The sequence below is a fragment of the Leptolyngbya sp. UWPOB_LEPTO1 genome (assembly GCF_017302695.1).
Taxonomy (GTDB): domain Bacteria; phylum Cyanobacteriota; class Cyanobacteriia; order Leptolyngbyales; family Leptolyngbyaceae; genus Leptolyngbya; species Leptolyngbya boryana.
Genome location: NZ_JAFLCJ010000005.1, coordinates 285675 through 342868 on the forward strand (window position 1 = coordinate 285675; position 57194 = coordinate 342868).

Consider the following 57194-nt stretch of genomic DNA (forward strand, 5'->3'; position numbering starts at 1 on the left):
TTAATTGCCCCAAGCAGTGCAAGCGTTAATTTCACAGACACGATCGAACCAAAAATCAAACCTGCAACCACGAGGGGTTTGCGTTGTTCTGAGAAAAACTTACCCAACAATTCTGGCAGAGTTGACAAAACCGTATAAGTTTTGTCTGCGATCTCGCGCCATTGCTCAGAGGATACACCAGATGACACAGGCGCTAGAGTTCCAGCCTCATCCATTTTGATTTTCGTTGGTGTTTCGACAGCGGTGGGGGTTTCCATTTCTTTCACTTCAGGTTCCATACTAAATTCCTTGGAAACAATAACCTAAATTCGTCTCGCTGGGCTAGACCTCCCAGTAATACGGACAGTAGCAGAATTCAAAATTGATTTTCGCTATCTCTCAAACATAGCGAAAGTTCAGACAGGAACTTGTCACTAGCAGGATAGATCATGACTTAAGAATTTGAATTCTGTAAACCCTACTTTTGATGAATTTTGAATCTGAACTAGAAGGTTCGAGTCCGGTCAAGTTTCACAATATAGTTAATTTGTTCTAGTCAGCTTCAGTTGACATTATCATATGTCGCGATCGTAATTTCAGCGCGTATTCTCACTTATTTTTTCCGAGCTTTTAGTTCTTAAAACTACAGTATGTCCCCATCTGTAATCGGTTTGGGGAAATTAGGGGATGCGCAAAACTCAAGCATGGCTTGCCAAATTTCAGGTTTTTGATCCGTCAACCCGTGATCGCTCTCCAGTTCAATGAATTTCACCCACGATCGCGTTTCTGCAAAGGTTCGACTCTGCGCGATCGGAATAATTTCATCCCGAATGCCATGCAAAATTAAGGTCGGGATCGGTTTCTGAAGTTGCGCTTCGTCGTATTGCTCTAAATCTTCGACAATTCCGTAATTCAAGAAGCGCGATCGCTGGTCGCCATAGTGATAAATCGACAGTGGATTTCCCGATCTCCATTTTTCTAATTCTTTTGGATCAAATCGGGGGAGCCAATGTTCGAGGTAATTGAATGCTGGGGCAAGCAGAATAATGCGATCGACGAAATCACAGCCTTCAGCAATCCAAGCGGCTGTTAATCCGCCAAAGCTCGAACCAATTAGGGTGACAGGTTCATCGATCAAGGCTCGAACTTGTCGGATTTGGCGAGTCAGCGTGAGATTTTGAAAATCCCCTTGATTGAGATCAGGAATTTCTAGAGAGAGACGAAGGGATTGAAAGCGATCGCGAAGACGTTCGGCTTTGATCGATCGCGGACTCGACGCAAACCCATGTAGATAGAAATATTTCATCTCTCTCAAGAATTTAATAACTAATTTGCAATGTCACTGAGCCTTCTACTCGTTGTTCTCCACCGATCACCGGACTCGGAGCTGCTGAAACTTTCGCATCTCGCATCTGCATTAACGCCGCTTCCCGAAAAACTGGAGTAGGAGGCGTTGCGCCATTAATCTGAACACTGACGATGTCTTTGCGCGTCAGATTCAATGCACTAAAGACGGCATCTGCCTGAGTCTGCGCGTCTTGGGTTGCTTTGCGTAGCGCCACTTTCTGGGCTGCTGCGATCGCAGCATCCGAAGCCACAAAACTCACGCTATCAATCCGAGTCGCCCCTGCGCGCACTGCTTCATCTAAAATTCCACCCGCGCGCTCATTTGACGTACGAAATGAAACGGTATTAGAAGCCGTATAACCAATCAATGTCTGACGATTATTCGCGTAGTCATACCGAGGACTCAAATTAATCCCAGTTGTTTCCAACTTCTCAACCTGACGCGATTTCAAGAAATTGACAACCGAATTCGATTTGCGGGCTACTTCCTGCTGTACTTCATTCGCAGTCTTACCCTGCACCTCAACTCCCAACCGCACTTGTGCCAGTGTCGTCTGGATATCTTCAAATCCACGACCCGAAACCGTCAATGTCCGCATGAGTTTCTCCTGAGCAAAGGCAGGACTGATCATTGCAAAGCTCATCATTCCAACTGCGATCGGCACAGCACTCAGCCAGTGAGATTTCCGAACTAAACTCATCATCACCAATATCCATTGCGTAAGAATCCTTTTACTGTGCCATCGAATTGAATCCTTGCCGCGCTCAGTTACGCTTTTCGCAACCTGATTCAGAGTTTAGAAAAGTTAAGTTTTCTTAAACGGTGTAGCAATATTGCCGTACCCCTCTATGTTTGTTTATTAAGGAACCCAGGAACGCGCGAAATCGTTTATGATTAGTAATCATGTTCTACGCAATTTACCAGTAGTTCGCTAAAATAGTAGGGTAGAATCTAATACTCAAAAAGATTAGTTCTATCTCTTGATTTATCACTGATCGGGAACGCTAACCACAGATGGCAAATTCATCGATGCCCCTCTTAATCTTGCCGGATTGCCGATGTTATGTTGCCACTGTCTTCTTTCCACTTGAATGAGTCTGACTCGATTCAAGAGTTGCGCCTAGTCCCTTTACTGCTTCAACAATGACTTTAAGAGTGTCGCCTCCCCAGTCTCGCCTTCCGAGCCTCTCTCTTTTTACGCTTCATCCTCGATCTTTGATGAGAAAGCTCCCTTGCGATCCCTGCGATCCAAAAAATCCCTAAAGTTCTGTTCAGTACGAGACTGCGGAGAAAATCAAACTGCGGTCTAATTTCGATTACATAGAGTTATTTCGCTCAGGAGAAGCACATGCTACACCGCAAGATCTATCAACTCTGTTGTGACGGTCGCGAAGTCTGGATCTTCTTGCGGGATCAACAGCGCTGGATCGAACGTGCCAAAATCCTTGATATCGAAGGTGATCTGGTCACACTGCGCTACGAAACCGAAGAAGAAGATGAAAATTGCTCTTGGGAAGAAATGGTCCGCCTCGAAAGCATTGGGGCGGTAACTCAAAAGCTTGCCTCTGTTCCAAAAGGCTGTGTCGAACCCCTGGTTTCCGATGATTGTCCTGAAGCGGAACAACTCTCAAACCCACCCTTCGACAAACGCGAAGACTAAGACTAATTCAGCTTCGGCAAATTTAAGGCAAGAGAGGAGAGAGCAATCTTTCCTCTCTTTGCTTTTTAGCTTTTTTAGCGCCTCATTTCGTTGCAATCGAGGTGTCTCTGAAGCAGACGAGAAACTCAATTCCAAGGTTTTTCAAAATAGTCCGGGCAATCGATCGCATCTTCAGACAGTGCGCTCATTGGATGAACTGGGCATTTGAGATTGTAATCGCCTGTAAAGAATTGACAGTCTGGGCAGGGAATTTGATGCATGTGTTTAGCTTGATTCACGGCATCACGAGTCGCTGCGAACACCCGCCAGACCAGCATCAAGACTAAGCTCCATGCCACCACAAAGCAAATCGGAACCAGAAACGGACGAAACCAGATGATCAGATGCGCCAAAAAATTAAAGAGCATAAGTTAAAAATAAAGCTGATCGATTCGGGCAGTTTAGGATAAATATTAATAGAGCCTGCTGGCATCTATCCCTGGCTTAAGGGTTATTTACCAAGTTCCGCGATCGCCCCCCCTTCACAGACACTACTATGAGAGTTTCTCTTGCCTCCAGTCCCGCGCAATCTAAGCAGCTTCGTCACCAGCTTGCTCACCCTGAAGATTCCCTTTCTTATGAGTTGGGCAAAGCTGTCCAAGAACTGCCCCCGGTCTACACCCGATTTATGGCAGGCAGTATCAGTGTTCTTGTATTAGGCACGATTGGCTGGGCACACTTTAGCGAAGTGGAAGAAGTCGCGAATGCCCAGGGTAAATTAATTCCTTCGACTGAGGTTCGACCCTTCCGCGCTCCCAGTGTGGGGACGATTACGAAGATCAATGTGAAGCCTGGACAGATTGTCCAAAAAGGGCAAACTTTAATGGAGATTGATCCAGGTGCGACTGAAACCAATGTCGCGAGTTTGCAGAACGACGCGAGAAAAATTCAAGAAGACATTCGCCGATTAGAAGCAGAAAGTCAAGGGAAAGCTTCGACTGGCAACGAATTACAAGATCAGTTGATTGCATCGCGTCAGCGTGAATTTAGTGACAAGCAAAATGCAGCGATCGCAGAAGCGAATCGGCAAAGCGCAACCATTTCTGAAGCTCAAAATCGTCTAGAACGGTTTCAAGAGAATCTGGTTAATGCGCGTGCCACATTGACCAATGCGACAGCCAGCAAAGCTGATGCGCGCGCAAATTTGGAGATTGCCCAAGAACGCCGCCAACGCTTACGATCGCTCGAAAATACGGGAGCCGTTCCCCATTTAGAGATTCTGAATGCAGCCGCTCAAGTCACTCAAGCGAGCCAACAGTTGACCAGTGCTGTGAATCAGATCAACGAAGCCCAAGGACAGATTGTTTCGCTGGAAAAAGAAATTGACGCGCAGCGAGACCGAATTCGCCAAGCTCAACAAGCTTTTGAGTCTGCGAAAAGTACCGCAATGGGCTTAGCACCTCAGCGCCAGTCAGAAGTCTTGACTCAGTTAAAACAGCGTCGAGAAGAATTAACTCGCAAACAAGGTGAAATCGCCGTTGCAACTCAGCAGCGCAAAGATCGTGAAGCCTTAACCGCACCCTTCACAGGTGTGGTGTACAACCAGAAAGCCACATTAGGTCCGATTCAGCAAGGTGAGGAACTGCTCTCGATCGTGCCTGAAGACAAAGACTTAATTCTGGAAGTGAAGATTCTCAACCGAGATATCGGCTTTATCCGTCCGGGAATGAAAGCGAAAGTCAAACTTGCAACTTTCCCATATCAAGAGTTTGGCATCATTGAAGGCGAACTCGTTTCTGTGAGTCCAGATGCGGTCGTTGAAAAAGATGCGAATGGGCAAGATCTAGGCCCGGTCTTTCCAGCTAAGGTGAGAATCGATCGTAAGGCGATCCAAGTGCGCGGCAAAGATGTGGAACTTTCCCCAGGGATGGCGGGAACGGCGGATATCGTGACTCGGAAGAAATCGATTCTGTCTTTCTTGACTGAACCCGTCACGAAGCGGTTTAACGAAGCCTTCTCTGTTCGCTAATTCTCGACCGTTTCAGGAATCGGGGATCTGCTTGGATCCTCGATTTTTTGGTTTTTTCAAGACTTATGCAAAAAATCTTAATTTAACAGAACGTAATATTTCACATCTGCGCTATGATAGACCATAGTGTAGCGAAACGATTGCGTCTGACCACTCCCCTCAACCTTCGAGCGGAAGTAACGTGAGGAAACTCCCGGAGCGATCGAGCTAACCGACTAGGAGCTATCGCTGCGATTTTTCAGGATTCCGATCGACTTACTTACCCCCTCCGAAGTTACATGGGCAACAAGCCAACTATTGCGTTCTCTCATTTGGGCTGCGAAAAAAATCGAATCGATACCGAACATATGCTTGGTTTACTGGCTGAAGCCGGATATCAAGTTGATGCTGACGAAGAGTTGGCAGATTATGTTATTGTCAATACTTGCAGTTTTATTCAAGCCGCACGGGAAGAATCAGTGCGGACACTGGTCGAATTAGCGGAAGCTGACAAAAAAATTGTGATCACAGGCTGCATGGCGCAGCACTTTCAGGAACAACTTTTAGATGAACTGCCCGAAGCCGTTGCCCTCGTTGGGACAGGCGACTATCACAAAATCGTTGATGTGATTGCACGGGCAGAAGCTGGAGAGCGTGTGAAAGAGGTTTCACAAGAACCGACTTACATCGCAGATGAGACGACCCCTCGCTATCGCACTACGACTGAAGGCGTTGCTTATCTCCGGATTTCAGAAGGATGTGACTATCGATGTGCGTTTTGTATTATCCCGCATCTGCGTGGAAACCAGCGATCGCGCACGATTGAATCGATTGTCCAAGAAGCTGAACATTTAGCCTCTGAAGGCGTGAAAGAGATTATCTTAATCTCGCAGATCACCACCAACTATGGACTTGACCTGTACGGTGAGCCAAAGTTAGCCGAACTGTTGCGCGCCCTTGGAAAAGTGGACATTCCTTGGATTCGGATGCACTACGCTTATCCGACCGGATTGACCCCGAAAGTTATCGAAGCGATTCGCGAAACGCCGAACGTTCTCCCTTACCTCGATTTACCTCTGCAACATTCTCACCCGGAAGTGCTCAGAGCCATGAATCGCCCTTGGCAAGGTCGAGTCAACGACGGCATCATTGAGCGGCTCAAAGCTGAGATCCCGAATGCTGTCTTGAGAACTACCCTGATTGTCGGATTTCCTGGAGAAACCGATGAACATTTTGAACATCTCAAGCAGTTCATTCAGCGTCACGAATTTGATCATGTCGGAGTGTTTACCTTCTCTCCTGAAGAAGGCACTCCCGCCTACAACTTGCCCAATCAACTGCCCCAAGAGGTAATGGATGCGCGTCGAGATGCCTTGATGCAGCTCCAGCAAGCGATTTCTCTCAAACAGAATCGTGCGCAGATTAGCAAAGTTGTAGATGTCTTGATCGAACAAGAAAATCCGCAGACCGGAGAACGGATTGGGCGATCAGCTCGATTTTCTCCTGATGTGGACGGACTCGTATATGTCGAAGGTGAAGCGGCGTTGGGCACGATTGTGCCAGTGACGATCGTAGACGCAGACATTTACGACTTGTATGGTCGAATTGCCACGGCTGCGGACTTGATCCAACTGCCTGCAATGACTGTTTAATCGCTGTGTTGAAACGACGATGTTCCCGTTGTCGCATAGACTGACCGAAATGTTAGACCTTCACTGTTTCTAGCTTTTCATCTTTTTTCCCCGCGCCTTTAAAGTTGGCAATTAACACGTAGTTCGGCTCGAACTGCGACCCGATTCAGACGGTTTTGGTTTATGAAAAGACCGTCTTGAGGTCGAGAATGTTGCCTCTGATGGCGCACGACCATGACTTTTACAGGAGACTCAATGACCCTTTCTTTTCATAGCCTCGGACTGTCTGAAGACCGGATTCGCCATCTCGAAGAACTCGGATTTACTGCTCCGACTGCCATCCAAGCCCAAGCCATTCCTCATTTACTCGCTGGGCGTGATGTCGTCGGTCAAGCACAAACCGGAACCGGGAAAACTGCGGCGTTCGGGCTTCCGATTCTGGAGCGGATTGATACAAAATCCCCCACAGTCCAAGCGCTGATTCTGACTCCGACTCGCGAATTGGCGATGCAAGTTTGCCAAGCGATTCGTACGTTCACTGACGATCGTCGAGTTAAAGTCGTCACGATCTACGGCGGACAATCGATCGATCTACAAGTTGATCGCTTACGTCGTGGCGCTCAAATTGTCGTCGGAACTCCCGGTCGAGTGATTGATTTGCTCGGTCGTGGTGATCTAAGACTCGATAATCTCAGCTGGCTCGTTCTCGACGAAGCAGATGAGATGCTGAACATGGGCTTTATTCAGGATGTTGAGAAGATCTTGAATCAAGCGCCTGTTGAACGTCAAACGACGTTCTTCTCGGCAACGATGGAACCTTCGATCCGCAAGTTGGTCACCAAGTTCTTGCGCTCTCCGGTGACGGTGACGATCGAACAACCCAAAGCCGCTCCTTCTCGCATTAATCAAGTTGCTTACACGATTCCTCGCGGATGGACAAAAGCTCGGGCAATTCTACCGATTCTCGAATTGGAAGATCCCGAAGCCGCAATTATCTTCGTGAGAACTCGTCGGGCAGCCGCAGAATTGACCAGCCAATTACAAGCCGCTGGACATAGTGTGGATGAATACCACGGTGATTTGAGCCAAAGCCAACGTGAACGGCTATTGCTCCGGTTCCGCCAGCAGCAGATCAAATGGGTGGTCGCGACCGACATCGCGGCACGAGGAATCCATGTGGATAACTTGACCCATGTGATCAACTACGACTTGCCGGATAGCGTTGAAAGCTATGTGCACCGGATTGGTCGGACAGGTCGTGCGGGTAAAGAAGGCACGGCAATTTCGCTGGTGCATCCGCTGGATCGTCGCAAACTGCGCGATATCGAAAATCACGTTCGCCAACGCTTAGAGATTAAGCCAGTTCCGACTCGTGCGGAAATTGAAGCTCGCTACTTAGATAAGCTGCAAGCTCAAGTGCGCGAGACGCTAGCAGGAGAGCGAGTCGCATCGTTCTTGCCGATTGTGTCTCAGTTGGCAGAAGATTACGAACCGCATACGATCGCGGCGGCGGCATTGCAGATGATCTACGATCGCACTCGTCCCGCTTGGATTACCATCGGGACTGATCCGACTCCTGAAGAAGAAGCTTCTTCGAGAGGCGGTGCGAAGCAGAAGCCTGTGAAGCGTTCTAGACCTTCTGGAGGACATTCTGCTTCAGGTAGTTCTGGTCAGCGTCGTCATCCTGCGGCACGATCGAAGTAATCTACAATAGATTCCTGTGTATAAAAGACTCCGACTTCTTTAAGAAGTCGGAGTCTTAGAGCTTTTGAACCTTCTTTATGCCAGTTGTTCTTTCTACAGATTTGCTTGCCTTCTATCGTGACCTGAGCCAGCGGACTCTCACCGTCGTTGATCTGGAAACCTCTGGGCATAAACCGCCTCGCAGTCGAGCGATCGAGGTGTCGGTTCTGAATGCAAATTTGAAAGACGGCATTCTGAATCAAGAAACGTATTTGATCAATCCTGGCGTGTTGATTCCGCCGATCATTACGAATATTACGGGCATCACGCAAGACATGGTGGATAGTGCACCGCCGCCGGATGAGGTGTGGCTCAAGTGTTTGCCCTTGTTCGAGCAGGGAACTTTAACGGCTCACAATATTGGATTTGACTATCCGTTTATTCGAGCAGAATATGCGCGGTTGGGGATTCCATTTTATCGATCGCAATCCGAGCAGTTTTGCACTGTTCAATTTGCACGCTTGATGCTCTCAGAGTTGCCTTCTCGGAGTTTGCCGAACTTGGTTAAACATTTTCAGTTTCCAGTTGGCGCATCGCATCGCGCGGAAGCAGACACGATGGCATGTTGGCTACTTGCAGAAATGCTCTTGAAAGAGATTGCAAATGAAGATGATGAAGCGGTTTTAGCGAAAATTGGACAGCAGCTTCTTTCGACGAGTGAGGCTGCCAAACTGATTGGCGGCTCGCAAAAATCAGTGCGATCGCGGCTTGAGCAAGCGGGTGCTGAACCCTATATTTCTCGAACCGGAACACCGTTGTATCGCCGTGCAGATGTTGAGCGTCTTTATTGGCAAAAGCACCAACTTTCTTTGTCGTCTTGAACGGTAAAATAGCAGAACTAAAAGAAATGCAGATTCAATCTTGTTACGGTATCAACTCTTACTAAACTTCGTATCTAGATCCGCTAAGGTCACAGAACTGTGACTCAGGTTAGAAGTCATGCGTCTAGAGCAATTGCAGGCGTTTTTGGCGATCGTTGAAACCGGAAGTTTTCAACAGGCTGCCCGAAAATGTGCGGTCACTCAATCGACTATTAGCCGTCAACTCCAGGCATTGGAAGCTGATTTAGGGATGCCGCTGTTTCATCGGACGACTCAGGCAAAATTAACGATCGCGGGAGAACAGTTTCTACCTCACGCCCGCAAAATTTGCCAGGAATGGCAGAATGCCATCAGTGAGTTGGAAGAGTTGCGATGCGGCAAACAGCCAGAACTATGTGTTGCAGCCATTCATTCGGTCTGTGCGTTTCATTTGCCGCCTGTGTTGCAGCAATTTTGTCAGGACTATCCTGACGTTCAGCTTCGCGTCACTTCGTTAGGGAGCGATCGCGCGTTAAAAGTCCTGAAAGATGGCTTGGTAGATTTGGCGATCGTGATGAATAACCGCTTTCTCACTGCGAGTCCAGAAATGGTTGTAGATGTTCTTTACGACGAGCCTGTTCGGGTTCTGATGGCAGCCGATCATCGTTTGACGAAATTTGATCAAGTGCCTTGGTCAGAATTGGTTCGCTATCCGCAAGTTGTTTTCAAAGATGGATACGGAATGCAACGGCTTGTCCAAGAGCAGTTTCAGCGTCAAGGAGTTACGTTGAAAGCAGCTTTGGAGCTGAATACTTTAGATGCATTTCGCGGTGTTGTGCGGCAGGGAGAATTGATTGCTTTGTTACCGCAAGGCGCGATTCAGGATGTGCATTTAGATTCGACTTTAGTGATTCGATCGACTAGCGATCCGGTTTTAGTGCGACAAGTGGTGTTGGTGACGACGCAAGATCGATTGCAAATTCCACCGATTCAACGATTTCGGGCATTGGTGCAGGAAATCATGCATCCTGCATTTCTGAAGCGAAGTCCGAGTGCGATCGTGTGAAGGCGTTTGAGCAGGAAACAATCTGGTATTGTGGAACCCTTTGGAAGGTTGCAGCGGTTCATTCATTCTGTAGGCAAGCACTATGAGTTACGAGTTCCGGGAGTTACTTAAAAAAGTTGGCAGTGGGCCGCATACAAGCGAAAATTTGACGCGCCAAGAGTCGGCAACTGCGACTCGCTTGATGCTGCTGCAAGAAGCAACCCCGGCTCAGATTGGGGCATTTATGATTTCTCATCGCATCAAGCGCCCAACGGGTGAAGAACTAGCCGGGATGTTGGATGCCTATGATGCGTTAGGCAAAAAGCTGCCCCCGATCACATCCAAGATCCCAGTGATGGTGATGTGTAACCCCTATGATGGTCGATCGAGAACTGCGCCTTTAAGTCCGCTTGTTGCGATCGTTTTAGCAGCAGCAGGAGTTCCAGTTGTACTGCACGGCGGCGATCGCATGCCAACCAAAGAAGGCGTTCCGTTGATTGAGCTTTGGGATGGGTTAGGCGTGAATTGGAAAACCGTGTCGCTGGAACAGATTCACGCAATTTTGCAGCAAACTGGATTAGGATTTGTCTACTTGCCGCATCATTTTCCGTTGGCTCAAGGATTGGTGGAGTATCGAGAGCAAATTGGCAAGCGTCCGCCGTTTTCGACGCTGGAATTGATGTGGAATCCGTATGCAGGCGAGTCGCATTTGATTTGTGGGTATGTTCATCCGCCGACTGAAGGCATGTTTCGCGATGCCTTTGCGCTGCGAGGAACCACATTATTTACTACGGTCAAGGGATTAGAAGGCAGTTGTGATTTGCCGCGCGATCGAACGGCGATCATTGGGATGGCAGCGGGAGAAAAGTTCGATCGCTTAACGTTAGTTCCTCGCGATTATGGATTTGCCGCAAAAGAATTGCCGTTAGTCTCGAATGAGGATCTGATCGATCAGATGCGGGCAGCGATGAGAGGTGAGCCTTCGGAACTGATGCAAGCGACCATTTGGAATTGTGGATTTTATCTCTGGAGAGCCGGAGCCTGCACGAGTCTTGAATCAGGATTTTCGCAAGCGCAGGCGATTTTAGAACTAGGACAGGCGGAGCGGAAATTACAGCAGGTGATTCATGCGATCGAAGCGTGTCGCTCAGTTCTCAGTAATTAAAAAGCCTTGCAGTCTATAGTAGTCCTACATATGAGGTGGGGAGTGGGGAGTGAGGATCTTCTACTCCCTACTCCCCACCTTTTTTAGTCCTTACAACTCAAACAGACTCGCTATACGCTCACACACCTCGCTAAAATAGAGGCGTTGCTTATGAAATTGCTATGCCTCCTCGTTGGTCTCGAATCCCTGATCGTAAAGACGCAGACTATCGCCAACTCGACGATCGTATGACGTTTGCGACGCATGTTGCTTTATTTGCGGCTGCAAACTCTGGCATGTGGTTTTTCAGAATTTTACAAAAAGCCGATTGGTCATGGTCAGTTTGGGTGACAGGTGCTTGGGCTAGTGTCTTAGTGGCGCATGCGATTTATATTTTTGCGATCGCAGACTACTCTGAACCTGTTGTCGCCACTTCTCAACCGAAAGGCTTTAAACCTAAAGAGAAACCCTCAAAATCACCCAAGAGATAGGAGAATTTGGCATCGTAGATTCAGTATGGTTTGAAAGTTGAACCCTGAAAAAGTCTTATGGCAAACTCCACAACTTCAGAAACAATCGAAGCCTTAGCTGCTGAAATCGGTGAATCAGTGTATATCGACATTGCAAAATGGCATCTCTATCTCAACGATGCTCATTTGCATACGGTTTTAGCAGAACGGCTTTTTCCGCTTGTCTCGAGTGGGGCAGCGATTCAAGAAGATGACGTGCTGAACATTGTCCAAAGCATTCTGGTGAAAGTTGGCGGAGGGAAACGCGAAATTCCCTTGCTCGATCTACTTCCTATGCAGTGCCAAGTCAGCTTGATCGATACGTTGGAAGAGTTTCAACGCAATCTGTAGCAGACGGTATTAGGCAAAGAATGGTGAGTCCGCTTCTGATGGACTTGATTGAAGGGCGTCTGAATTCTATTGACTATCTTGTCGAAGCTAGAGTCTTATGTAGTTTGTCGAATCGGAATCTGAATCAGAAATTCTGTCCCCTCTCCTTCTGTTGAGCAACACTCTAATTTGCCGTGGTGCTTCTCAACAATTAATTGATAACTAATCGACATTCCCATTCCTGTTCCTTTCCCTACAGGCTTTGTCGTAAAAAATGGGTTGAAAATTTTCTGCTGGATTTCTGAGGAAATTCCTGTGCCGTTATCGCTGATCGCAATTTCGACCGATTCTCCAACGACTGAGGTGCGGATCGTGATTTGAGGTTGGGAAGTTGATTCGAGTGCGTCGATCGCATTGCTCAGAATATTCATAAAGACTTGATTGAGTTGTCCAGCTTGGCACTCAACTTTCGGCAGTTCACGATAATCTCGCCGAATCTGAATTTCTGGGCGTTCAGGAGATGCCTTCAAACGATGACATAGAATGAGTAGCGTACTTTCAATCCCCTCATGGAGATCGACCGCTTTAAATTCAGCTTCGTCGAGCCGAGAAAAATTTCGCAACGATAATACAATCTCTCGAATGCGCTCGGTTCCCAATTTCATCGAACCCAAAATTTTTCGTAAATCCGACTGAATGAATCCTAGGTCAGACTCTTCTGCCACAGCTTGAATCGCTGCAGCTGGTTCTGGGTAATACGCTTGATAGAGTTTGAGTAAGTCTAGAATATTGTCAGTATATTCTTGTAAGTAGGATAAATTCCCGTGAATGAAAGAGACGGGATTATTGATTTCATGAGCAACTCCCGCGACCAGCTCTCCAAGGCTCGACATTTTTTCAGCTTGGACTAGTTGGAGTTGAGTTTGGGTGAGGTCTTGTACAGTCTGCTCTAGTTGTTGAGTGCGTTCCTGCACTTTTTCTTCAAGCGTATCTTTAGCAGTTTCGAGATCTTCGATCATCGTGCGAATTTGTTGATCGATCGGTTGAGCAATCGATCGACTTAAAACCCAAGCCACAGCCCCTGCCATAGCAGGAAGTAAAATCATGAGAAATCCTGACCAGCGTTGGGTGATGTTGACGTCTTCTACTGCATTCTGCTGAATCTGTGCAGCAATTTTTTGACTATCGTTCAGCAGCGTGGCGAGTGGATATTCAGTCGCTTGAAAGTCGGAGCTTTCCTGCCCTTTGGCATCTAGGAGTTGCTTACGCGCTTTGAGAGCGGCTGCAATCTTCTTCGTTTTGGATGCATCGAATGGCTTTAGGGATAAACTTGCCTGCTCTTGCCGTGGGTCAGCGATTCCAAACTGATGAAATGTGTTCTCCTTGAGTAGAAATTTTTCATGGGATTGCTTCCACCGCTGCCAATCCCAAAGAAAGGTTTGCTCAAATTGAAGTGTCCCTTCAAAGTTTGACGATCGCAGCGTCTGGGTCATGCCTTGGTTGATTTGTTCCCAGGCGGTTTCAATTCGGCTCAGGGCAACGGTGCGCTCCTGTTGAGAAAGTTCATGCTGAAGTAGAGTATTTTGTGCGGCTGCAATTTGCGATCGCCCTTCAATCATTTTCCAGAGTCCATTGGCTTTGATCAGACTCGTTTGGCTTAGATAAGCCGTGCTTTGCAGCAATCGATTGATAGTACTGGAACTACTTGCAAGCCCGATCAAGGCGATCGACGTTGGAACCAAAAAGGCAAAAAATAATTTCGTCTGTAAATTGATACGCGTAAGCATATAAACTTCATTTCAGGGTTAGAAATGAAAATAAGTTCGTATTTCTCAACATGCCCAGAAGTTTTTGCAGATCCGCAGTTCATTTGAAATGTAGAAAAACTAAATGCGAGTCGATCTTCGCTGATCCAGCCATTGCTGAAGAATGATAGCGGCAGCTTTACGATCGATTAATTCCTTATTTTCTCGCAGCGAAATCCGCGCCGCTTTCATTGATTCTTCTGCTTCAAAACTAGTCAAGCGCTCATCGATAAATTCAAACGGTAACGATAACGCTTTTGAAATCGTTTCAGCAAATTTCTGAATTTGGATGGCTTGTTTCCCAAGGGTTCCATCCATTGAATAAGGCAAGCCGATCACCAGAATTTCAACTTGGCGATCGACTACGATTTGACGCAGTTCTTCGATCGTTTGCGAGTACGATTTGCGCCGAATCGTGGTTAGCCCTGTGGCAATTAATCCTGTTCCATCACAGCCCGCAACTCCAATGCGTTTCTGACCCACATCTAGTCCAAGGGCTGCAACTCTTTCCATTTAGCAACAGGGATCTTCACGGTGCGGGTCTTGAGCCATCTTGAGCAGTTCTTGCACATTTTTTGGCGTTTCAGACTTTGGTTCTGGCTGATCTGGAGACGTAATTTTCGTCGATTTCATCATCGAGATTCGTCCTGGCACCGGCTTTCGGGCAGGCTGCAAGCCTTGCAGCATCTCTGCCAACTGTAATCCTTCTGCGATCGATTTTGTTTCTCGAACTTTGTGCCAAACTGAGCGAGACATCAAAAGCGTATGTCCAATCCGCTCTGCGCCAATGCTATCTAAATAGCCCTCACGCTCGGGTTGATAATCCGGTGATGCAATTTGCAATTCTTGAGCCGGGAGATCCTGCATAATCCGCGCCATCTGCGCCATCAATTCAGGATAGAGCCAGGTGTAAGCAGGATTGACGGTGAGCTGTGCCGTATGCGGTTGTGAACCGTCGCGGCTGAGTCGTAGTTGGAAATATCCGATTGCCGCTTTGCGCTGCGGCTCAAACACATATCCACTCACAACTTCAGTGCGCGTCAAAATCTGCTTTGCCCACTCGACCAAGCTGCCAAATACACTGGTCTTAAAATCTTGGATATGTCGATCGAACACCTGCCGTACCAGAGGCGGCATTGCCATTGTGTCCAACTGATACAGCAGTTGAGCATCGGCATTACTGACGGGCAGCAAATTCGGTAAGTCTGGCTCACGCTCAGCTAGCGTCTGAAGTTGCTCGGTCGAAATCGACCAATAGGTCATATTCGCCAAAGGTTGAAATCCATTATGGCGATACAGATCTAAGGCTGACTTGTCGTTGACATCAATTTCTAAAACCCAGGTTCGCGCTTGCCAAATTCGCTCGAGACAGAATCGAATGAGCAGCGATCCCACATCGACTTTCGTGAGAACTTGTGCTTCTGCCTGGTCAGATTCCACGATCGCAGGAGTGACCATGACGCGATCGACTCTCCAAGTGCTGCCTGTCCGATTAAAAGGCGAGACTCGAATCATGCCCTGAATCTTTTGATTCAATTCAGCCACATGCACACAGGAGAGCGACTGAAAAGGATTGGGAAACAGGCTGAGCACCTTCAGAACTCCGTACCAATTCCGCAGCGATACCGTTTTCTCGCGCACGGTCGAGCAGTGGGGCAAGTTGATTTCTGGCGATTGCTGAGCAAGTTGATCAATCGCATCGAGATCACGATATTGGACAGGACGGATGACAACGGAAGCAGTCTTCTGAGGAAGTCGAGACATAAGGATATCAGCAGCAATTCAACCCCAGGTTAAGCGTTGGGCAAGGGCATTAGGTAAACCTTAAGGGGTATTTATTTAAGGTTATTTTGCCGATTGCAGCCCAACAGTAGCGCGTTCTGTAAAGGTATCGGTCGGACGAATCAGAACTACAGGAGTCTGTTCGTTGGCATTCCCAGCAGGATTGCTGATGAGAGCTTGATGCAGCAAGGACGTAGATACGCCTGACGATGCTGCTAATATTTTAACTCGTTTCAAGTCGTTCACATCCACAATTGCCGCAGATAGCCCAGTTTCTCGCTGAATGCGATCGCATAATTCCTGAGAGTTTTCAGGACCCATGACGATAAATTGGTCATAGGGCGGAATTGTTCCAGTCACGTCATCGATCAATCGCGCTTGTTCACCTGCGAGGCGGTAGAACATGCCTTTCACCCCAAAAATTTTCGCGATCGAGCCAACAATAAATGCAAACAGTACCCGTGCTTCGCCTTCGATATCAATCAGCGATTGCAGTCCGCAAGCAGTCGCCAAACTGGAGGTCGGATGGAACATGTAAGACAGCCGAGTTGCTAACCAACCGGGTTTGATCTCGCTGGGATGGCGGTAACGACCTTGCATAATCGCGATCGGAGATTCACCGATCGTCACAATATCCCCGGGTTGAGCATGAGGCATGACATACCGTTTCACGACACTCACGGGATCATCTAAGTGCGTCAGCAAATGGGTCTTAATCGGCAACACATCAGCATTTTGTGCGGGTCGCCAGCGTTTTGAGTCTTCGACTGCCGGGAACTTCAGGGGCACGATGACATGGCGAATTTTGGGGAATCGACCTCGAGAGCCATAGGAAACGTAATGCAGTTGAATCCAAGCGACTTTTAATTCGCTGAGGTTGGCGCCTTCGATTTCGACAATCACTTCGATTGGGTCATGTCCCATACTCTTAATGATGTGGGCTTCCCAATAGCCATCATTGCGAGGTTCTGCGCCTTGGAAGCGGGGAATGATCCGAGTTTTGACTTGAATCCCCTCTAGGCTCCCCGAAGAAAGGAGTTGAACTTCTGCATGAACCGTAGGAGCCATGACTTCTAAACGGCGCGTTAAATTGGTCAATTCGATCTGACCGACTAGAACGTATCGCTGGGGTTCGTAGACTGCGAGTTCCCATTTGCCCGAGGTCATCTCCAGTGTATTGCTTGGACGCTGCCAATATTGAGCTTCGAGCAGCAACAAGACGAGCAGAACGAATCCGACAAGACCAGCGAGAATGCCAATTAGAATAACCACAAAAGCTCCTTGTACCGTTGCCAGAAAAAGATATACGTGACGCGCACGATCGTCAACATATTGCCATACAAGATTATGATGTTTCGCGATTTTTTGAACGTCGTTCTTCGCGATTGCGGTCTTCCCAAAACCATGCTTCATCGGATTGTTTTTTAGCCGATTCGATTCTGGGGATCGCCCAACTTAAGTATTCTGCGTGTCGATCGCAACCGAGCCAGTTCCGTCCGAGTTGTTCGGCAACGACTGCAGTTGTGCCGGAACCCAGGAACGGATCGAGAATGCGATCGCCTTTTTGAGAAGAAGCCAAGACGAATTTTCTCACCAATTCTTCAGGTTTTTGGGTGGGATGGGGTGTTTTTTCATTCATGCCATTACAGGTGGTTGGCACTTCAATCACATCGCGAGGCTTTGCGCCTTTTGGGTGAGGCTGCCAAAGCTTTGTTACTTTTTTACCCTTGCCGTATTGGCTGGTTTCGGCTTGCGGATGGTCGGGATATTTCAGGGTATGTTCGCCGTAACGAGTGCGGATGTTCTCAATCGATAGGGTGAATTTTCTTGATTTGCGAAAATGCAAAATGCTTTCATGCGATCGACCCCAATCATTTGATAAGTTCGCTTTATTTTTGTAGTGCCAAATCAACCAGCGACATCCTTGAAAAAACTGTGACGCTGGAAGTTTTAGATCAGCCAATATTTCAGAAAAGCCACAAATATAAAACGTTCCTGTCGGCTTGAGAATTCGGGCGACTTGTTCAATCCATTGCAGTGACCATTCGAGATACAATTTCTGAGATTCAAAACTGTCCCATTCTGCTTTTTTAAGATTGTAAGGCGGATCGGCAAACACTAAATCGATCGACTCAGAAGGTAGTGATTTCAGCCATTCAACCGCATCGCCGAGCCAAAGCTGACCGTTATCATGGGTGTAGAAAAGTTTAGGAGATGATATTTCTTTTCCTGAATGGGTCACTGTATGATCAAGCGATTTAAGATGATCAATAGCCGATTCAAACTGCGGCATATCTAACAGAAAAATGGTGCATTAGCACTATATCCGATCGATTCATTCTTTTTACTTTGTGATGCAATATTCTGTCCATCCACCGAGCGAATTTATTTGTCAGCATTCTGAGAAGTTATTGCCAGATTGGTCTGATCCAATTCGCTCGATCGTGGTGGTTCTACAGCCTGCCGATCGCGAGTTAACAGAACACTGCCCGGAAGCGGATCATCAAAAGCAAGTGTTGCGATCGCGGTTTCTCTCTTTTGGTTTGAAAGTGACAGAAATGCTCCGCCAACAAGGGCACTTAGCGGATTTGTTTGATCCGAAAACGGGGTTGCCGATTTTGTCAGAATCCGGGTCTTTGCGGCTCGATGATGTGGCGGTTGTGAGATCGACATTAGGATATGCAACAAAAGCGATCGGCAATTGCTTCACCGTGATTCATCCCCGATGGGGCAGTGCCGTTTATCCTTCGATTTTGATGTCTTCTGCAAGTCGAGAATTAGTTGAATCGATCGTCGCAGGTTTGCTGGAATGCCACCATTCTTTGAGAGGCTGAGGCAGTTTGCACCAATACAACGTCATGACGATTGGCTCGTGCGCCTCACGTCCGACGATTTCGACGCTGTAAGAAGGACTGTTGCGAGTTGCCAAATCGACAATAAACCGTCGTCCAATTCTGCGCCAACTGGGTTCTTTTCCACGCCATTCGATTCGGCAGCAGGGGTAGGGAAGCTGTTCTCGATCGAATAAGCGACAGCAAGCGCCAATTACGCGATAGGTAAAATGTCCACCGGGGCTGGAAAAAGTGTGCCCATGAGTAAATGGATGAGATGTGGAAGTAGACGTGAGTTCAGAGCTGTTTGACATATGAAATAAACAGTGGGGCAGGCATCTTTGCCTGCCTCTGGATTTGAGTGGGCAAGATACCTACCCCACGGTAGACATGAGAGATCAGCTTAGTAGCCTTCCTCTTCATATTCGGGTTGCTTTTGTTTCGACTTCTCAGGAATGTTGAGCGGAATCCGTTCAGATTCATCCTCTGTGTCTTCAGCCGGGACTTCTAGCGTGTCTTCATCCTCTTCGGCTTCAGCTTGAGGCTGTTCTGCCCAAGGATCTTCATCGAGATTGCCGGGTTCAAAGCTGTCTGGAGTCGGTTGAGTTCCCGGTTCTGTATCCACGACCGGGGTGTAATCTACAACGATCGCTTCTTCTTCCTCTTCGTCTACCCAGGTTGATTTGGTGTCGAGATTATCCTCTTCATCATCGACGGTTGCCAAACTGCCCCAGTTATCCAATTCGTCTTCTTCGTCTTCTTCGTACGCTTCTGGCGGTGGATAGGCTTGCGCTTCGCGATATTGCTGACGCGGAGGTTCTTGATTTCGCTCGATCGGAATCGGTTCACGATAACGCGGCTCGTCGTCATAGCCTAAATCGTCATCGCTCCAAGTTTCTTCAACGGGTTGTTGAATGCGTGGCTGCACATTTACTTGAGTAGGCTGACCCGAAGGAAGCTGATTTTCAGGACGGGCTGGAGCCAAATATTGCGGTTCGTCTTTTTCCCAGGGGGCACGACCAATGCCGAGACGTTCAAGCACGCCGACGCTGAGTTGATTCATGCGGTCTTCCGAGCCTTCGACGACGATGAGGCGATCGGGACCACTGCTGACGATTTCATCGATCGAGAGTTCGTAGGTGCTGACAACTTGATCGGGAATGAGTGGAAGCCCGATTGATGCGATCGTTAATGCATCTAATCTGCCGCTATCGATATCAAATCGGAAGCCTCGAACTTTTCCAAGCAGTTCGCCCGTTTCAGTAATGACTTCGTATCCGATCAAATTGCTGTAGCCCTCAAGATCGACATCTTCGATCACATCTTCGTCATCGACTAAGATCACATCCCCAATCTGGCGAATGCTATCGAGCATCATCGGTTGAGCAGTGCCGTAGAACAGATTCGGGCGCAAACTGAGGGCAACAACCGCTTGGCTGTCAATGTCCACCCAAAGCTGACTCACCACGCCAAGCCGTTTGCCTGTGGTGCGTGTAATCACCTGAGTTCCAAGTATGTCGGAGCGTTGGCGAAATTCTTCTGTCATTGAGTCCCGAATCCTGTCTATTTACGCTTTTTTCTAATTATCAAACCATATGAAGGATCAAACGATACGGAATGCCGAACGTGATCCGATTCTTAAACACTTTGAGGAAGTTTGATACCCAGGACTTGGGTAAAGGCTCCTCGTGCTTGAGTGACTCCGATTGTACGCTGAGCGCGTTCGATCATCGGACGACGCAAACTCACGACAATAAATTGAGCTTGTTGCGCCTGCTGCTGAATCATTTTAGCTAATCGCTCGACGTTTGCTCCGTCTAGGAACATATCAACCTCGTCAAACGCGTAGAACGGGGAGGGACGATACCGCTGAAGGGCGAAAATGAAACTCAGAGCAGTCAAAGATTTTTCACCCCCAGACATGGAGGCAAGCCGTTGCACAGGTTTGCCTTTCGGGTGAGCGATCAGGTTCAATCCGCCGTTAAATGGGTCGTTAGGATCTTCAAGCTGTAAGCGTCCGTCGCCGTCCGATAAGGTGGCAAAGATCTTCTGGAAGTTCAAATCGACCGCTTCATAAGCTTCCATGAAGGCGCGCTGTCGCAGAGTGGTAAAGTTCTCAATTCTTAACAGCAACTCAGTACGTTCTTCTTGTAGCGTTTCGAGTTTTTCGGTGAGTTCGTCTAAACGGGCTTGGGTGCGATCGTATTCTTCTAACGCCAACATATTCACAGGTTCCATTGCCTGAAGGCGTTTTTGCATCGAACGGAGTTCATGCTGAAGTTGTCCGAGATCGCGAGTGGCATTGTCGGGAATTTCAGGAACCGGATCAGGCAGTTCGGCGCGTTGGGCTTCGAGGGCTGCTTGCTGTTCAGCGAGGCTAGCTCGACGAGATTGCTGAGTTTCTAGCGTTTGATCACGTTGCCAAATGTGCTGCTGCTGGCGATTCTGAAGTTCGCGGAGCTGTCGATCGACCGCATCGCGTTTGTGTCGTTCTTCGCCTAAGGTTTTATCGAGTTCAGCAAGTGTGGCTTTGAGTTCGGTGATCTGGGTATTGACGGCAGTTTGTTGATTTGTATTTTCTGATTGCTGCTGCAATTGCAGAGTTTGCTGGGTTCGAGATTCCTGAATTCGGATCTGTCCCTGCTCGATTTTTTCTTGTAACAGCTTTCTCTGAGTTTCGAGGTCTTGGGAGCGTTGTTCGATCGCTCTTAAATCTCCCTCTTTCTGGTTCAGATCGGTTTCTAATTCCCGAATGCCCGCTTGAATTTGCTGCCATTCGCTATGAGACTGCGATTGCTCTAATTCCGCCAAGGTCGTTCTTAACCGGGCTAAATTCGCCTCTTGAACTGGAAGTTCCGACTCTAAGACTTGTAAGCGAACTTGCGCTGCTGCCAGTTCTTTTTGATTGGTTTCAAGCTGCTGGGTGAGTTGAATTTGTTGTTTTTCCAAGCGATCGAGTTCGACTTTGGCTTGATCCGCTTTGACTTTCAATTCTGCGTGTTGTTGACGCGCATCGCTGAGAAATTTGGTGCGGTCTTTCTGAAGAATGGTTGCTTTCGCGATCGAGCTTTCACAATGTCCCAAAATCTGATCGATTTCTTGCAGTCGCCGCTTTAATGCTGCGATTTCCGGTGATTCTGCGGCTTGACCTTTGCCAAATCGTAACGACGATCGAGCACCGCTACTTCCCCCGGTCATTGCTCCACTCGATTCGAGTAATTCGCCATCTAGGGTGACAATCCGATATTGCCCAATATGTCGCCGAGCATCAGAAAGCGTCTCAAAGACAACGGTTGTACCGAAGATGTAAGCAAATACGTCGTAATAGCGATCCTCGAAGTCGATTAAATTAATCGCATAATCAATGCAGCCCTGCATCGATCGCATCGTGGCACGATTGGGAATATGAGGCGGCTTGAGTTTATTGAGCGGTAAGAATGTGGCTCGTCCAGCCCGACGCTGTTTGAGAATATCGATCGCTGCTGCCGCGATCGCATCATCTTCGACCACAATATTTGCCAGTCGTCCACCCGCAGCGGTTTCTAAGGCAAGCTGATAGCGTGAAGTCACCTGTCCGAGTTCGGCGACTAAGCCACACACTCCAGATAGTCCCATTTTCATGATGACTTGTGAAGCCTGAGTGCCTTGTGCTTCTTGCACTGCTTGCGTTTGGGCTTCTAATTTATCTAAGGCGCGTTGCTTATCTCGTTGTTCAGTAAGTAATCGTTTCTCAGTTTCTTGTTGAATCTGCAACTCTTGTTCAACTTCCGCGAGCGCTTGCGCCATCGATTGAACTTGCTGCGTCGCGGCTGCAAATCGTTGAGTGATATCTGCTGCTGCGATCTGCTGCTGATTCAATTCGGCTGTAGTTGTTCTGAGGGCTTCTGTTTGCTCTTGAACTTGGCGATCGAGTTGATTGGTTTTCTCTCTCAATCCAGCTTGTTCAGACCGTTGCGGCTCCAAAGCCTTGATCAAGGTCTCGATGTGATGGTGCAATTGAGTTTGTTCTTGCACCCAAGCCTCTGCATTGGCAGCCGAAGCATTTGCCTGTTCGCGTTTCTGCTCAAGTACTGCCTTGGCTTGATCACGCTTCTGAGTTGCTGCAATCAGCTCTTGGGTTTCGATGGATTCTTTCTCACGGGTCAGCGCTGCCAAGGTCTGCATGTTTTCCTGGAGGTCTTGCTGCGCTTTGGATAAAGTCGCAATCAAATCCTGGCTTGATTTCTGCAAGTCTTGCTGTTGACGTTCTAACTGGCGCAGTTCAGCTTCTCGCGCTGCGAGGGTCGATTGCACTGCGATTTGTTCTTCTTCACCGAGCGATCGCACATGTGCATTCAGTTTCTCTAATTCAGCAGTCACTTGATTGATTTCAAGTTGCAGTGCTGCTAGCTGTTCAGTCAAATCAGCGATCGCTGTTTCATCGGATTGAATTTGCTCTTGTAATTTGCGAACGCCTTGCGCGGCTTGTTCGTAACGGATAACGACTTCCCATTGCTCTTTCGCTTGAAGTTCTGCGCGCAGTTTTTTGTATTTCTCGGCTTTGATCCGATCTTGAGCTAAGCGATCGCGCTGCTCGATCAATTCACGCTCGACAATATGAAATTTATCTTCTTGATCTTTTACGGCATCGAGCTTGTCTTTCGCTTGGTTGATTTTGCGATCGAATGAAGCAACTCCTGCCAATTCATCAATGATTTCACGACGTTCTCGCCCGTTCATCGAAATGATCCGAGTTACGTCCCCTTGCAAGACAACGTTATATCCCTCAGGATAGATCCGCATCCGGTTCAACTGCTCATGCAGTTCTGTTAACGTACAGGGTTCATCATTGATGAAATAGTTTGACGTATACGTTCCCTGCTGTGTTACTCGCAATTTACGAGTCACTTTCCACTCTGCGTTAATTTCGCCGTTGCTGTTACCATTTTCAGAACCGTTTAATTCATAAACGACATCTGGTGCAGAGACATGACCATTCTCATGATGTTCATTTGCCGAACTCTGACTTGGCTCATTCAATGAAACATCGATATTACTTTCATCTGGATTGCTGAGAGCATTAAACAGATCTAATTCATCTGATAGATCAAATACTGTTGTCACTGCCGCTTCGACGGTTGCTCGCCCTTTCGTGGCCTGTGCATGATTTACCAGGTCAGGCAATCGCTCAGCCCGCATCCCTTTTGAGCCTGCTAGCCCTAAGCAAAAGAGCAATGCATCCAGTAGATTTGACTTCCCTGATCCGTTTGGACCTGAGATCACGGTGAACCCTGGCAGCAACGGAATCGGCGTTGTGCCGCCAAAAGACTTGAAATTTGTTAGTTCAACACGCTTAACGTACACAGGGAGTCAGTAAAAAACAGTGTTTAGTGTAGCCCGGAATCAAACAAGTGAGCTAAATTAGCGGAATTTCTATAATAGATAGCACACTTAGAACGTCTGATCTACAAAAAATCAAACGGATTTGTGCAATTCTACTGCGATCGATCAGATTGTCAAGGTGATTTTCCCGTGCGTTAGCGTATTTTAGCGATCGAGACTCACATATCGCCAGCGTTTACAATTCAGTCACAGGTGCAGAATCAATCAGGAAAGGTCCTTTTTCTGGTCTCCCAATTGAAAATCCAAAATTCAAAATCGTCTCCCTCTTCCCAATCCGGGGAAATCTAGATCAGTAGACCTACCTCAGATTTGACCTGTTTTTGGGAAAGCCTCATGATAAAAGCATTTCATAGCCCTGACGATCGCCATTCTGCGATTTCTGCTGTCACCAATCAATCTCCGGATGCCCTCGCATCCTTCTGGGAAGAACTGGAAGAACAGCTAGATGAGGAAAACCCTGAAGAACAGCAAATCGCCAAAAGCCCAACGTTGACGATCGATCTTGAAGAAGCGAAATCCGCGATCGAGTCTCCGGTCACTCCAGAAGCGAAACCTCGCTATATTCAAGGTGTTGTGTCGGGTCAACAGGCATGGCTCGTCACCAATTTGCTGAGAAGTGAATCGATGAGTCTTAAACAACCGCAAATGGTTTGGACGATCGGGCGTAATCGATCGGCAGCATTGCCCCTACAGGATCGTAAGCTTTCTCGTCGTCATGCTGTGATTCTCTATGTTGTGAATGAAGGCTTCTACTTCGTTGATCTCAATAGCATGAATGGCTCGTACATCAACGGAACAAGAGTTCAACAGCGCCAGCGCCTTCAGGATGGGGATTGCCTCTGCGTCGGTAGTACTCGCTTTTTCTTCTTTACAAGCGTGCAAGAACGCGCGTCAGAAGCCCTGCATCCTGAAGTATTAGCCCGTCTGAATGATGCAGAATCCCGGAACAGAGAATTTATTGACTTTTCAGAGTTGCAGGAAGAGATCTCCTTCAACGTGCCTCAATAGCGCCCCTAAAAAGAAAACTCTGTCTGAATCTCGCATCGGGTTTGGGCTGCATCGATCTCTTAAAACTGTCGTGTCCAGTCATGCCAGCGTTCGACAATCACTTTCGTCTGGGTGAAGAATTCGATCGCTTGCCATCCTTGACCATGCAAATCCCCAAAAAAGCTTTCTTTCCAACCACTAAACGGAAAGAATGCCATCGGTGCTGCAACTCCAATATTAATTCCGATATTCCCCGCTTCAGCTTCGTAGCGGAATTTTCGGGCTGCAGCTCCACTAGAAGTAAACAGGGAAGCCATGTTTCCGTATTGGCTTTGATTGATCAGCGCGATCGCGTCATCAATTGAATCGAGATGAATCAAGCTCAGCACTGGTCCAAAAATCTCAGTTTTAGCAATTTCACCTGCCGGATCAATGTTCTGCAAAATGGTTGGTCGAACAAAGTGACCTTGCTCATATCCAGAAATTTTGGGTGCTCGACCATCGACTAAAACAGTTGCACCTTCTGTTTCTGCTTGTTGAATGATGGTTTCAATTCGGGTCTTACTTTGATGAGTGATTACAGGTCCCATTTGTACGCCAGAATCTAGTCCAAACCCAACTTGGCGCGAGGTTGCAGCTTCAGCGATCGCATCTGTAAAAGTAGATTTTGCACTGCCAACTGTAATGGCAATTGAAGCAGCTAAACATCGTTGTCCTGCACATCCAAAAGCACTATCTGCCATGATTTTCGTTGTCATCGCAATATCTGCATCCGGTAGCACAATTACGGGATTTTTCGCGCCACCTTGGCACTGTGCCCTTTTCCCATTTGCGGCTGCCCGACTATAGACATATTTCGCGACTCCCGTCGATCCGACAAAGCTAATCGATCGAATTGCGGCATGATCGAGCAAAGCATCGACCACTTCTTTCGCTCCATTGACCAGATTGACTACGCCTTTAGGTAAGCCTGTTTGTTCGAGCAAAGTAAAGATGCGCTGCATGGTCAGAGGCACCCGTTCAGACGGCTTAATAATGCAGGTGTTGCCACATGCGATCGCGTAAGGCATAAACCAAAATGGAATCATACCTGGAAAGTTAAACGGTGTAATGACTGCGGTGACTCCCAGCGGTTGGCGAATCATATGTTCATCAATGCCACGCGCAATGTCTTCTGAGTTATAGCCCTGCATTAAGATGGGAATTCCACAGGCAACCTCGACATTCTCGATCGCGCGTCTCATTTCGCCTTTGGATTCTGCAAGCGTCTTGCCACATTCGAGTGTAATCGTCTGGGCAATGTCCTCGAAATGCTCCTCGAGCAATGCCTTGAGCTTGAATAAATACTGCACGCGTTCAGTCGCGGGCGTGCGTCGCCAGGTTTGAAATGCAGTTTGAGCAGCTTGAGCGGCTCGATCGACTTCACGCGCAGGCGAGAGCGGAACTTTACTTAAAACTTCGATCGTGGCTGGATTTCTGACTTCTAAATAAGTTTCAGTTTCGGGAATAGACCATTCGCCATTGATATAGTTTTGAACGATCGAAGAGTGCGTCATATCGGTTCCTCACTTCTATGAGAAGATCTTGCCGCAACTTCGTTGGATTAAGCTACCTGAAATAGATTGAAAAATGCGGATGAAAGGACTTGAACCTTCACTTCTTGCGAAACCAGAACCTAAATCTGGCGCGTCTACCAATTCCGCCACATCCGCGCAATGAGAAATATTATAACAGGGATAAGGAGAAAGGAAACAATTTGTTCTCCTCATCCCGACAAAATGCTGTTAAGGCAGACTGCCCAGACTGAGAGGAATAAGATTGCCTTCGATCGTGAGTCCCAAGAGTATGTTCTCGCCGGAGCGGATAGGTTTGCCAGTAAGGGCGCAGCGATCGTCGGTTTGAGCGGTAGCAGATAGAGTGGCACGCACATCGGCGGATGAGAGAGAGGGGGAATAGCTGCCCGATCGCTGTTGCACATAGTTCCACAAAATGTCGCGAATGAGCGCTTGATAGCCTTGGTTGCCAGAAAGTGCTTTTAGCTCCTCCTTCAACTCACGCTCTAAACGGATGCTCGTCACTTCCATTTCCGTTGTGCTGGTGCGAGTTAAGGTATGCATGAACGGTCTCCTTTTGGAATAGGTTTGTCAGATTTATAATACAAGTGTAGTACGTGATTTCGTCAACTGTCAGATCTTTTATGTAAATCCAGAATTGCTTCGATGCGATGGCGCTGGATTTTTCCTTGCAAACTTCGTGGGATCTGAGCGACAGCGATCCATCGTTTAGGAATTTTGAATGAAGTTAAGTGTGATTTTAAGGCAGTTTTAATCTCTTCAAACGTAACCGTTTCATCATCAGGAACATAAATTGCCGTCACGCTCTGTCCCCAGATTTCGTCCGGAATTCCTAAAACGTGAATATCTCGGACAAGATTGGTTGATCGAATTGCAGATTCCACTTCTGCCGGGAAAATGTTCTCACCGCCGCTAATGATCTTGTTACTGTCACGACCGATGAGATGGAGATAGTTTTGTTCATCAAAGTATCCCAAATCGTCAGGTTCAAAGGTTTCAGGCTGATCGAGATTCGGGTAATACCCAAGCATCAAGGATTTTGAGCGGATTAAGAGTTTTTGATGAGCGATCGTAATTTCTGCATGAGGTAAAACTTGCCCACACCCTTGAACACCCTTGAGAAAATCAGCAGGTTTGAGCGTTGCAATCTGAGAAGCAGTTTCGGTCATCCCGTAAGTTGGGGCGATCGGAAGATGTTTCAATCGTGCGTCTTCAAGGAGATTTGACCAAGCGGGTGCGCCTCCGAGCAAAATGGTTCTGAATTTGGCGAGCCAATCTGCATGAGGCATCAATTGCTGGAGTTGAGTCGGAACCAGAGAGATGAAGAAGTTTTGCGGATCGAAGTCGGTGTTTAGATTTTTCCAGGATTGAAGCGTGAATGTGCCGTTTGTGAGCAGCGATCGCATCAATTGCATTAAACCGCTGACGTGATAGAGCGGGAGAACGCAGAAAGAGTTAATGCGATCAAGTTCAAAATATTGGCGAAATCCTTGAACAGAAGCAGTGAGAGTGTTCCAAGTGTGAATTGCAAACCGAATTTTGCCAGAAGTGCCTCCAGTCGGAATCATGATCAGCAGCGCTTCGTGCTGAGCTTCAGTCGGCTTCAGCCCCCTAAATCCCTCATTCTGGGGGACTTTGAAATCAGGAAATTCTCGACATTCAAAGTCCCCCAATTTTGGGGGATTTAGGGGGCGATTCTCCAAGCCTTCCACAAACCTAGGTTCTCCCCAAATCAGAGTCGGTTGAGCCAATTCAAACACCTGTTTCCATTCGGTTTCGCCCCAATCTGGATTGCAAAGAAACAGTTCACAAGGCACAGAACAAGCTGCAATAAATCCTGCCATCCATTGAATTGGATCTCGATCGCATAAAAATACGGTCATGCTCGCGTGTGCCGGAGGCATCGCACGCTCATATTTCAATAACTCTCGATACCGCAGTTCAGCGATTTCCTGAACCCGTTGACGCTCTACAAAATCAAACGTCTCTAATCGACTTAAAGGCTGTTCCATAACTCCTCAAAGTCTTCGCTATTCAGTTCATCAAACCAATGCGTTGTCCCATATCCAACGGCGCGCTGGCTCAGTTCCGCTGCCAGTTGTAATCCTGCCCGACGACCGATAGCAGTCTCAAAAACCGTTGAGAAAACCGTATCCAGTTGATGTTCTCGACAAAATTGGCGCAGTTGAGAAGGAAAACCTGCGATCGCTGGTTTAATCACAAAAATTCCGCGCCAGCCTCGCTCATAACACGCTTTCAATTGAGCCAAAGTTGAGACAGACTCATCTAATGCGATCGCAGTTCGATACATCTGGCTCAACTTCAGCATGGTTTCAAACTGATCGGTTCGCATCGGCTGCTCGATAAATTCAATTCTGGATTGATCACAGAATTCGAGCCATTGATGCGTTTCAGATTCCGTTAACCCCATGTTTGCATCGAGTCTTAAGTTTGCATGTTGCGGTAATTGATCCAGTAAGGCTTGGACTGTTGCGATTTCGATTTCGATTGGAGCGATCGCGATTTTCAATTTAAACGTTCGATAGCCCTGATCCCAGAGCGATCGCCATTCATCAGACATCAAAGCACTCTGAGGCATTGCTTGGAATTGCCCTGGATTAAGCGCCGACTCAAATCCAAATTGACACGCTGGAAACGGAATCTGCTGAATCCAATCGAGATCGATGTCACGGGGAGCAGATTGGCAAAGCTCGATCGCGTCTTGCATCGATTCTGAGCCAAACCACTCCAGTGGCGTAATTTCTCCAAAGCGATCATCTAATCGGATTAAAATTCCTTCCCGAACTGACCATTCTCCATAATGTGTTTTGAGAGATTGGCGAAATCGTCGTTGATAAGGTCGAAATTCAAATTGCATTACAGGAACAGAAATCCTAACCCAAATAGCAATCCGAACCAAAAATGCAATTCAACCGCAATTAATCGACAACGCAAGAGTTTATGGGGTTGATGATACTGTGAACCGATTGTATGACATAGCCTTTTCGCAACTGGAAAACTCAGCAGCGAGAGCAACGTCCAAACTGGGAACAGTTTCAAAATGACAAATAGAATGGTCAACACATAAAAGCTGCCACAAATCCAAGGAAGAAGCTGAGCAGAGCGCTTCGCGCCAAGCCGAACCACCGGAGACTTTTTCCCGATCGCTGCATCATCTTCGACTTGATTAAAATGCGAACAAAACAGAATCAAACTCGTCGCAATTCCCACTCCGATCGAAGCCGCTAAATTCGTTCCTGACCAAGCTTTAGTCTGACTATAATAAGCCGCCGAAAATGCGAGAGGACCAAACGCCACAAAACACAATGGCTCGCCCAAACCCTGATAGCTCAATCGAAATGGAGGTCCTTGATAGATATAACCGATCGCACAACAGGCCAGCACTAACCCAATCACGGTAAAGTCACCCTGCATCAGCGCGATCGCCAAAATTCCCGATAATCCCGCTACCAAAAAAGCATTGGAAATCCAAAAGATCAGCGACTTATTTCCAGTCAAATTCACGACCGAATTCGCCTTATTGACATCGACTCCTGTCTCAGAATCAAACACGTCATTGCTGAGATTTTCCCAAGCCAGAATCAAAATTGCAGAAATTAGAAACGTAAAAAATACCAGAAGATTCAACGATCGAGTCTCTGCAAAAGCCACCGCAGATCCCACCCAAATTGGCATGACCGCAACGCTATACATCGGCGGTTTAATTGCGGCATACCAAAGTTTTTTCTTAGAAGGCTCAACCGATCGCAAGGTCATCCACTCATCTCCTAATTACTGAAAAGCTTATGAGCAAGCGATTTCCAGTCTCCCATTTGAGTTTGAACCAAATTACGATCGGTTATAGAAACGTTACATCTGTTGAAGATACTGCTGATATCCAACCCGCCCTAACTCTGCCTGCTTTTGCTGCACCATTTCCGTCAAACTCTGGCGATACGCTTGCAGTTTGGCAAACAACTCAGCATCATGACTGCCCAAAATCTGAACAGCCAAGAGTCCTGCATTTTTGGCATTCCCGATCGCCACAGTCGCCACTGGAATTCCTGCAGGCATTTGCACGATCGAATACAGCGAATCGACCCCCTGAAGCGTCTTCGTCTGTACCGGAACCCCAATCACAGGCAACACCGTCATTGATGCCACCATTCCCGGCAAATGCGCTGCACCTCCAGCCCCGGCAATAATCACTTTCAATCCACGAGTATGCGCCTCTTTTGCATACTGCACCATTCGCTCTGGAGTGCGATGTGCCGAGACAATTTCCACTTCACACGGCACACCAAACTCCTCACAAACTGCGATCGCTGCCTGCATCGTCGGCAAATCCGAATCGCTTCCCATAATGATCCCAATTAGCGGCTGACTCATGTGCGAAAATCCAAAACGAATCCAGATCAAACACTAAAACATGCTGATTATCAATGCTCAAGTTCCTGGTTTCTCCGGTTTGCAGCAAATCTTGATCGAGAATGACAAAATCGTTGAGATTGCACCCTCGATCCAGTTTCCAACTGAAGCCATCGAAACTTCGACCCTGGTGATCGATGCTGAAGGAGATTGGATCTCGTTAGGCGGCATTGATTTACAAATTAACGGGGCATTAGGCTTAGCCTTTCCCGATCTCAACTCAGATAACGCCCACCAGTTAGACAAAATTTGTGACTTTCTTTGGCATCAAGGTATCGATGGATTCTTGCCCACAATTGTTACAACCTCGATCGAGAACATTCAGCGATCGCTCCAAATCATCGCTGAAGCCAATCATCCTGAAATTCTAGGCGTTCATCTCGAAGGTCCGTTTCTCAATCCGCAAAAACGAGGCGCACATCCTGAAGAATTTCTTCTGCCCTGCACAATTGAAACGATTAAACAGGTTCTAGGCGATTATGCCTCGATCGTCAAAGTCATAACGTTAGCTCCAGAACTCGATCCCAGTGGAGCCACGATCGAATATCTCAAATCTCTCGGCATTACCGTTAGTCTCGGACACTCTCAATCAACCGCAACCCAAGCCCAACAAGCCTTTGATCAAGGCGCTTCAATGGTCACACATGCTTTCAACGCGATGCCCAGTTTGCACCATCGCGAACCTGGACTACTAGGAGCCGCCATTACAAATCCTCACGTTTATTGTGGCTTAATTGCAGATGGGCAGCATGTCTCACCGATCATGATGGAGATTTTGCTCAAAGCGAGCGAATACGATCGCGGAATTTTTCTTGTCAGTGATGCCCTTTCACCGCTTGGACTCCCGGACGGACGCTATCCTTGGGACACTCGACAAATCGAGGTGACAAATGGCACCGCAAGATTATTCGACGGCACTTTAGCCGGAACAACGCGATCGCTCTTTTCAGGTGTGCAAAATCTGGTGAATTGGAACCTTTGTGATCTGGGAACTGCGATCGCGCTATCGACGACTGCTCCCCGCACTGCAATACATCTTCCAACCTATCTATATCAGCCTGCGCGTCTTTTACGCTGGAGCCAAGTTGGTCAAGAAATCCAAATGCAGCGTCTCACCACAAATATTGCTTCGTAAACAAAATTTATGTGACAGATACAATTCTGTCTCACTGAATTCCGTAAATTTTCTCAAACTCTCTTACACTTCGATATAGGACAGGTGGTGCGTAACTCGTTGCCCTCCGTAGACTTATCCCTGTTCAGAGAAATCCGAAAACCCCTAAAAAAACGGGGCACGGTTCAGGTGCCCCCAAGATACTCAGATTGACTTGTCAAAGCAAAAGTTCCCTCACAGCCTCAACAGACCTGTAAAATTACGGGCAACTGCCGAGTGATTTGGGGTTTTGCCTTCTCGTAGAATACCTGAGAATACCGAGGCGTAGTGATGGCTACATGAAAATTTCATAAGAACCTCATGTTTGTACGCAAATTATTAGCAATCCACGAATAAGACCAAAAGTAAGACCAGTTCTTGCACCACAAAGTCAGGCGATATCTTTTCTAGTCGTCAAGTGGATGGATTTTGCGAAGTGGGGAGATGGGGAGTGGGGAGTCTCTTCGTGGAATTTCGCTCTGATCTGGGTTCAGGGGCGATCGTCGTAATACGATAGTTGAGGCGAATCAACGAGATCACAAGCGGATATATGAACGGAGTGGATGATAAAACCGAAGTGCGTGAGTATTTCAATGCCACGGGCTTCGATCGCTGGAAACGTATCTACGGCGATGGTGAAGTAAATAAGGTACAACTCGATATCCGCACAGGGCATCAGCAAACAGTCGATACTTTGCTGGACTGGTTCAAAGCAGATGAAAATCTAGCAGATTTGACGATCTGCGATGCGGGATGTGGAGTTGGCAGCTTGAGTATTCCGCTGGCACAAGCAGGTGCAACCGTTTTTTCGAGTGATATCTCAGAAAAAATGGTGGAAGAAGGGAAAGAAAGAGCGATCGCGCTTGGACTGAAAGATAATCCGACTTTCGTCGTACAAGATTTGGAGACTCTAAGCGGCAAGTATCATACCGTCGTTTGTCTGGATGTGCTGATTCACTATCCGACCGAGCAAGCCGCCGATATGATCAAACACTTAGCAAGTTTGGCGGAAAATCGTTTAATTCTCAGCTTTGCCCCGAAGACCTGTTTATTAGTGATTTTGAAGCGAATCGGTGAGTTTTTCCCAGGCCCGAGTAAGACGACTCGCGCTTATCAGCATCGTGAGAAAGACATCGTAAAAGTGTTAGAAGACTGTGGATTGAAAGTCAAGCGAACTGCAATGACGAGCACGAAGTTTTACTTCTCTCGTATGTTGGAAGCTGTTCGTGAAGAATAGGAAGATAGGGGGATAGGGAAAATGCAGCTTTCGCTACCCCACTCCCCATCTCCCCACTTTACCGAGTCCCCGTGACACCCGCCCAAAAGTATTTTTTGAATGAATTCATATCTGTATTCACGGTGAGTTTTTTCGACCAAGTGTAAATGTCGAAAGCAACCCGATCGCCATTCATCTCAAATCCACCGAGCAACGTTACCCAATGGCTCGGAAATGGAACCGGAGGGGGATCGCCTTGTAAAAATCCTTCAGCAGTGACGAGCAGCATCGCCACACCACCCGACTGAATCGCGGCGATCGCCGCCTGCATCGCTTTGACATCACTAAACAGATATGCCTGATGATAGGCAGTCTTGGAATAGCCTAAAAGCTCATCAATCCAGCCTTTAACCTCCCAAGATTTCGTCATACCGGCTAGATTCCGAATCAGATCAGGCGCATTTGGTTCTACTGGAAATAGAGAATTCTCTGACTCGCGCAACGTTGATAAAATCATCCAATCTGCTTGCTCCATGCGCAAATTCTGATCTCGATTGCTCCGCAGCGCAGCGCTTGCTTGAATCCAACGGTTTGTGCCTTGAAACCCACCCCTTTCAAATAGAGTCTGGCAAATCTGAACGTAACGAGTCGGTTGCTTGCGAACCAGTTCAAACAACACACTGGCGGGTCCACAAAACGGCTGCCCACCTTGATTGATTTGGAACGGATCAGCGACGCGTGATCGCATCTCTGCAATCACCGTTGCCTTATCCAAACCCGCCCAAATCCCCGTGGCACGCGATTGCTCAAATGCATCAATCTCACTCATCGCCGCCTGAACGTAGCCTGCATCCGGCGCATATAAATTAGCCGCAGTTGTGATCATTACCGGGACTCCTTCTGGGGAAAAAAGAACTGCATCGGTGATATATATCACTTCCTAAAGAGGAAAAAGTCACGGGTCAGTCCTTGATCTGTCACCCACGCTCCACTTCAAAAAGCCGATATTAGTATCACAACGCTCTTGTAGTTTTCCCGATGGAATCCTCTCTTTTACTGACAGATTCAATTTCCGATTTGTTCGCTGAAGTCAGCAATACAGGCAGAATGACTCCGCTGGCTTGTCAAAAGCTTCAAGCGGCAATGTTGGATCAGCAAACAACTGACGAAGAAAAGCAAGCAATCGAGCGCCTACTCTATGCGATCCGATTGGGTCGCGTTCAGGTCATTGAAGAAATCCATGGCTGATAGAACGCGATCGCTGATTCAATTTCTCACTGATGAGCTAGCTGTCTCATCCGATTCGATAAAAATCGGGCTACAGTACTCAGAGGAGATCGATAGCCTCTTACCGATCGTACTTTGGCAGTACGGCTTTATTACACTGACTGAATTAGAAACAATCTTCGATTGGCTTGCCGCTTCTACTTCTGTCATCAGCAGCAGTCATCTGTCTGACAGGGTAACTCTCTGGCTAGATGAAGTAATTCAGTAAAACCGCTTACAGTCTGAGTTAATACGCAAAACGGAGGTTAAGAATGCGAATTGCTCAGATTGCTCCTTTGTGGGAGACAGTTCCTCCTCCCGCTTATGGTGGGGCAGAACTGGTTGTGAGTTTATTGACTGAAGAACTTGTTCGTCGTGGTCATGAAGTTACATTGTTTGCAACAGGAGATTCCAGAACCCAAGCGAATCTTGAAGCGATTCATCCCAGTGCATTGCGATTAGATCCATCTGTCAAAGAACATACAGCTTATGAAGCAATGCAGTTAAGTCAGGTTTATCAGCACTCAGACGAATTTGACATTATTCATTCCCATATTGGATTTGCTGCATTGGCTTGCGCGCAATTAGTGAAAACGCCGACTGTACATACTTTACATGGAACATTTAGCTTAGATAATCAGAAAGCATTCAGTCTTGCTAAGTCTCAGCCTTATGTAAGTATCTCAGATACTCAACGGGAGCCACAATTAGAGTTAAATTATGTCGCCACGGTTTACAACGGGATCGATCCTGCGACTCATCAGTTTTATTCTCAGCCAGATGAACTACAGTACCTGGCTTTCTTAGGGCGGCTTTCACCTGAGAAAGGTCCACATCATGCGATCGAGATTGCGAAACGGACTGGATATCCACTGAAAATAGCGGGAAAGGTCGATCGAGTCGATGTCGATTATTTTGAGCAAGAGATTAAACCGCACATTGATGGCGAACAAATTCAATATCTAGGCGAAGCAAATCATATTCAGAAAAATCATTTAATGGGCAATGCGATTGCAACATTATTTCCGATTACTTGGCGTGAACCGTTCGGATTAGTCATGGTGGAGTCTATGGTTGCAGGGACACCCGTGATCGCGTTAGAACTCGGGGCGACTTCTGAAGTCATTGCACATGAAAAGACTGGATTCCTCTGCCAAAACGTCGATGAATGTATTGAGGCTGTGCATCGGATTGATGAAATCGATCGCATTGCTTGCCGTAGACATGTAGAAGAAAAGTTTGGTGTGAAGCAGATGGTCGATGGTTACGAAGCAGTCTATCGACAGTTGCTTGCTGAGAAGTTTGCTCAGAATGGACATAGCAAGAGTGCGCCCTCTCTAGCTGGGATGAAATATTAGAAGAATCGATAAAATTAGCACTTTAGGCATGGGTGATTGATCAAGATCACCCATTTTTGTGGAAGCAACTCTAAAAATGCAGTTGGGTATGATGAAGATACTGCAATGAACCATAAGGATATTGCAAATCGTCAGTTTAATTTGGAACTTCACGGAGTCTGAACGATGTTGAAACCATTCGGATTTGGAATTTTAGCTGCCTTAGTCACAGTCAGTAGTGTCATGACCCCTGCTGCTGCTCAGAATCCACCTAAACCCACTGTTACACCTGCACCGGAAGCTCAATTTATTCCAAGAGCGAGAGTAGAACTGAAGGGTGATCGTGTGAACATTATGTTAGTTAACAAAACAAATGCAGCGATTTCGTATCAAGCGGTTGGCGATACCCAGGTAAGAACCTTGCCTGGTCGGGGAACTGTGATGCTGCAAGGTTTGCGAGTTCCGACAACTTTGACCCTCGATCGCCAAGATTCTGGGCTACTGCAAGTGACTCCAAAGCAATCTCAAAAGGCTCCTGGCACAATCGAGGTGACTTTAGAAACGAATACTGATCTTGGAACAGACAGCCCCACGATGCGCGTTGAAGAAAACGGCTCCATCTTCCTGTACTAAGACACATTACATCACCTAAACCAATCACTGGTCTTGGGTGATGTAAGTAGAAAATTGCCCGCTACTATAGAATCCGAATTGATCAAGATCCGCCTGCGATCAGCTCTGAATGATTGCAGATCGCATGTTTGAAGCTTGCGAATCGGAATTCAATACACGAACAGTAGCTTATTTCCTGATGTTAGATAGCAACTGTCCGAGTTCTTGAAGTTTAGAAGCTGAACTGCCTTCTTGAGAGCCTACGGCAGAGGAAACTTGATGACCGAGAGCCGAGAGAATTGCTGGGATCTCGCCGCTGCGGACACCGCCATCGATCGCTAACTTTAATTCACCTAATGTTTCTGCAATTTCGGTTCCCGTGAGTTGCTGCTGCCACGCTTCGATATTGGCGATCGCTGCTTCTGGATCAATTTTTGCTAAGTCATTCTTCAAAAGTGCGATTGTGGCATCGAGATCAGCCGTTTGAGCTTGGTTTGCCATGAATTTATCCTAACTTTGCTAATAACTCTCCATTCTTTGAAATTCGAGCGCACTCTTCGTCAACCTGTGGGAAGAAACACATCGGAAACAGTGCCCATCTGGGGAATGTATTTTAAGCTGACAACTCTCTACAGTAGAGATGTTCGAGCAGTTGAGCGGGAGTTGTTTGCTTCGGAGTAGTTAGGAGTGCAGCCTGTTACTTTTGATTGCAAACAACACCCCTTTCTTTTCTCTTGGGGCTGATTCAACTTGACGATCGTGGGCTGATGGGATCACCATGACGATACTGACTCAGCATTACCATTCATTGTTAAAATCTTGCCTGAAACCATTTCAGTAGTGAATGAAGTCAAGAATTTTACCTGACCGCTGTAGTGATCCTTAGAGATAGGGTAAAGGCAGCATTAAAACATGAGTGGGGGGAATCCGTGAGTCTCTTGCAACGATTTCAGTTCAATTCACCCAAAAAATTGCTGGGGGGTCGCTATCAAGTGATCCAAGAGTTAGGATCTGGTGGATTTGGACAAACGTTTCTCGCCACAGATCTACATCTACCAGGGCAACCTCACTGCGTCGTCAAACAACTGAAACCTCAGTCTACTCATCCCCGAAGTTTACAAATTGCCGCGAGGCTCTTCGATACAGAAGCTCAAGTTCTTTATCGCTTAGGACATCACGATCAGATTCCGCGCTTACTCGCTCACTTCCAGGATGGTACGGAGTTTTACTTGGTTCAGGAGTGGATCGATGGGAATTCTTTGAGCGAAGAATTCGTTAGCGGTCAGCCTTGGTCAGAGGCGCAAGTGACCCATCTGCTGCAAAGTCTGCTGAATGTTCTCAGTTTTGTGCATCAACAGAATGTCATTCATCGGGATATTAAACCCTCCAATCTGATGCGTCGTTGCTCTGATGGAGAAATTGTGCTGATCGATTTTGGGGCAGTGAAACAAGTCAGAACGGGATTGAGTCATCCTCATGCGGCTCCCACCCAGACCATTGCGATCGGCACACCGGGCTATATGCCTTACGAGCAAATCGCAGGGACTCCTCGGTTTAGTAGCGATGTTTATGCGGTTGGAATTGTTGCCATTGAGCTACTCACTGGGATTTCAGTCCATCAATTGAGCCAAGATACAAATACGGGAGAGCTTCAGTGGCGCGATCGCGTGCCCGATCTCAATCTTGCGATCGCGACCTTGCTAGAGCAAATGGTCTGTGCTGATTTTCGCGATCGCTATGCGACTGCTGGAGAAGCTCTAGCAGCACTTCAGGCGATCTCTAGTCAGATCACGCTGCCACCTCAAATGCAGCGACCCATTCCCCCAAAGCCAGCTGAAATTCCTGCGATCGCCACACAAGCTACCCTAGCTGTCAACCCTGTTCCCCGCTCTGGCGCACCGATTCACAGACGCAACTTCCTTCCTTTTCTTAACTTGTCTCAATCTACTGCTTTAGCGCCAGGATCTTCGAGCAACACATCTCTACCACAGGGCAACACGCTCAAGCAACAGGTCTCTGTGAGAGGGCGCGAACTTTTGAGCAAAATTCCGCATCGTCGAATGACGCTATCTGCGGTTGGACTGGTTATCCTCGCTCTGTTTGGATGGAATGCAACTCGTCATCCTCAAACTATTCCTGCTGTTCAGACGAGTATTCCTACTCCCTCTCCTTCAACGTCTGCCGATTCCGTCGCGGCACTCTTGAGTGAGGCAAATCAACATCGAACTGCTCAACAATATCAACGTGCGATCGACACTTATGAGCAAGTCATTGAACTAGATGCAAAATCTGCTGAAGCACATTGGGGACGGTGCTATAGTTTGAACTATTTGCAGCAGAGTAAAGCTGCGATCGCAGCGTGTGATGCCGCATTAGCTTCACGCGCTGATTATCCAGAGGCGCTGTGGAGCAAAGGCTATGCCCTAGAGCAGCAGCAACAATATGAGCCAGCTTTGGCACTTTATGAGCAAGCCATTACACTTAAACCAGACTTTGCTGAAGCTTGGAGCAATAAAGGTACACTCCTCTTGCGGCTGGGTCGTTTAGAGGCAGCGATTATGGCATTGGATCGGGCGATCTCGCTCAAGCCAGAACTCGCCGAAGCTTGGAACAATCGGGGGGCAGCACTGTGGGGAGTGGGACGGACTGATGATGCGATCTCGTCGATCGACAAAGCAATTCAAATTCGCCCTGATTATGCCGATGCGTTAAGTTTACGGCAGCAAGTCGAGCAAAAACTTCAGCAAGGAAGTACTCAAAAGCGAGACAAGCAGAGTAAGACAAATCGGGCTTTGAAAAGATCTGACAAAAAGATCTGACAACGATGATGATTAGAAAGGTTTTCTACGAGTCACATGGGATATCTAATTACAGCAGCACTTGCGAAAAGTGAGGGTTTCCTGATTCGCATTTTGTAATAAACAAACAAAATATGCAGATTGCGACCTATAAATTACGGTAAGACCTTCGTGTAGAGGCTCGTTCGATGGATGAATCTTGTGTGATTCCGGTCATCAAATCTCCCGCTGAGTATCAGGCTTACCGCATCAGTCCTCACGATACGAATCGGCTCGCGATCGTCTTTGACCCTACGATCGCGAATTTTTCGCTGACGCTATGTGTTGAGATATTCGATATTGGTGGCAAGACTCCTCCCAATCGACATCAACTCGCGATCGAAATGTTCTTCGTGCTGAAAGGTGAAGGCATTGCCATCTGCGATGGTAAAGAAGTACGGATTCAGGCAGGCGATAGTCTACTGGTACCGCCAACCGGGATTCATGAAATCCGAAATATTGGAGCAGAAAGACTTTATGCCCTCTGCATCATGATTCCAAACGAGGATTTTGCAGAATTGATTCGCAGTGGAACGCCCGTTGAATTAGATGCGGAAGATATGGCAGTGCTGCGACGATCGCCCGTGCCACAACTGACTTATCACGATTGATAAGTTTTTTCAGATGAGTTTATGCCCGTGCTTCTATCCTGTGGTAGACGGAAATACGATCGCAAATTCTTTAGGATAGCTGCGAGTAAATTCATTGAGGACTTTATATATGAAACGTCTAATCGGAACAGTATTCGCAGTAGTATTAGTTGGTTTTATGAGTTGGGTAGGCTTCTTTGCACCTGCGTTTGCTGCGGTTTCGACTCAGCCACCGGGACATGAAGAAGTCATCAGTCCAGACGGAGAGCAATATTCCAGCCGGGAAGAAGCTTATGAAAAAGCAACAGAAGCGGCAAGCGATCCGAATGGATTAGATAAGGAATATCAGAAGGATTTGAAAATCTTTAAGAAAGAAAATCCTGATCAAGCCAATCTGATTGAAAAAGCAGAAGCAGCTGTTGAGAAAGTTGTCAGCGACAAGAAATAACTTGATTCATTTTGACTGCGCTCAACGTTCCGCACTTGTTATGAGTTGAGCGCAGCCGAATCTTCCGATACGTTTTAAGCTCGTGATTCCACTTTTCCTCTAGTCATCTCCCCAATTTATTGGGAATCCCTTCACATCCTCCTGGAATGGTTCCCCGTGTTCTCGAACCGCCCCAAGCACAGCAGTAATAGCGCTGCTCCTCAGACATATCTTCTACGCCTGTAAAATCAGCATTCTCAATTACCGCACCGGTATATAGACCTGTCTTAAAATTGGGTGGCTCTGTGCGACTACGAGGAGAAGCTGTTTCAGCTTTGCCGTAAAAGAAACGAGTTCCGCTCAAATCCGCACCCTGCAAACTTGCTCCACACAAAACAGTTCGCGTAAAATTCGTTTTGACTAAATCGCAATTGGTGAGATTGGCTCGAATCAGATTCGCCTCACTCAAATCTGTCCAGCGTAAGTCTGTTCCTGAGAGATCCGCCGCTGCCAGCATCACCCCCAGATCGATCACTCGAATTCCATGCAATCGATCTTCGGCATAGCCACCTGAGCCATCTAAAATTGCTCGTCCTAATCTCTGATCCCGTTTGAGCGGAGACAATAACTTGGCACGGGATAAGAAGCGAATAATCTTGGCTTTTCCTGAACCGTCTACACTGCTTAAAATCGCAGCCGTTCGCCCTTCTGCGATCGCTCTTTCTTGTGGCCAATCTTCTAATAATCCTTCCTCATCTAACACCAGATCCGAAATGCCTTGGAAATAGGTATCGATTGTTTGTTGTTGGGTAATCGTATTTTGCTGAATCGTCAGATCCTTCGAGATCACGTACTGTCGCCAAGCAATATAAACCGCCAAAATCGCGATGAGAATCTGTCCCAACGCTCCAAAAACTTCACCGAGCGCCCCGATCGCGTCCCAATCTAACTTCTGGTACAACGCGCCTAGCCTTTTGCCAAGACCCAATACCTGAGCTAATCCGACCACACCGAGCACCAAGCCGAGCGTGCCTAAGAAAATGCCCTGATCTTGCTCAGTCACCAGCTCAATCAAGACCGGCTTCAAGGTGGGAAAGAGAATCTGAACCGAGAGCAAAATCGCCACGATCGAGCCTGCCAAGATCAGCCAAAACTGATTGATCACCAATCCGATGGTCACGATCGCCAGTGCCAAGAGCAAAATAATCGATCGGTTGGGATTTGGAGGAGGAGAGCCTGTGTTTAAGGAGCGTTGATGAGCAGCGGTTCGCTCACGCGCAATCTCCGCATGGGTAGGAATCGTTGAAATTTCGCCGTTCGGGGAATTGGATGAAGCCAAATTGGGATCAGCAGACATGCTTAGCAAACAGAATTAAGTAGTCAATAAGCTTTATCCTACTCGCTTCCTAGAAGGCTGATCGGTATCTTGTTAGGGATTATTTGCTATTTACCAGATAAAGTTGTGGGTTAGTTTGATTCAGTCTTAGGTTAGAAATTATGGCTTGATTGCGAAAAAAGATTCCTGAGATGTGACAAAAAACGGCTTTTATGCCATAAAATTCGTTCAACTTCGCAGAATTACAGTATTAGTATTCTGTGACAAGATACATTTGGAGTTTTCAACGTTATGAGTTACGCAACAGAATCGGCTCAGCCTTCCGTTTTGGAGCTGGCGCGATCGGGGAATCCCAAGGCGATCGCGTACTGGCTGAATGTATTTCTGTTACCTCATAATCTTTTCGCGCAAGCAGAACCCGCAGCCCAACCCGGCTGTTTCAAAATTTTAATCGAGTTCCATCCTTCTCCTGATGTCGATGCGCGATCGCCCGAGTTTCAACAAAATTTGATGCGGTTCGTTTGTCATCACATGTGGAAACTGAATTCTGATGTGATCGATGGCATTCAAGTTGTAACGCGGTTTATCGGCAAGCCGCAGATGCTTTGGCGCAAGACGGTCAGAGTCGTGTCTCCAGCCCGCCGCGCCAAACTTGCAGCCAAACTTGCAGAAAGTGCTCCCCAATCCGCTGCACCGGCTGAGATCAAAACTCGAATTCAGCAAGTCACGCGACAGAAAGTTCAATTCCGTGCCTTGCGATCGCTTTTGCTGACAGGAACAACCGCAGCGGCTTTTATCATCGGTTGCTGGCTAGGCTATTCGGATGCTCCGAATGAGCAAAAAACCGCAACTGCTGCCAATTCGACTCTCACCACTCGCCCGGATACCATCAAGACCGTTCTCGAGTCAGTTCAAGTGAACAAGGTTCAGGCGGACATGGATGGAACGGCAACGATCCTATTTGGGGGCGATGTGGCATTGACGAAGAATTACACTGAGTTGGTCAAAGACGACCCAAAATGGGCGTTTGCTGAATTAGAAGAATCAAGGCTCGCAGACCTGTCGATCGTCAATCTCGAAGCTCCCTTTACAACCGCAACTGACTCCAAGCAAGCTGAGCCATTCAAAGTCGATCCGGCACAAGTTGAGGTGCTCAAAAATGGTGGGATTGATGTTGTGAATCTTGCCAACAATCGCATCATGGATTACGGAAGCACAGGACTAGATGACACCCTGAAAACGCTCGAACAAGCTGGAATTCGCCACTTTGGAGCCGGACGAGATGAAAAAGAAGCGCGTCGTCCAGAAATTTTAGAAGTCGATGGGCAACGAGTCGCCTATCTCGGTTACTACGGTTCAGAGACTCAAGCGGCAACCGCAAATCAGCCCGGAATTAATCGAAAACACAACGATCGGATTTCGGCTGATATTCAAGCGATTCGGGATCAAGTCGATTGGGTGATTGTGAACTTTCACTGGGGCGAAGAGATTTCTAAATATCCCAGTGATGCCCAGATGGAGTTAGCGCATTTCTCGATCGATCAGGGTGCGGATCTCGTCATCGGACATCACTCCAGCATTTTGCAGGGTGCAGAACTCTATCAAGGTCGCCCAATCGTCTACTCACTCGGAAATTTCATCTTCGGTGGCAAGCCTGAAAGCACCTATGACAGTGCCATGCTGCGAGTTGCACTCAAAGATCGTCAAATGAAAGTGGAACTGCTGCCTGTTGAAGTCAATGGGTTCCAACCGAGAATCGCTCATGGCGATCGCGCAGCAGAAATCCTACATCAGATCGAGTCGGTTTCAGACTCGTTTCCGCAAGCCCTCAAAACTCCGCTTGTCATTGATGCAAGGACAAATACGGTCACGAAACCAGACGGAAACCAGATTGAATCTCAAACGCCTATCTCTGAGCCATCGAAGCCTGAGTCTCAGCCTGAGCAATCTGTACCCGAAGGAGAAGCTCCTCCTGCGGCTGAGTCACCCACAGAAGAAGCCACTCCTTCTGTTGAATTTGCCCCGACTGCACCAGTACCGACCGAGCAATCTGCTCCTGCGATCGAGCCATCTCCTGACTCTAGCCCTGTTGAATCACCGAACTCTGAACAATCTGCACCGACTGAAGAAGCGCCATCCAGCGAGTCTCAACCCGGTTCACCGCCTTCTCAACAGCCTTGGAACAACAATTCATTTATCAATCAAAACAATGGATCTCCGGCTCCGATGGTTCCGCAGCAAACCTCTCCTAGCCCACAGGCAACCCAAGACCCTCATACCCATTTAGACGATGCTACCCGTTCGCCTTCGACGAATAGCTTAGAGCCGATCAAACGTCGTTATGCCGAAGCTGACCGCTCAGACTCACAGACGGCTTTCAATTTTTAACCATCATTCCTTCACTTGCCTGTGTTTTCTATCGAACGTCGTCGCCAACAATTTGATACTTATGTGTTGCTCGATCGAGCTTCCAATTCTAAGCTCGAAATTGTTCCCGATCGCGGGGGCATTATTACGAGTTGGCAAGTTCAAGGGCGTGAATTGCTCTATATGGATACCGCCCGATTCGCTGATCCAGCGCTATCTGTCCGAGGCGGCATCCCAATTTTGTTTCCGATTTGTGGCAATCTTCCCGAGAATACTTACACCTATAAAGGTCAGACTTACACGCTGAAGCAGCACGGATTTGCGCGAGATCTGCCTTGGGAAGTGGTTGATCAAAAAACAGAGGGCGAGTTGAGTTTTACGATCGGGCTTTCTAGCAATGCTCAAACTTTAGAACATTACCCATTCGCGTTTCGTCTGGCGTTCACGTATGCCCTGCAAGGTCAGACTCTCTTGATCACGCAGAAGATTGCGAATCTCTCAGATGAAGTGATGCCGTTTTCGATTGGGTTTCATCCCTATTTTCTCGCCTTAGAAAAACATCAATTGAGATTTGAAATTCCAGCCGATCAAGCCCTCGATCAAAGAACTCAAGCTACTCATCCTTTTTTCAACACCTTCGATTTTGCCCAAGACGAAATTGATTGGGCATTTCTGAACATCAGTCGCCAAGTCTCGAATGTCACGGATCTCAGTCGTCATACGCGGATTACTTTGACCGCTGCAGATGAGTTTCCAATTTTGGTGTTTTGGACGCTAAAAGGCAAGGATTTCTACTGTTTAGAACCTTGGAGCGCGCCTCGAAATGCTTTGAATACAGGCGATCATCTTTTGTCGATCGCCCCAAACTCAACCCTCACAACAACGGTGAGCTTGTCAGTTGAGTTTTCATAATAAAAGCGATCGCTCAGTGAAGAAGCGATCGCACGTTCATAGAGTATAGAGTTAGTGCTGAAATGTCTTAGTTTGCTTTTGCTGCCTTACGACGACGAGAAGCAGCGAGAAGTCCAACCAGTCCCAGCCCGATAACCGTTGTGGGTTCGGGGACTTTTGTTACTTCAACTCTCGAGAGCGTGAAATCAGAGTTCTTCGCTCCAGCAGGTGTGGTGGTGCTAGTTGGCGCTGTTTGAGCTAGCGCTTTCAAGCTGAATCCTGTGATCTTGATATCTCCAAACGGATTGGTGATGCGATAAGACCCACCCGCGTCTTTTGAGGAGAGCGACAGATTAGTTACCGTCCCGCCTAGACTCCAAACAGCAGAGTTAGCACTCGTTACACGCAGCGTTCCTGACCCAATGCCACCATCGGCTTGAACAAGCGCAACTTCAAAAACTCCGTCGTTATACACGCCTGGTCTGTACAGGAAACTGAGATCTAAAGCCTTCAAAACTCCAGCACTTTTGAAACCAACACTTAAGGTTTCGTCGATATCAATTTCACCGAGCGATTGATTGTTCACAGTTTCACCAGCCGGGTTCCCATTTGCGTCTTTGCTGCTATCGATACCGATACCCAGCACGCCACCAACTGTTTTTTGTGTCAGAACGGGATCAAACGCGTTTCTAGTTGTACTCGCACCGATAGAGAAGAAGCCATTCACATTGCAGTTCGTTTGCCCGACGCATCCTGCGTTGACTGCATCAGAGGCACTAAAACTAAAAGAAGCAGCATTTGCAGAAGGCTGGAAAGCCACGATCGCACCCGTTGCCAAAACGCCAGCGAAAAGAGAGAGAGAAACTTGCTTATTCATAACAGATCGATACGAAATCAGAGAAATGGGTTTGCAGAGAAGGTTCGAGACTCAAGGCGGGGGGTGCGCTTTGACAATTCAGTGTTGCTACGTTCAGAGGCTCATGCTCGTCTTCGATATATCCAAGTTATTACGGAGCGTCCGTAATTGTCCTATGCGTACGTACGAATTCATTTAAGCTTCAAGTAAGAAGGAGATATATCGAGTTCATATAAGGATTTTGTCAACATGAGAAACTCCGTGCTACTGAAAATACGATGTAATTATTGACACATTTATTATGAAAATCACCCGTATTCTATAGAGAAGATACGGGTGATTTTCAGGTCTCTCATGGTTAGAGAGAAAAAAGACTAGGCTGTAAGTGCCTGTTTTGCTTGACTCGCGACTGATTCTGACTCATCGTGCGTCAGCGTTTCGATCGTTGATCGTGCCTCTGGCGTATTCAATCTTGCCAACGCCTGCACCACTCGCTGGCGGACTTGCCAGTCAGGGTTAGTGGCATAGGGGATGAGTAATTCTACGGCACGAGGATCACCGAGTTCTCCGAGTGATCCGATCGCTACGGGTTGGATGACGACATTCTCTGAATTCAACGCTTCAACGAGCAAATCGAACGATCGCGGGTCACCCAGTTCGCCTAGTCCTGCAATGATGCTAAATTGCACCAGCCATTCTGGACTGTGACGATAGAGCGTTTCAAGATCTGGATAAGCTTCAGTCAGTTGAAGGGCACAGATCGAGTCTGCGGCGGCAGCCTGAACATCGGGTTCCGAATCTGCAAGGGCGACTTGGAGCAGTTGCAGAGCGGTGCTGAGATCTTGACTTCCCAAGGATGCAACCTGACTGACAGCAGCATATCGCACTCGCACATTGCTATCGACCACTGGGATTTGAATTAGCTCAAATGCGATCGCCGGATCGAGTTGGCGCAATTGATTGATGCCCCGTAAGCGATCGCCAAAATCTTGGGATTGTAAAAGATCTCGGACTGAATCTGGTGTAATAGTCATGAATTAACAAGGATTATTCGGTTTGTTCGGCTGCCATGGTGCGAATGATATCGCCACGCGTGAGGATTCCGACCAAGTGACCGGATTGATCGATCACAGGCAGCCGATGCACTTTACGATCGTGCATCAATTTGGCAGCTTTTGAGAGTGGAGTTTCCGGAGTGGTGGTGGTAACCGGAACGGCACTCATCACTTCACCCACAGTTTGTCCTAGCGCTTTGTGTAACTCTTTTTCATACCGACCAGGATTTTCTAAATAGATCACACTGTCGAGCAGCATAATGTAAGCGGGTGGTGTGACATCCGTTTCACGCCACATCAAGTCCGTTTCGGAAATAATGCCGATGAGATGCTGATCGTCATCTAGAACAGGCAAACCGCTGATCCGTTTGTCTGCCAGAATTTTAATCACTTCAGTAATTGAGGTTTCAGGGTGAACCGTAATCGGAGCGCGGCTCATCGCCTCTGCAACAGTTTTCGCCATAATTGCTATGTTTAGGAGGGATATTTCAATTATTCAAGACTTTTCTGGTGAGATTGTGCTTCATTCATAGGATGTAACAACGAGCAGAAATTGAACGAATGCAAACTCCAACCCAAGCGCAAATCCTCAAGCATTTACGTCATGCAAATCGGATTGCTCAGCACGCGATCGAGCAAGGTCATCACCCTTTCGGAGCCATTCTCGTTGCACCGGATCAAGAGACCGTGCTGCTAGAACAAGGCAACCTTGATACCGTCAATCATGCTGAAACGACTTTAATTCGGATTGCTTATACCCAGTACGAGCCGGATTATCTCTGGAACTGTACACTTTACTCGACCGCTGAACCTTGTGTGATGTGTGCTGGAACACAGTATTGGGCAAATATCGGGCGTTTGGTCTATGGAATTTCAGAACGGCGATTGTTAGAGCTAACCGGAAATCATAACCAGAATCCGACTTTAGAGATTCCATGTCGATATGTCTTTGAGCATGGACAGAAGCAGATTCAGGTTTGGGGTCCGATCGCTGAAGTCGAAGCTGAAATTATCAAACTGCATCAAGGCTTCTGGTCATGACTAAAATGCCAATCTTCTTCAATATGTCACAATAAATTCAAAGGATGAGTAGAGATATGGCGAAAACAGCTTTAGAGCTATCTCCAGAAGAATTACGCCGCTATAACCCTGCCAAGCGCCTGGATACACAATCAGCAGATGAACATTGGCAAAATGCTTGGGAACTGGTTCCTAAATTGGCGGCGATTCTCAAGCAACAGTTTGCAGCTGAGCAGGTTGCTGTTTTTGGCTCACTGACGAATAAGAAACGCTATACTCCTTGGTCAGATATTGATTTAGCAGTTTGGGGACTTACACCCAATCAACTTTATCAAGCGATCGAAGCTCTCAACGAAACCAGTTCAGGCTTCAAAATCGATTTAGTTGATCCAACGAATCGAACCTGTCGTCCTTCAGTTAAGCAAGCGATCGAGCAAACAGGAGTCATTGTTTGAGCGAGATTTTATTAGACCTTGCAGCTCGGATCGATACAGAATTGTGCGAAATTGAACCCGTTGTTGCTCGAGCACAACAGAGTTGGCAAAGGTTTCAGCAGTCCGGTGATGACCTCTACGTTGATGGTGCAGCCCTCAATCTGCATGGTTTCTACAACGGCATAGAGCGTTTGTTTGAGCTAATTGCTGCAATCATCGATCGTTCTCGCCCACAAGGACAGAATTGGCATCGAACCTTGTTAAAACAAATGACGATTGAAATTGAGGACGTTCGTCCCGCAGTCATTTCTGAAGCAAATTCGGCGCTGCTAGATGAATATCGCAGGTTTCGGCATGTTGTCCGTCATTTGTATGCTCAGCAATTTGATCCAGAGCAAATTCAACCCTTAATTGAGGCTGTTCCAGATCTATTTTCTCAAGTGCGTGCTGAATTGATTGCATTTGCAGCTTTTTTGAGAAATCAAAGTCGCTAAATATTCCTTACACGGTACGGAAATCCTTACCTTTTGACTGAGAATTGCAGACAGGCGATCGAGCGAAACTTTCTACAATAAAGAAAACGTTTCGAGATAAATCCGCAATGCCAGTAGACACAAACAACAAGCGCACTCAGCGCCCTCGGCAGTTCGGAGGCGGGTTGCTGATTGTATTTACCTTACTCATATTGCTGAATTTTGTCGCTCCCAGCTTTGGATCGCAGACGCAGCAGATTGCTTATAGTGATTTCGTTTCACAAGTGAAATCAGGAAATGTCGAACGAGCGATCGTCGGCAATGACAAAATTGAATTTACGCTGAAATCGAACGAACCCTTACCAGAAGGCACTCGTCCGCGCGTATTTGAAACTACTCCAGTCGCGATCGACTTAGATTTACCAAAAATTTTACGGGAGAACAATGTTGAATTCAGCGCACCTACTCCTAGCGCTTATGGCTGGATTGGAACCTTGTTAAGTTGGGTACTTCCGCCCCTGATTTTCTTTGGAATTTATAGCTTCTTGGTCAATCGCCAAGGGGGAGGAGCTGCAGCTTTAACAGTTGGTAAAAGTAAAGCACGCATCTACTCCGAAGGAACGACAGGTGTTAAGTTCAGCGATGTCGCAGGCGTAGATGAAGCAAAAGCGGAACTGCAAGAAATTGTGGACTTTCTGAAAAATGCAGATAAGTATGCACGACTGGGGGCGAAGATTCCCAAAGGTGTGCTGCTGGTTGGACCTCCTGGAACCGGGAAAACAATGTTGGCAAAGGCGATCGCTGGCGAAGCGGGCGTACCATTCTTCTCGATTTCGGGGTCTGAATTCATTGAATTGTTTGTTGGGGTCGGGGCATCGCGAGTTCGAGACTTATTTGAACAAGCGAAACAGCAAGCGCCTTGTATTGTGTTCATTGATGAGCTAGACGCATTGGGTAAATCTCGCAGTGCTGGCAACATCATGGGCGGCAATGATGAGCGTGAACAGACGTTGAACCAATTGCTGACGGAGATGGATGGATTTGATGCCAACACAGGTGTGATTCTGCTAGCAGCAACGAACCGTCCAGAAGTTTTAGATCCAGCCTTACGTCGTCCGGGTCGCTTCGATCGTCAAGTCGTTGTCGATCGCCCTGACAAAATCGGACGTGAAGCGATTCTCAACGTTCATGCTCGTGCAGTGAAGCTTTCAGACGATGTTGATCTCGCAAAAATTGCAGTTCGGACGCCTGGTTTTGCTGGGGCAGATTTAGCAAACTTAGTGAATGAAGCTGCTTTACTTGCCGCTCGAAACAATCGGGATGCAGTTGTAATGGCAGACTTTAATGAAGCGATCGAACGAGTCATTGCCGGATTAGAAAAGCGCTCTAGAGTGCTTAACGAAACCGAGAAGAAGATTGTCGCTCACCATGAAGTCGGACATGCTTTAATCGGGGCATTGATGCCGGGTGCAGGTAAAGTTGAGAAAATCTCGATCGTTCCTCGCGGAGTCGGTGCTTTGGGCTATACCTTACAACTGCCTGAAGAAGATCGATTCTTAATGGCAGAAGACGAAATTCGAGGTCGGATTGCAACCTTACTAGGCGGGCGATCTGCTGAAGAAATTATCTTCAACAAAGTCTCGACTGGAGCCAGTGACGATATCCAAAAAGCAACTGATTTAGCAGAACGATCGATCACAATTTATGGCATGAGCGAGCAGCTAGGCCCTGTTGCATTTGAAAAAATGCAGCAGCAATTTATGGAAGGCTACGGGCCTTCTCGCCGTCAAATCAGTGCCAAAGTGACCGAAGAAATTGATCAAGAAGTTAAAGCGATCGTCGATAATGCTCACCACATGGCGCTGGCAATTCTGCGAGAAAACCAAGCACTCCTTGAAGAACTTTCTCAGACTTTGCTGAATCAAGAGGTTCTAGAAGGAGACGCGCTGCGACAAGAGCTAAGCCGCGTTCAAATTCCTGCCGGACTTGAACACTGGCTACAAACAGGCAAGTTTGACTCAACGATGCTACAAACCGTTTAGCCAACTCCAGAAGGTCTCCGAATTCTCACAGAACTCGGAGACCTCAATTCTCAGCAATTTATCGCAAAGCCTTTAATCATCTGCAAATTGACGACGAAAATATACCGTATAACTACTGAGATCTCGCTTCTATCTTTGGGGGGATTTCGTGTTAAGGGCAATACATTCTAGTGAATCTACAGATGAGAATTTAGGGCAGGGCTGCGATTATTAGCACATAAGTCATTTCATTAGAGAGTATCAACTTTCACAGCTACCAGCCCAGTGGTGTCGCGCTACTGGGTTTTTTATTGCCTTTTTTTGATACTAAAAAACTCTAGCTGACTCAGAACTAGAGTTTTAAATGATGACCGAGCGTTTGGAATCAATCGTAACTGCGATCGATCGGTTCAATCTTAAACTGATACCGCATCTTCCAAGCTTTGTGGAGGATAAAAGAAATCGTATCGTGATTCAAATCTGCGACTGCAGAATGAACCTGAATTGCAGAAGGTAATGGAATTAGGCTGCGGAACGTAAAAGGATAGGCATTCCAATCCAGACTTGTATCGAGCAAATCAATTTCTTGTTCGCCTTGGATCAAAATCGTTTCCTGGCTCAATTGAATATTGAGACTTTCAGAGCGCAAGTTTGGAATCTTGATTGTGAGAAAAATTTCGTGCTGAGTTTCTCGAACTTCAATCTCTGGAGGAGTCGAAAACCCGAGATCGCACGTCCACAGCAAAGAATTAGTACGGTCTTGTCTCTGTTCCTCAAGCCGAGCATCGAATGACGCTTGTTCTGGATTTAAGAACTCTGGCGCATTGAAGCGGGGCTGCGAATGGGTAAAAGTCATAGTGAGAGCCTTCTGCGTCAAACGATACGGGTGTGCTGGAATAATGTCGAGAAAAGAGCCTTCCTATTGCCAAGTTATGATGCGCGTTCATGGCTTTAGGGCAAGATGTCGCTAATTCGTTAATAGAAAGGCTCCTGAGTAAGGGTAGAAAACTATTGTTTCTAGACCCATACTGTATGGCGAAATAGTGAGGAAATAGTGAGGAACAACAGTTTGCTAGTTACAGATTGTTAAGATGGGTTGGGGACAGGGAACACAAGGGTACTATCTATCCGGCCAGAATATTCAACTCAAAGACAGCGCGCCGCTGCACCTTGATCAGCAGAAATGCTCTCTGACTGAACGCAACTCAAGACTTCATACTTTCCGACGACGAACGGGAGAGCGTTCTAGTCGATTCAGGACTCGTGCAATCAGTTCTGCATCGACGATCGGCTTACTTACATAGTCATCTGCTCCGACCGTAAAGACTTGGCGAACCGTTTCCGTATCGCGATGAGCCGAGAGAAATAGAATCGGAAGTCCACTCCAGCGCATATCATTCCGCACAACCTGAGCGAGTTCTAGCCCGCTGAAATTTGGCATTTCGATGTCCAGAATCAAGAGATCAGGCGCTGAATGCTCTAGAACTGCCCAAAACGATCGCGGATCAGATAAAGCTGTGACTCGCACGCCCCAAGGTTCGAGCAGCGTTCTCACGATCGAGCAAATTTGCGGGTCGTCATCGACAATCAACACTTGATAATCGGAATGCTGCTGTACTTCTAGAACTTGCATCATGGCTTGAAATAATTGCTCTGGGGCAACGGGTTTCTGTAAAAAAGCTCGTCCACCGAGGCGCGCAACCGCAACACGATCGCTCAATTGATCCCGGCTGGTCATAATCAGCACTGGAATGCTTGAAAATTCAGCATTGAGATCCTCAAGCAATTTAAATCCATCTTCATCCGGCAACATCAAATCGAGAAGAATCAGTTGAGGTGGATTGTGCGCCAGCATCATTCTCGCGGTTGCAGAATCTGAAGCGCTCTCTACTTGAATTCCATTCGCCGATAGCACCACCTGCATCTGTGCGGTCAGAGTCATATCATCATCAATCAGTAAAACTCTTGTCCCAGACGGAAACTGCTGAGCTGGTTGCTCAGACAGTTTGCGGCTCTCGGGTTTATGTTTGAGTACCGCTTTCAATGCCTCAATTCGTTCAGAGATCAAATTGTGATCAAGGGGTTCTGACCGAAAGCCTTGTTCAAGTTGCCGTGCGATCGTTGATCCTTCTGCAAACCCAAACGTCCCTAAAGAACCCACGAGTTGATGTGCGAACATTCTCGCTTGTTTTTGCACTTCAGACGAGGGATGGGTCAATGCTTGTTCAAACACCGCAAAATACTCTTGGAGCTTAGGCTGAAACTGCTGCCAAATTTGAGCGATCGCATCAAAGACCTCTGTTTCTCGAGTCGGAGCAGGCTTGAGCCGATACCCCAGTCCGTACAAGGATTCAATCACTTCCGATTGAATGCCCACTGCTTTCAGTTTTTGCCGCAATCCTTTAATTTGCGTATTGACCGCTTGTTCACTGGGAAATTCACCCGGATTCCAAATGCGATCCAGTAATGCCGATCGACTAAAAACTTTACTAGGATTGCGTAAAAATAGCTCGAGTAATCGATATTCCTTCGGGGTAAGGTGCAGGATCTGAGTGTGATAAGTCACCTCTCCCGTACTGCAATTGAACCTCAAATTCTCCCAGGTCAAGACTTCTTCAACGGTTTCTTTACCGCGACGGAGCAATGTCCGAACTCTGACCAGTAGCTCATGGAGATCTATCGGCTGTGTGACAAAATCATCTGCTCCCGCCTCCAAGGCTGCAATGCGATCGGCGGTTACATCTGTTTCGCTCAAAATCATAATCGGCATCTGATGACCTTGAAGGCGGAGGTTTCGGCAAAACTCAAGCGCTTTATTCCACGACAAGTCCGACTCCGCATCCCACATGAGTCGCGTCGTATCCAAAATCACCAAATCATAGCCATAGGTTTCAAGTAATTGCAGCGCTGTCTGACTGTCTTCCGTCAAATTCACAGAATAGCGCTGTGCAATCAATAACTCACTCAACTGAGAAGCGAGGATTGAATCATGCTCAATCAGCAAAAACCGCATCGGCAACTACCTCAGCACCATGAGGAACCTAATCGTATCGTACTTTCCACTGAGGCTAAAGAATTGATCTCAGTTTATCCAATTTCCGTGAGTAAACTTAATTTTTTTCAATTACTCACTGTTTTCACACTTTTATTGTTTACGGTGCTGGAAAGCTCCTCCACATTTTCCGTTGCCAATGTAGCAAGTTCACTGTTATGAGTTCTAAACATATTTTGTTAATTGACGATGAAAAATACCTGAGTTTGGTCATTCAAACTTGTTTAGTAAAATTAGGGGGGTGGAGTGTTTCGATCGCAGAGTCTAGACAAGACGGTTTACTGAAAGCTGAAACTGAATTACCCGATGCAATTTTGCTCGACATCATGATGGCTGACCTCGATGGATGGAAAGTTCTAGAGCATCTGAGAGCTAATCCAAAGACTGAGAAAATCCCTGTAATCTTGCTGACCGCAACATCAAATCCTGTTGTAAAAAGTGACTCTGAGCAATTGCAAGTGGCAGGTATTTTAGCGAAACCGTTCGAGCCGTTGCAGCTTGTTCCACAAATCGCAACGCTTCTAAACTGGGACTACAAACCTCGTCTCAACATCTCTCCGCCCTAAGAACTCTGCGTATTTTCCTGCGAGAATTCTAGAGATTTCCAGTCTCTAAAGTGCGATCGAATACAATAGTAGTGGCGTTTCTGAATGAAAATTATGCGCGGATCGTCTTCTCGATATTGGCTCGCCCGATTGCGCCCTTTGGCGCGTCCTGTTTTTTGGGCACCGTCGATCGCGCTGATGCTCCTCGGTTTATTTGCCTGGGAGTTCTTCAGTCGCCAAGAATTCATCAGTTCTTTTGGGTCTGCTTCTTCAGATGGAGAGCTTTCTGCTGAAGATCAAGCGATTGGAGCCGATATTGATTCTCTCTCCCTGTTGATGAGTGACATTAGAGCGTTGCCAAAAACAGAATTGGTTCAAACCTCGATTCAGGCAACCCCGCAACAGCCCACACCGACCCAAACCACAACCAATCGCCTTTTTGCTGCTGCCTCCTCTGCGACGCCAGAAAGTTCGCAACCAGCACCCGCAGAATCCCTCAATCGCCAAGGCGTATTTGGTGTGTTCAGAAGCGCGCTCTCCACTCAACTCGGTGTGAATTCTGCGATCACAGCCGTTGATCCGACGACTCCTGCACCTTTACCGCCAAATCAGTTACAAGCTGCAATCTCCAAATTAGCTACAACGACATCGCCCCAGGTTGCACAAACTCTGATTGAAGGAACAGCACGTCTAGATACCCCGATTAATGCGGCTCCCCGATCGACAACAAATTCTTTCTCAGCCCTAGTCGAAGGATCTCAACCGATTCCAGCCGGAGTCCCACCTGTCGTGACGGCTCCTCTAGTGATCGCTCCGCCCGCTGCTCCCACCTATGCACCGATTCCCACCGTGACGGCAGCCCCGCTCCCTCAGCAACCTACTCCAGACTTGGGAACTGTTCCATCCAATCCAGAACTGAATCAACAACCCTTCACAACACCGAGATCGGTTCCTGGACGTGTTTTGGGAGGTGGCAATATCAATACATTTTCAAATCCCTGAGGAAGAAGTGGGGAGGTGGGGAGCAAGAAAGTAATTGTTCATCTTCTCCCTATACTCCCTATCTCCCCATCAATCTAAAAATTCCGAATAATTGCATCCGCAAATTCAGAACATTTCAAAGGCGGATCCACCGGAGGTTCCATCAACCGTGCCAAATCGTAGGTCACTTCACGTTGCGCGATCGCTTTTGCCAATCCATTTTTAATCAGATCAGCCGCCTCTTGCCAGCCCATATACTCCAACATCATCACCCCGGATAAAATCACCGATCCGGGATTAACGCGATCGAGTCCTGCATGTTTCGGAGCCGTGCCATGCGTTGCCTCAAAAATCGCTGCTGAATCCCCAATATTGGCACCCGGAGCCATTCCTAAGCCACCCGCGATCGCCGCTGCCGCATCGGAAATATAGTCGCCGTTCAAATTCATCGTCGCCAAAATCGAATACTCATCGGGGCGAGTTTGAATTTGCTGGAAAATACTATCGGCGATGCGATCGTTGACCATGACTTTCTCTTTCCACTTGCCATTGCCATGCGTTTCCCAAATCGCATCGAGTACAGATTTCACTTCAGCACAGATCTTTTCCTGCTTATCCGGTGGCATCGAGTCATAGCCTGGATCAATCTGACGGGCGTTTTCTTCGATCGAGATATCAGGATTCTTCTCTTTATTGCTGAGAATCCAAGACTCTCGCTCGGTCACGCAGTCGGATCGGAATTCTGTCGTCGCTAACTCATAGCCCCAATCTCGAAACGCGCCTTCGGTGTATTTCATAATGTTGCCCTTATGAACTAAAGTCACCGTTTGCTTGTTTTTAGGCAACCGTAACGCATGTTGAATCGCACGACGAACGAGACGCTGCGATCCTTTTTTGCTAATAGGTTTGATACCAATTCCAGAATCGAGGGGCAACTGCTTTTTCCCATGCTCAGGCGTACTCGGAATCAGATCTTCATTGAGATATTTGATTAAACGATCGGCAATTTCACTGCCTTGTTTCCATTCAATTCCCAAATAAATATCCTCGGTGTTCTCCCGATAGATAATCACGTCCAACTTTTCGGGATAACGATGGGGTGAAGGCGTACCCGTATAGTATTTGCAAGGGCGAACACAAGCATAGAGATCGAAAATCTGACGCAGCGCAACGTTCAGCGATCGAATACCGCCGCCGATCGGGGTCGTTAACGGACCCTTAATTGCTACCCCAAATTCGCGAATGGCTTCGAGTGAATCTTCTGGTAAATATTGATAGGTTCCGTACTGTTCACACGCTTCATCACCGACATAGATTTTGAACCAAGTGATCTTGCGTTTTCCACCATACGCAGCTTGAACTGCGGCATCAAAAACCTTCTGAGAAGCAGGCCACAAGTCGATTCCCGTCCCATCTCCTCGAATAAACGGAATAATTGGATTATCAGGAACGATCGGTTCTCCATTGGCAAATGTGATCTTTGAGCCAGTCGTCGGAGGGGTAATTTTTTCGTACATATGATCCCGCAATTCTCAAGTTAGGATAAGTTGGGCAACGGCTAGTAGGCTACCAAATTTCTTTGCAAATTTGGCGACTCAACATGAACAGAAGATAAACAGAGGAAATTAGGACATAAAGATAATTCTGAAACTCCAGAACTCTCGATCACTGGGATACCATGTTAAGGGGAAATTTTTGGTTAAAAAGTTGACCTTATTGAAGTGAGCCTTCCGGTTAGTCAAGTTCGCAAGTCTACATGT

The 57194-nt window shown here is 47.3% G+C and carries 55 protein-coding genes and 1 tRNA gene (1 of these 56 only partly in view); 28 read left to right on the forward strand and 28 right to left on the reverse strand.

The genetic code is table 11. The features are described 5' to 3' along the window. The 3 genes from J0L70_RS10690 to J0L70_RS10700 form a co-directional block, all read right to left on the reverse strand. Positions 1 to 278, reverse strand: the 5' portion of a protein-coding gene (locus J0L70_RS10690; protein WP_017286452.1) for a CAAD domain-containing protein. The gene continues 157 nt to the left of window position 1, outside the view; only the first 278 of its 435 coding nucleotides appear in the window; it begins with the start codon at positions 276 to 278; the stop codon falls past the left edge of the window. A 344-nt stretch (positions 279 to 622) separates the two neighbouring features. Then, entirely contained in the window at positions 623 to 1285 is a 663-nt protein-coding gene (locus tag J0L70_RS10695) for a YqiA/YcfP family alpha/beta fold hydrolase (RefSeq protein ID WP_287454472.1), read from the reverse strand. A 13-nt stretch (positions 1286 to 1298) separates the two neighbouring features. Continuing rightward, the gene (locus J0L70_RS10700) at positions 1299 to 2030 is read right to left on the reverse strand and encodes an SIMPL domain-containing protein (protein ID WP_287454473.1); all 732 of its coding nucleotides are present in this window, start codon (positions 2028 to 2030) and stop codon (positions 1299 to 1301) included. 645 nt (positions 2031 to 2675) lie between these two features. On the opposite strand from J0L70_RS10700, the gene J0L70_RS10705 reads away from it, so the two are divergent. Next, positions 2676 to 2987 (forward strand): DUF6679 family protein, encoded by a 312-nt coding sequence (locus J0L70_RS10705; protein WP_017286455.1) that lies wholly within the window; start codon positions 2676 to 2678, stop codon positions 2985 to 2987. A 125-nt stretch (positions 2988 to 3112) separates the two neighbouring features. Here J0L70_RS10705 and J0L70_RS10710 read toward each other — a convergent pair whose 3' ends face one another. Then, complete coding sequence (locus J0L70_RS10710) at positions 3113 to 3394, reverse strand: hypothetical protein (RefSeq protein WP_190647220.1); 282 nt, start codon at positions 3392 to 3394, stop codon at positions 3113 to 3115. Between the two features lie 128 nt (positions 3395 to 3522). Here J0L70_RS10710 and J0L70_RS10715 point away from each other — a divergent pair, with 128 nt between their 5' ends. The 8 genes from J0L70_RS10715 to J0L70_RS10750 all read left to right on the forward strand — a co-directional run bounded on the left by J0L70_RS10715 (position 3523) and on the right by J0L70_RS10750 (position 12197). Next, positions 3523 to 4995, forward strand: a complete 1473-nt coding sequence (locus tag J0L70_RS10715) for a beta-barrel domain-containing protein (protein WP_287454475.1) — start codon at positions 3523 to 3525, stop codon at positions 4993 to 4995. Between the two features lie 278 nt (positions 4996 to 5273). Continuing rightward, positions 5274 to 6626 carry a 30S ribosomal protein S12 methylthiotransferase RimO gene (rimO, locus tag J0L70_RS10720; RefSeq protein ID WP_287454477.1) on the forward strand — a complete coding sequence of 451 codons (1353 nt, stop codon included), beginning with the start codon at positions 5274 to 5276 and terminating at the stop codon, positions 6624 to 6626. Between the two features lie 234 nt (positions 6627 to 6860). Continuing rightward, on the forward strand, positions 6861 to 8309 hold the full coding sequence (locus J0L70_RS10725) for a DEAD/DEAH box helicase (RefSeq protein ID WP_036045359.1): 1449 nt from the start codon (positions 6861 to 6863) through the stop codon (positions 8307 to 8309). Between the two features lie 77 nt (positions 8310 to 8386). Continuing rightward, positions 8387 to 9169: a 3'-5' exonuclease gene (locus J0L70_RS10730; RefSeq protein WP_268183477.1), complete on the forward strand. Its 783-nt coding sequence runs from the start codon at positions 8387 to 8389 to the stop codon at positions 9167 to 9169. A 118-nt stretch (positions 9170 to 9287) separates the two neighbouring features. Beyond that, positions 9288 to 10214 carry a LysR family transcriptional regulator gene (locus J0L70_RS10735; RefSeq protein WP_287454481.1) on the forward strand — a complete coding sequence of 309 codons (927 nt, stop codon included), beginning with the start codon at positions 9288 to 9290 and terminating at the stop codon, positions 10212 to 10214. 82 nt (positions 10215 to 10296) lie between these two features. Next, on the forward strand, positions 10297 to 11358 hold the full coding sequence (locus J0L70_RS10740) for an anthranilate phosphoribosyltransferase family protein (protein WP_287454483.1): 1062 nt from the start codon (positions 10297 to 10299) through the stop codon (positions 11356 to 11358). A gap of 161 nt (positions 11359 to 11519) precedes the next feature. Beyond that, entirely contained in the window at positions 11520 to 11828 is a 309-nt protein-coding gene (locus J0L70_RS10745) for a 2TM domain-containing protein (protein ID WP_017286463.1), read from the forward strand. 57 nt (positions 11829 to 11885) lie between these two features. Next, on the forward strand, positions 11886 to 12197 hold the full coding sequence (locus J0L70_RS10750) for a DUF3181 family protein (RefSeq protein ID WP_190647226.1): 312 nt from the start codon (positions 11886 to 11888) through the stop codon (positions 12195 to 12197). Positions 12198 to 12292: 95 nt separating this feature from the next. Here the strand turns inward: J0L70_RS10750 and J0L70_RS10755 are convergent, their stop codons facing one another. The 5 genes from J0L70_RS10755 to J0L70_RS10775 form a co-directional block, all read right to left on the reverse strand. Beyond that, the gene (locus tag J0L70_RS10755) at positions 12293 to 13963 is read right to left on the reverse strand and encodes a sensor histidine kinase (RefSeq protein ID WP_287454484.1); all 1671 of its coding nucleotides are present in this window, start codon (positions 13961 to 13963) and stop codon (positions 12293 to 12295) included. A 99-nt stretch (positions 13964 to 14062) separates the two neighbouring features. Further along, the gene (ruvX, locus tag J0L70_RS10760; protein ID WP_190647230.1) at positions 14063 to 14494 is read right to left on the reverse strand and encodes a Holliday junction resolvase RuvX; all 432 of its coding nucleotides are present in this window, start codon (positions 14492 to 14494) and stop codon (positions 14063 to 14065) included. Then, entirely contained in the window at positions 14495 to 15745 is a 1251-nt protein-coding gene (locus J0L70_RS10765) for a GNAT family N-acetyltransferase (RefSeq protein WP_190647232.1), read from the reverse strand. 81 nt (positions 15746 to 15826) lie between these two features. Continuing rightward, entirely contained in the window at positions 15827 to 17176 is a 1350-nt protein-coding gene (locus tag J0L70_RS10770; RefSeq protein WP_017286468.1) for a hypothetical protein, read from the reverse strand. Then, complete coding sequence (locus J0L70_RS10775; RefSeq protein ID WP_199329188.1) at positions 17109 to 18056, reverse strand: DNA-methyltransferase; 948 nt, start codon at positions 18054 to 18056, stop codon at positions 17109 to 17111. Before J0L70_RS10775 ends, J0L70_RS10770 begins: the two co-directional genes overlap by 68 nt. Before the next feature lie 61 nt (positions 18057 to 18117). Between J0L70_RS10775 and J0L70_RS10780 the strand changes: the two genes are divergently transcribed. Next, entirely contained in the window at positions 18118 to 18597 is a 480-nt protein-coding gene (locus J0L70_RS10780) for a methylmalonic aciduria and homocystinuria type D protein (protein ID WP_287454487.1), read from the forward strand. Here the strand turns inward: J0L70_RS10780 and J0L70_RS10785 are convergent. The 3 genes from J0L70_RS10785 to smc all read right to left on the reverse strand — a co-directional run bounded on the left by J0L70_RS10785 (position 18504) and on the right by smc (position 23937). Continuing rightward, on the reverse strand, positions 18504 to 18908 hold the full coding sequence (locus J0L70_RS10785) for a DUF8632 family protein (protein ID WP_071596144.1): 405 nt from the start codon (positions 18906 to 18908) through the stop codon (positions 18504 to 18506). The genes J0L70_RS10780 and J0L70_RS10785 overlap by 94 nt on opposite strands. Before the next feature lie 89 nt (positions 18909 to 18997). After that, on the reverse strand, positions 18998 to 20140 hold the full coding sequence (locus J0L70_RS10790) for a PRC-barrel domain-containing protein (RefSeq protein ID WP_287454490.1): 1143 nt from the start codon (positions 20138 to 20140) through the stop codon (positions 18998 to 19000). Positions 20141 to 20232: 92 nt separating this feature from the next. After that, positions 20233 to 23937: a chromosome segregation protein SMC gene (smc, locus tag J0L70_RS10795; protein ID WP_287454492.1), complete on the reverse strand. Its 3705-nt coding sequence runs from the start codon at positions 23935 to 23937 to the stop codon at positions 20233 to 20235. A gap of 372 nt (positions 23938 to 24309) precedes the next feature. Here smc and J0L70_RS10800 point away from each other — a divergent pair, with 372 nt between their 5' ends. Beyond that, complete coding sequence (locus tag J0L70_RS10800) at positions 24310 to 24984, forward strand: FHA domain-containing protein (protein WP_017286474.1); 675 nt, start codon at positions 24310 to 24312, stop codon at positions 24982 to 24984. 59 nt (positions 24985 to 25043) lie between these two features. Here the strand turns inward: J0L70_RS10800 and J0L70_RS10805 are convergent, their stop codons facing one another. The 7 genes from J0L70_RS10805 to purE form a co-directional block, all read right to left on the reverse strand. Next, positions 25044 to 26519: a CoA-acylating methylmalonate-semialdehyde dehydrogenase gene (locus J0L70_RS10805; RefSeq protein ID WP_017286475.1), complete on the reverse strand. Its 1476-nt coding sequence runs from the start codon at positions 26517 to 26519 to the stop codon at positions 25044 to 25046. 74 nt (positions 26520 to 26593) lie between these two features. Further along, positions 26594 to 26675 (reverse strand) — tRNA-Leu (locus J0L70_RS10810). 72 nt (positions 26676 to 26747) lie between these two features. Further along, positions 26748 to 27080: a ribbon-helix-helix domain-containing protein gene (locus tag J0L70_RS10815; protein WP_017286476.1), complete on the reverse strand. Its 333-nt coding sequence runs from the start codon at positions 27078 to 27080 to the stop codon at positions 26748 to 26750. Between the two features lie 62 nt (positions 27081 to 27142). Continuing rightward, complete coding sequence (locus tag J0L70_RS10820; RefSeq protein WP_287454496.1) at positions 27143 to 28549, reverse strand: 2-succinylbenzoate--CoA ligase; 1407 nt, start codon at positions 28547 to 28549, stop codon at positions 27143 to 27145. Continuing rightward, positions 28534 to 29415, reverse strand: a complete 882-nt coding sequence (locus tag J0L70_RS10825; protein ID WP_287454497.1) for an o-succinylbenzoate synthase — start codon at positions 29413 to 29415, stop codon at positions 28534 to 28536. The genes J0L70_RS10820 and J0L70_RS10825 overlap by 16 nt, the downstream gene beginning before the upstream one ends. Then, positions 29415 to 30314 (reverse strand): 2-carboxy-1,4-naphthoquinone phytyltransferase, encoded by a 900-nt coding sequence (menA, locus tag J0L70_RS10830; protein ID WP_287454499.1) that lies wholly within the window; start codon positions 30312 to 30314, stop codon positions 29415 to 29417. The genes J0L70_RS10825 and menA overlap by 1 nt, the downstream gene beginning before the upstream one ends. A 93-nt stretch (positions 30315 to 30407) precedes the next feature. Further along, positions 30408 to 30926, reverse strand: coding sequence for a 5-(carboxyamino)imidazole ribonucleotide mutase (purE, locus tag J0L70_RS10835; protein ID WP_268183508.1), 519 nt, complete (start codon positions 30924 to 30926; stop codon positions 30408 to 30410). Between the two features lie 40 nt (positions 30927 to 30966). On the opposite strand from purE, the gene nagA reads away from it, so the two are divergent. Both nagA and bchM read left to right on the forward strand, forming a co-directional pair. Then, positions 30967 to 32100, forward strand: coding sequence for an N-acetylglucosamine-6-phosphate deacetylase (gene nagA / locus J0L70_RS10840; protein ID WP_287454501.1), 1134 nt, complete (start codon positions 30967 to 30969; stop codon positions 32098 to 32100). 568 nt (positions 32101 to 32668) lie between these two features. Then, entirely contained in the window at positions 32669 to 33355 is a 687-nt protein-coding gene (bchM, locus tag J0L70_RS10845) for a magnesium protoporphyrin IX methyltransferase (protein WP_017286482.1), read from the forward strand. A gap of 58 nt (positions 33356 to 33413) precedes the next feature. Here the strand turns inward: bchM and J0L70_RS10850 are convergent, their stop codons facing one another. Further along, positions 33414 to 34220 carry a hypothetical protein gene (locus tag J0L70_RS10850; protein WP_287454502.1) on the reverse strand — a complete coding sequence of 269 codons (807 nt, stop codon included), beginning with the start codon at positions 34218 to 34220 and terminating at the stop codon, positions 33414 to 33416. A 152-nt stretch (positions 34221 to 34372) separates the two neighbouring features. Between J0L70_RS10850 and J0L70_RS10855 the strand changes: the two genes are divergently transcribed. From J0L70_RS10855 to J0L70_RS10870, 4 genes are all read left to right on the forward strand, one after another. Further along, a complete protein-coding gene (locus tag J0L70_RS10855) occupies positions 34373 to 34582 on the forward strand; it encodes a hypothetical protein (RefSeq protein WP_017286484.1) in 210 nt (69 codons plus the stop codon). Further along, positions 34575 to 34829 carry a DUF2949 domain-containing protein gene (locus tag J0L70_RS10860; protein WP_017286485.1) on the forward strand — a complete coding sequence of 85 codons (255 nt, stop codon included), beginning with the start codon at positions 34575 to 34577 and terminating at the stop codon, positions 34827 to 34829. Before J0L70_RS10855 ends, J0L70_RS10860 begins: the two co-directional genes overlap by 8 nt. A 43-nt stretch (positions 34830 to 34872) precedes the next feature. Beyond that, positions 34873 to 35958 carry a glycosyltransferase family 4 protein gene (locus J0L70_RS10865; RefSeq protein WP_017286486.1) on the forward strand — a complete coding sequence of 362 codons (1086 nt, stop codon included), beginning with the start codon at positions 34873 to 34875 and terminating at the stop codon, positions 35956 to 35958. Between the two features lie 165 nt (positions 35959 to 36123). Next, entirely contained in the window at positions 36124 to 36570 is a 447-nt protein-coding gene (locus J0L70_RS10870; RefSeq protein ID WP_268183516.1) for a hypothetical protein, read from the forward strand. Between the two features lie 168 nt (positions 36571 to 36738). Here the strand turns inward: J0L70_RS10870 and J0L70_RS10875 are convergent, their stop codons facing one another. Beyond that, positions 36739 to 37050: a hypothetical protein gene (locus J0L70_RS10875; protein WP_017286488.1), complete on the reverse strand. Its 312-nt coding sequence runs from the start codon at positions 37048 to 37050 to the stop codon at positions 36739 to 36741. A gap of 428 nt (positions 37051 to 37478) precedes the next feature. On the opposite strand from J0L70_RS10875, the gene J0L70_RS10880 reads away from it, so the two are divergent. From J0L70_RS10880 to J0L70_RS10890, 3 genes are all read left to right on the forward strand, one after another. Next, complete coding sequence (locus tag J0L70_RS10880) at positions 37479 to 39368, forward strand: serine/threonine-protein kinase (protein WP_287454504.1); 1890 nt, start codon at positions 37479 to 37481, stop codon at positions 39366 to 39368. 167 nt (positions 39369 to 39535) lie between these two features. Further along, a complete protein-coding gene (locus tag J0L70_RS10885; protein WP_287454505.1) occupies positions 39536 to 39997 on the forward strand; it encodes a cupin domain-containing protein in 462 nt (153 codons plus the stop codon). Between the two features lie 109 nt (positions 39998 to 40106). After that, a complete protein-coding gene (locus J0L70_RS10890) occupies positions 40107 to 40424 on the forward strand; it encodes a hypothetical protein (protein ID WP_017286491.1) in 318 nt (105 codons plus the stop codon). Between the two features lie 103 nt (positions 40425 to 40527). Here the strand turns inward: J0L70_RS10890 and J0L70_RS10895 are convergent, their stop codons facing one another. Beyond that, positions 40528 to 41760: a pentapeptide repeat-containing protein gene (locus tag J0L70_RS10895; RefSeq protein WP_287454506.1), complete on the reverse strand. Its 1233-nt coding sequence runs from the start codon at positions 41758 to 41760 to the stop codon at positions 40528 to 40530. Positions 41761 to 42030: 270 nt separating this feature from the next. On the opposite strand from J0L70_RS10895, the gene J0L70_RS10900 reads away from it, so the two are divergent. Both J0L70_RS10900 and J0L70_RS10905 read left to right on the forward strand, forming a co-directional pair. Further along, positions 42031 to 44127 carry a CapA family protein gene (locus J0L70_RS10900; RefSeq protein WP_287454507.1) on the forward strand — a complete coding sequence of 699 codons (2097 nt, stop codon included), beginning with the start codon at positions 42031 to 42033 and terminating at the stop codon, positions 44125 to 44127. A 21-nt stretch (positions 44128 to 44148) separates the two neighbouring features. Beyond that, entirely contained in the window at positions 44149 to 45018 is an 870-nt protein-coding gene (locus J0L70_RS10905; protein ID WP_017286494.1) for an aldose epimerase family protein, read from the forward strand. Positions 45019 to 45085: 67 nt separating this feature from the next. On the opposite strand, the gene J0L70_RS10910 is transcribed toward J0L70_RS10905, so the two are convergent. From J0L70_RS10910 to J0L70_RS10920, 3 genes are all read right to left on the reverse strand, one after another. After that, the gene (locus tag J0L70_RS10910; RefSeq protein WP_287454508.1) at positions 45086 to 45874 is read right to left on the reverse strand and encodes a PEP-CTERM sorting domain-containing protein; all 789 of its coding nucleotides are present in this window, start codon (positions 45872 to 45874) and stop codon (positions 45086 to 45088) included. A 353-nt stretch (positions 45875 to 46227) separates the two neighbouring features. Further along, on the reverse strand, positions 46228 to 46887 hold the full coding sequence (gene nblB, locus J0L70_RS10915; RefSeq protein ID WP_190647258.1) for a phycobilisome degradation protein NblB: 660 nt from the start codon (positions 46885 to 46887) through the stop codon (positions 46228 to 46230). Between the two features lie 13 nt (positions 46888 to 46900). Then, on the reverse strand, positions 46901 to 47371 hold the full coding sequence (locus tag J0L70_RS10920) for a CBS domain-containing protein (RefSeq protein ID WP_017286497.1): 471 nt from the start codon (positions 47369 to 47371) through the stop codon (positions 46901 to 46903). Between the two features lie 98 nt (positions 47372 to 47469). On the opposite strand from J0L70_RS10920, the gene J0L70_RS10925 reads away from it, so the two are divergent. The 4 genes from J0L70_RS10925 (at position 47470) to ftsH (ending at position 50877) form a co-directional block, all read left to right on the forward strand. After that, on the forward strand, positions 47470 to 47949 hold the full coding sequence (locus J0L70_RS10925) for a nucleoside deaminase (protein ID WP_268183533.1): 480 nt from the start codon (positions 47470 to 47472) through the stop codon (positions 47947 to 47949). 56 nt (positions 47950 to 48005) lie between these two features. Continuing rightward, the gene (locus tag J0L70_RS10930) at positions 48006 to 48383 is read left to right on the forward strand and encodes a nucleotidyltransferase family protein (protein ID WP_287454510.1); all 378 of its coding nucleotides are present in this window, start codon (positions 48006 to 48008) and stop codon (positions 48381 to 48383) included. Further along, on the forward strand, positions 48380 to 48856 hold the full coding sequence (locus J0L70_RS10935) for a ribonuclease toxin HepT-like protein (protein WP_242044203.1): 477 nt from the start codon (positions 48380 to 48382) through the stop codon (positions 48854 to 48856). Before J0L70_RS10930 ends, J0L70_RS10935 begins: the two co-directional genes overlap by 4 nt. A 107-nt stretch (positions 48857 to 48963) precedes the next feature. After that, the gene (ftsH, locus tag J0L70_RS10940; protein ID WP_287454511.1) at positions 48964 to 50877 is read left to right on the forward strand and encodes an ATP-dependent zinc metalloprotease FtsH; all 1914 of its coding nucleotides are present in this window, start codon (positions 48964 to 48966) and stop codon (positions 50875 to 50877) included. A 364-nt stretch (positions 50878 to 51241) separates the two neighbouring features. Here ftsH and J0L70_RS10945 read toward each other — a convergent pair whose 3' ends face one another. Next, the gene (locus J0L70_RS10945) at positions 51242 to 51712 is read right to left on the reverse strand and encodes an Hsp20/alpha crystallin family protein (RefSeq protein WP_017286500.1); all 471 of its coding nucleotides are present in this window, start codon (positions 51710 to 51712) and stop codon (positions 51242 to 51244) included. A gap of 357 nt (positions 51713 to 52069) precedes the next feature. Continuing rightward, positions 52070 to 53869: a response regulator gene (locus J0L70_RS10950; RefSeq protein WP_017286501.1), complete on the reverse strand. Its 1800-nt coding sequence runs from the start codon at positions 53867 to 53869 to the stop codon at positions 52070 to 52072. 197 nt (positions 53870 to 54066) lie between these two features. On the opposite strand from J0L70_RS10950, the gene J0L70_RS10955 reads away from it, so the two are divergent. Further along, a complete protein-coding gene (locus J0L70_RS10955; RefSeq protein WP_287454512.1) occupies positions 54067 to 54474 on the forward strand; it encodes a response regulator in 408 nt (135 codons plus the stop codon). A gap of 84 nt (positions 54475 to 54558) precedes the next feature. Then, the gene (locus J0L70_RS10960) at positions 54559 to 55455 is read left to right on the forward strand and encodes a hypothetical protein (protein WP_287454513.1); all 897 of its coding nucleotides are present in this window, start codon (positions 54559 to 54561) and stop codon (positions 55453 to 55455) included. A 74-nt stretch (positions 55456 to 55529) separates the two neighbouring features. On the opposite strand, the gene J0L70_RS10965 is transcribed toward J0L70_RS10960, so the two are convergent. Next, the gene (locus J0L70_RS10965) at positions 55530 to 56951 is read right to left on the reverse strand and encodes an NADP-dependent isocitrate dehydrogenase (protein ID WP_268183545.1); all 1422 of its coding nucleotides are present in this window, start codon (positions 56949 to 56951) and stop codon (positions 55530 to 55532) included. Positions 56952 to 57194: the final 243 nt, after the last annotated feature.

Excerpts from the sequence above, each read along its gene's own strand:
- J0L70_RS10695 (WP_287454472.1), bottom strand. The coding sequence starts at position 1,285 with ATGAAATATTTCTATCTACATGGGTTTGCGTCGAGTCCGCGATCGATC.
- J0L70_RS10700 (WP_287454473.1), bottom strand. The coding sequence starts at position 2,030 with ATGATGAGTTTAGTTCGGAAATCTCACTGGCTGAGTGCTGTGCCGATC.
- J0L70_RS10705 (WP_017286455.1), top strand. The coding sequence starts at position 2,676 with ATGCTACACCGCAAGATCTATCAACTCTGTTGTGACGGTCGCGAAGTC.
- J0L70_RS10710 (WP_190647220.1), bottom strand. The coding sequence starts at position 3,394 with ATGCTCTTTAATTTTTTGGCGCATCTGATCATCTGGTTTCGTCCGTTT.
- J0L70_RS10715 (WP_287454475.1), top strand. The coding sequence starts at position 3,523 with ATGAGAGTTTCTCTTGCCTCCAGTCCCGCGCAATCTAAGCAGCTTCGT.
- rimO (WP_287454477.1), top strand. The coding sequence starts at position 5,274 with ATGGGCAACAAGCCAACTATTGCGTTCTCTCATTTGGGCTGCGAAAAA.
- J0L70_RS10725 (WP_036045359.1), top strand. The coding sequence starts at position 6,861 with ATGACCCTTTCTTTTCATAGCCTCGGACTGTCTGAAGACCGGATTCGC.
- J0L70_RS10730 (WP_268183477.1), top strand. The coding sequence starts at position 8,387 with ATGCCAGTTGTTCTTTCTACAGATTTGCTTGCCTTCTATCGTGACCTG.
- J0L70_RS10735 (WP_287454481.1), top strand. The coding sequence starts at position 9,288 with ATGCGTCTAGAGCAATTGCAGGCGTTTTTGGCGATCGTTGAAACCGGA.
- J0L70_RS10740 (WP_287454483.1), top strand. The coding sequence starts at position 10,297 with ATGAGTTACGAGTTCCGGGAGTTACTTAAAAAAGTTGGCAGTGGGCCG.
- J0L70_RS10745 (WP_017286463.1), top strand. The coding sequence starts at position 11,520 with ATGCCTCCTCGTTGGTCTCGAATCCCTGATCGTAAAGACGCAGACTAT.
- J0L70_RS10750 (WP_190647226.1), top strand. The coding sequence starts at position 11,886 with ATGGCAAACTCCACAACTTCAGAAACAATCGAAGCCTTAGCTGCTGAA.
- J0L70_RS10755 (WP_287454484.1), bottom strand. The coding sequence starts at position 13,963 with ATGCTTACGCGTATCAATTTACAGACGAAATTATTTTTTGCCTTTTTG.
- ruvX (WP_190647230.1), bottom strand. The coding sequence starts at position 14,494 with ATGGAAAGAGTTGCAGCCCTTGGACTAGATGTGGGTCAGAAACGCATT.
- J0L70_RS10765 (WP_190647232.1), bottom strand. The coding sequence starts at position 15,745 with ATGTCTCGACTTCCTCAGAAGACTGCTTCCGTTGTCATCCGTCCTGTC.
- J0L70_RS10770 (WP_017286468.1), bottom strand. The coding sequence starts at position 17,176 with ATGAAGCATGGTTTTGGGAAGACCGCAATCGCGAAGAACGACGTTCAA.
- J0L70_RS10775 (WP_199329188.1), bottom strand. The coding sequence starts at position 18,056 with ATGCCGCAGTTTGAATCGGCTATTGATCATCTTAAATCGCTTGATCAT.
- J0L70_RS10780 (WP_287454487.1), top strand. The coding sequence starts at position 18,118 with ATGCAATATTCTGTCCATCCACCGAGCGAATTTATTTGTCAGCATTCT.
- J0L70_RS10785 (WP_071596144.1), bottom strand. The coding sequence starts at position 18,908 with ATGTCAAACAGCTCTGAACTCACGTCTACTTCCACATCTCATCCATTT.
- J0L70_RS10790 (WP_287454490.1), bottom strand. The coding sequence starts at position 20,140 with ATGACAGAAGAATTTCGCCAACGCTCCGACATACTTGGAACTCAGGTG.
- J0L70_RS10800 (WP_017286474.1), top strand. The coding sequence starts at position 24,310 with ATGATAAAAGCATTTCATAGCCCTGACGATCGCCATTCTGCGATTTCT.
- J0L70_RS10805 (WP_017286475.1), bottom strand. The coding sequence starts at position 26,519 with ATGACGCACTCTTCGATCGTTCAAAACTATATCAATGGCGAATGGTCT.
- J0L70_RS10815 (WP_017286476.1), bottom strand. The coding sequence starts at position 27,080 with ATGCATACCTTAACTCGCACCAGCACAACGGAAATGGAAGTGACGAGC.
- J0L70_RS10820 (WP_287454496.1), bottom strand. The coding sequence starts at position 28,549 with ATGGAACAGCCTTTAAGTCGATTAGAGACGTTTGATTTTGTAGAGCGT.
- J0L70_RS10825 (WP_287454497.1), bottom strand. The coding sequence starts at position 29,415 with ATGCAATTTGAATTTCGACCTTATCAACGACGATTTCGCCAATCTCTC.
- menA (WP_287454499.1), bottom strand. The coding sequence starts at position 30,314 with ATGACCTTGCGATCGGTTGAGCCTTCTAAGAAAAAACTTTGGTATGCC.
- purE (WP_268183508.1), bottom strand. The coding sequence starts at position 30,926 with ATGAGTCAGCCGCTAATTGGGATCATTATGGGAAGCGATTCGGATTTG.
- nagA (WP_287454501.1), top strand. The coding sequence starts at position 30,967 with ATGCTGATTATCAATGCTCAAGTTCCTGGTTTCTCCGGTTTGCAGCAA.
- bchM (WP_017286482.1), top strand. The coding sequence starts at position 32,669 with ATGAACGGAGTGGATGATAAAACCGAAGTGCGTGAGTATTTCAATGCC.
- J0L70_RS10850 (WP_287454502.1), bottom strand. The coding sequence starts at position 34,220 with ATGATCACAACTGCGGCTAATTTATATGCGCCGGATGCAGGCTACGTT.
- J0L70_RS10855 (WP_017286484.1), top strand. The coding sequence starts at position 34,373 with ATGGAATCCTCTCTTTTACTGACAGATTCAATTTCCGATTTGTTCGCT.
- J0L70_RS10860 (WP_017286485.1), top strand. The coding sequence starts at position 34,575 with ATGGCTGATAGAACGCGATCGCTGATTCAATTTCTCACTGATGAGCTA.
- J0L70_RS10865 (WP_017286486.1), top strand. The coding sequence starts at position 34,873 with ATGCGAATTGCTCAGATTGCTCCTTTGTGGGAGACAGTTCCTCCTCCC.
- J0L70_RS10870 (WP_268183516.1), top strand. The coding sequence starts at position 36,124 with ATGTTGAAACCATTCGGATTTGGAATTTTAGCTGCCTTAGTCACAGTC.
- J0L70_RS10875 (WP_017286488.1), bottom strand. The coding sequence starts at position 37,050 with ATGGCAAACCAAGCTCAAACGGCTGATCTCGATGCCACAATCGCACTT.
- J0L70_RS10885 (WP_287454505.1), top strand. The coding sequence starts at position 39,536 with ATGGATGAATCTTGTGTGATTCCGGTCATCAAATCTCCCGCTGAGTAT.
- J0L70_RS10890 (WP_017286491.1), top strand. The coding sequence starts at position 40,107 with ATGAAACGTCTAATCGGAACAGTATTCGCAGTAGTATTAGTTGGTTTT.
- J0L70_RS10895 (WP_287454506.1), bottom strand. The coding sequence starts at position 41,760 with ATGTCTGCTGATCCCAATTTGGCTTCATCCAATTCCCCGAACGGCGAA.
- J0L70_RS10900 (WP_287454507.1), top strand. The coding sequence starts at position 42,031 with ATGAGTTACGCAACAGAATCGGCTCAGCCTTCCGTTTTGGAGCTGGCG.
- J0L70_RS10910 (WP_287454508.1), bottom strand. The coding sequence starts at position 45,874 with ATGAATAAGCAAGTTTCTCTCTCTCTTTTCGCTGGCGTTTTGGCAACG.
- nblB (WP_190647258.1), bottom strand. The coding sequence starts at position 46,887 with ATGACTATTACACCAGATTCAGTCCGAGATCTTTTACAATCCCAAGAT.
- J0L70_RS10920 (WP_017286497.1), bottom strand. The coding sequence starts at position 47,371 with ATGGCGAAAACTGTTGCAGAGGCGATGAGCCGCGCTCCGATTACGGTT.
- J0L70_RS10925 (WP_268183533.1), top strand. The coding sequence starts at position 47,470 with ATGCAAACTCCAACCCAAGCGCAAATCCTCAAGCATTTACGTCATGCA.
- J0L70_RS10930 (WP_287454510.1), top strand. The coding sequence starts at position 48,006 with ATGGCGAAAACAGCTTTAGAGCTATCTCCAGAAGAATTACGCCGCTAT.
- ftsH (WP_287454511.1), top strand. The coding sequence starts at position 48,964 with ATGCCAGTAGACACAAACAACAAGCGCACTCAGCGCCCTCGGCAGTTC.
- J0L70_RS10945 (WP_017286500.1), bottom strand. The coding sequence starts at position 51,712 with ATGACTTTTACCCATTCGCAGCCCCGCTTCAATGCGCCAGAGTTCTTA.
- J0L70_RS10950 (WP_017286501.1), bottom strand. The coding sequence starts at position 53,869 with ATGCGGTTTTTGCTGATTGAGCATGATTCAATCCTCGCTTCTCAGTTG.
- J0L70_RS10955 (WP_287454512.1), top strand. The coding sequence starts at position 54,067 with ATGAGTTCTAAACATATTTTGTTAATTGACGATGAAAAATACCTGAGT.
- J0L70_RS10960 (WP_287454513.1), top strand. The coding sequence starts at position 54,559 with ATGAAAATTATGCGCGGATCGTCTTCTCGATATTGGCTCGCCCGATTG.
- J0L70_RS10965 (WP_268183545.1), bottom strand. The coding sequence starts at position 56,951 with ATGTACGAAAAAATTACCCCTCCGACGACTGGCTCAAAGATCACATTT.